53 protein-coding genes and 2 pseudogenes (1 of these 55 only partly in view) are annotated in these 56,538 nt (G+C 69.7%); 32 read left to right on the top strand and 23 right to left on the bottom strand.

The window, feature by feature from the left end:
• Window positions 1-273: the final stretch of an acyl-CoA thioesterase gene (locus tag ACWIHT_RS23300; protein WP_403968514.1), read on the top strand. It extends 600 nt beyond the left edge of the window; the window shows 273 of its 873 coding nt (coding positions 601-873); the start codon falls outside the window, past its left edge; the stop codon is at window positions 271-273.
• A 4-nt stretch (window positions 274-277) separates the two neighbouring features.
• Window positions 278-1,267 carry a cation diffusion facilitator family transporter gene (locus tag ACWIHT_RS23295; RefSeq protein WP_456170116.1) on the top strand — a complete coding sequence of 330 codons (990 nt, stop codon included), beginning with the start codon at window positions 278-280 and terminating at the stop codon, window positions 1,265-1,267.
• A gap of 256 nt (window positions 1,268-1,523) precedes the next feature.
• Here ACWIHT_RS23295 and ACWIHT_RS23290 read toward each other — a convergent pair whose 3' ends face one another.
• Window positions 1,524-2,312: a phosphatase gene (locus ACWIHT_RS23290; protein WP_456170115.1), complete on the bottom strand. Its 789-nt coding sequence runs from the start codon at window positions 2,310-2,312 to the stop codon at window positions 1,524-1,526.
• A 113-nt stretch (window positions 2,313-2,425) separates the two neighbouring features.
• Window positions 2,426-4,045 (bottom strand): PucR family transcriptional regulator, encoded by a 1,620-nt coding sequence (locus ACWIHT_RS23285; protein WP_456170113.1) that lies wholly within the window; start codon window positions 4,043-4,045, stop codon window positions 2,426-2,428.
• Window positions 4,046-4,164: 119 nt separating this feature from the next.
• Here ACWIHT_RS23285 and ACWIHT_RS23280 point away from each other — a divergent pair, with 119 nt between their 5' ends.
• The 3 genes from ACWIHT_RS23280 (at window position 4,165) to ACWIHT_RS23270 (ending at window position 8,349) form a co-directional block, all read left to right on the top strand.
• Window positions 4,165-5,634 (top strand): sodium:solute symporter, encoded by a 1,470-nt coding sequence (locus ACWIHT_RS23280; RefSeq protein ID WP_456170111.1) that lies wholly within the window; start codon window positions 4,165-4,167, stop codon window positions 5,632-5,634.
• 64 nt (window positions 5,635-5,698) lie between these two features.
• Entirely contained in the window at window positions 5,699-6,667 is a 969-nt protein-coding gene (gene speB / locus ACWIHT_RS23275) for an agmatinase (RefSeq protein WP_093627011.1), read from the top strand.
• Complete coding sequence (locus ACWIHT_RS23270) at window positions 6,664-8,349, top strand: thiamine pyrophosphate-binding protein (RefSeq protein WP_456170110.1); 1,686 nt, start codon at window positions 6,664-6,666, stop codon at window positions 8,347-8,349. The genes speB and ACWIHT_RS23270 overlap by 4 nt, the downstream gene beginning before the upstream one ends.
• Before the next feature lie 60 nt (window positions 8,350-8,409).
• On the opposite strand, the gene ACWIHT_RS23265 is transcribed toward ACWIHT_RS23270, so the two are convergent.
• Window positions 8,410-9,192 carry a VOC family protein gene (locus tag ACWIHT_RS23265; RefSeq protein WP_456170109.1) on the bottom strand — a complete coding sequence of 261 codons (783 nt, stop codon included), beginning with the start codon at window positions 9,190-9,192 and terminating at the stop codon, window positions 8,410-8,412.
• Window positions 9,193-9,313: 121 nt separating this feature from the next.
• On the bottom strand, window positions 9,314-10,300 hold the full coding sequence (locus tag ACWIHT_RS23260) for an ArsR/SmtB family transcription factor (RefSeq protein WP_456170107.1): 987 nt from the start codon (window positions 10,298-10,300) through the stop codon (window positions 9,314-9,316).
• Between the two features lie 247 nt (window positions 10,301-10,547).
• Here ACWIHT_RS23260 and ACWIHT_RS23255 point away from each other — a divergent pair, with 247 nt between their 5' ends.
• On the top strand, window positions 10,548-10,994 hold the full coding sequence (locus ACWIHT_RS23255; protein WP_456170105.1) for a hypothetical protein: 447 nt from the start codon (window positions 10,548-10,550) through the stop codon (window positions 10,992-10,994).
• 120 nt (window positions 10,995-11,114) lie between these two features.
• Entirely contained in the window at window positions 11,115-11,981 is an 867-nt protein-coding gene (locus ACWIHT_RS23250) for a hypothetical protein (protein ID WP_456170104.1), read from the top strand.
• A 150-nt stretch (window positions 11,982-12,131) separates the two neighbouring features.
• Here the strand turns inward: ACWIHT_RS23250 and ACWIHT_RS23245 are convergent, their stop codons facing one another.
• Entirely contained in the window at window positions 12,132-12,572 is a 441-nt protein-coding gene (locus ACWIHT_RS23245) for a hypothetical protein (RefSeq protein ID WP_456170103.1), read from the bottom strand.
• 245 nt (window positions 12,573-12,817) lie between these two features.
• Entirely contained in the window at window positions 12,818-13,213 is a 396-nt protein-coding gene (locus tag ACWIHT_RS23240) for an ATP-binding protein (protein ID WP_456170101.1), read from the bottom strand.
• A 218-nt stretch (window positions 13,214-13,431) separates the two neighbouring features.
• Here ACWIHT_RS23240 and ACWIHT_RS23235 point away from each other — a divergent pair, with 218 nt between their 5' ends.
• A complete protein-coding gene (locus ACWIHT_RS23235) occupies window positions 13,432-14,217 on the top strand; it encodes a GntR family transcriptional regulator (RefSeq protein ID WP_456170100.1) in 786 nt (261 codons plus the stop codon).
• Between the two features lie 222 nt (window positions 14,218-14,439).
• Here the strand turns inward: ACWIHT_RS23235 and ACWIHT_RS23230 are convergent, their stop codons facing one another.
• From ACWIHT_RS23230 to ACWIHT_RS23220, 3 genes are all read right to left on the bottom strand, one after another.
• The gene (locus tag ACWIHT_RS23230) at window positions 14,440-15,018 is read right to left on the bottom strand and encodes a hypothetical protein (RefSeq protein ID WP_456170099.1); all 579 of its coding nucleotides are present in this window, start codon (window positions 15,016-15,018) and stop codon (window positions 14,440-14,442) included.
• Between the two features lie 351 nt (window positions 15,019-15,369).
• Window positions 15,370-16,176 carry an endonuclease I family protein gene (locus ACWIHT_RS23225; protein WP_456170098.1) on the bottom strand — a complete coding sequence of 269 codons (807 nt, stop codon included), beginning with the start codon at window positions 16,174-16,176 and terminating at the stop codon, window positions 15,370-15,372.
• Window positions 16,177-16,392: 216 nt separating this feature from the next.
• Complete coding sequence (locus ACWIHT_RS23220; RefSeq protein ID WP_456170097.1) at window positions 16,393-18,681, bottom strand: ArnT family glycosyltransferase; 2,289 nt, start codon at window positions 18,679-18,681, stop codon at window positions 16,393-16,395.
• 196 nt (window positions 18,682-18,877) lie between these two features.
• Here ACWIHT_RS23220 and ACWIHT_RS23215 point away from each other — a divergent pair, with 196 nt between their 5' ends.
• The 5 genes from ACWIHT_RS23215 to ACWIHT_RS23195 all read left to right on the top strand — a co-directional run bounded on the left by ACWIHT_RS23215 (window position 18,878) and on the right by ACWIHT_RS23195 (window position 26,636).
• Complete coding sequence (locus tag ACWIHT_RS23215) at window positions 18,878-19,678, top strand: serine hydrolase (RefSeq protein WP_456170379.1); 801 nt, start codon at window positions 18,878-18,880, stop codon at window positions 19,676-19,678.
• 94 nt (window positions 19,679-19,772) lie between these two features.
• Entirely contained in the window at window positions 19,773-20,819 is a 1,047-nt protein-coding gene (locus ACWIHT_RS23210; protein ID WP_456170096.1) for an esterase-like activity of phytase family protein, read from the top strand.
• A gap of 94 nt (window positions 20,820-20,913) precedes the next feature.
• Complete coding sequence (locus ACWIHT_RS23205; RefSeq protein WP_456170095.1) at window positions 20,914-24,648, top strand: ABC transporter ATP-binding protein; 3,735 nt, start codon at window positions 20,914-20,916, stop codon at window positions 24,646-24,648.
• Window positions 24,649-24,722: 74 nt separating this feature from the next.
• Window positions 24,723-25,115, top strand: coding sequence for a hypothetical protein (locus ACWIHT_RS23200; RefSeq protein WP_456170094.1), 393 nt, complete (start codon window positions 24,723-24,725; stop codon window positions 25,113-25,115).
• A gap of 96 nt (window positions 25,116-25,211) precedes the next feature.
• Window positions 25,212-26,636: a S28 family serine protease gene (locus tag ACWIHT_RS23195; RefSeq protein ID WP_456170093.1), complete on the top strand. Its 1,425-nt coding sequence runs from the start codon at window positions 25,212-25,214 to the stop codon at window positions 26,634-26,636.
• A gap of 36 nt (window positions 26,637-26,672) precedes the next feature.
• Here ACWIHT_RS23195 and ACWIHT_RS23190 read toward each other — a convergent pair whose 3' ends face one another.
• Both ACWIHT_RS23190 and ACWIHT_RS23185 read right to left on the bottom strand, forming a co-directional pair.
• A complete protein-coding gene (locus ACWIHT_RS23190; protein ID WP_456170092.1) occupies window positions 26,673-27,299 on the bottom strand; it encodes a hypothetical protein in 627 nt (208 codons plus the stop codon).
• A 112-nt stretch (window positions 27,300-27,411) separates the two neighbouring features.
• Window positions 27,412-29,196: a glycoside hydrolase family 3 protein gene (locus ACWIHT_RS23185; RefSeq protein ID WP_456170091.1), complete on the bottom strand. Its 1,785-nt coding sequence runs from the start codon at window positions 29,194-29,196 to the stop codon at window positions 27,412-27,414.
• Window positions 29,197-29,583: 387 nt separating this feature from the next.
• On the opposite strand from ACWIHT_RS23185, the gene aroA reads away from it, so the two are divergent.
• The 3 genes and pseudogenes from aroA (at window position 29,584) to ACWIHT_RS23170 (ending at window position 31,758) form a co-directional block, all read left to right on the top strand.
• Entirely contained in the window at window positions 29,584-30,825 is a 1,242-nt protein-coding gene (gene aroA, locus ACWIHT_RS23180; RefSeq protein WP_456170090.1) for a 3-phosphoshikimate 1-carboxyvinyltransferase, read from the top strand.
• A gap of 10 nt (window positions 30,826-30,835) precedes the next feature.
• A pseudogene (locus ACWIHT_RS23175) lies at window positions 30,836-31,141 on the top strand (GNAT family N-acetyltransferase); the annotation flags it as partial.
• Window positions 31,142-31,188: 47 nt separating this feature from the next.
• The gene (locus ACWIHT_RS23170; RefSeq protein ID WP_456170089.1) at window positions 31,189-31,758 is read left to right on the top strand and encodes an RBBP9/YdeN family alpha/beta hydrolase; all 570 of its coding nucleotides are present in this window, start codon (window positions 31,189-31,191) and stop codon (window positions 31,756-31,758) included.
• A 20-nt stretch (window positions 31,759-31,778) separates the two neighbouring features.
• Here ACWIHT_RS23170 and ACWIHT_RS23165 read toward each other — a convergent pair whose 3' ends face one another.
• The 5 genes from ACWIHT_RS23165 to ACWIHT_RS23145 form a co-directional block, all read right to left on the bottom strand.
• Window positions 31,779-32,579 (bottom strand): sugar phosphate isomerase/epimerase family protein, encoded by an 801-nt coding sequence (locus ACWIHT_RS23165; RefSeq protein WP_456170087.1) that lies wholly within the window; start codon window positions 32,577-32,579, stop codon window positions 31,779-31,781.
• Window positions 32,580-32,596: 17 nt separating this feature from the next.
• A complete protein-coding gene (locus tag ACWIHT_RS23160) occupies window positions 32,597-33,529 on the bottom strand; it encodes a bifunctional helix-turn-helix transcriptional regulator/GNAT family N-acetyltransferase (RefSeq protein WP_456170086.1) in 933 nt (310 codons plus the stop codon).
• Between the two features lie 132 nt (window positions 33,530-33,661).
• Window positions 33,662-34,180 carry a hypothetical protein gene (locus ACWIHT_RS23155; protein WP_456170084.1) on the bottom strand — a complete coding sequence of 173 codons (519 nt, stop codon included), beginning with the start codon at window positions 34,178-34,180 and terminating at the stop codon, window positions 33,662-33,664.
• A 58-nt stretch (window positions 34,181-34,238) separates the two neighbouring features.
• Window positions 34,239-35,045, bottom strand: a complete 807-nt coding sequence (locus ACWIHT_RS23150) for a DUF4253 domain-containing protein (protein ID WP_456170083.1) — start codon at window positions 35,043-35,045, stop codon at window positions 34,239-34,241.
• A gap of 152 nt (window positions 35,046-35,197) precedes the next feature.
• On the bottom strand, window positions 35,198-36,244 hold the full coding sequence (locus tag ACWIHT_RS23145; RefSeq protein WP_262058020.1) for a LacI family DNA-binding transcriptional regulator: 1,047 nt from the start codon (window positions 36,242-36,244) through the stop codon (window positions 35,198-35,200).
• A 227-nt stretch (window positions 36,245-36,471) separates the two neighbouring features.
• Here ACWIHT_RS23145 and ACWIHT_RS23140 point away from each other — a divergent pair, with 227 nt between their 5' ends.
• From ACWIHT_RS23140 to ACWIHT_RS23120, 5 genes are all read left to right on the top strand, one after another.
• Window positions 36,472-37,629: a Gfo/Idh/MocA family protein gene (locus tag ACWIHT_RS23140; protein WP_456170082.1), complete on the top strand. Its 1,158-nt coding sequence runs from the start codon at window positions 36,472-36,474 to the stop codon at window positions 37,627-37,629.
• Window positions 37,626-38,777, top strand: coding sequence for a dihydrodipicolinate synthase family protein (locus ACWIHT_RS23135; protein WP_456170080.1), 1,152 nt, complete (start codon window positions 37,626-37,628; stop codon window positions 38,775-38,777). The genes ACWIHT_RS23140 and ACWIHT_RS23135 overlap by 4 nt, the downstream gene beginning before the upstream one ends.
• A 35-nt stretch (window positions 38,778-38,812) precedes the next feature.
• Window positions 38,813-39,613 carry a sugar phosphate isomerase/epimerase family protein gene (locus tag ACWIHT_RS23130; RefSeq protein WP_456170378.1) on the top strand — a complete coding sequence of 267 codons (801 nt, stop codon included), beginning with the start codon at window positions 38,813-38,815 and terminating at the stop codon, window positions 39,611-39,613.
• A gap of 177 nt (window positions 39,614-39,790) precedes the next feature.
• Window positions 39,791-40,318: an RICIN domain-containing protein gene (locus ACWIHT_RS23125; protein ID WP_456170079.1), complete on the top strand. Its 528-nt coding sequence runs from the start codon at window positions 39,791-39,793 to the stop codon at window positions 40,316-40,318.
• 324 nt (window positions 40,319-40,642) lie between these two features.
• Window positions 40,643-40,999 carry a hypothetical protein gene (locus ACWIHT_RS23120; protein WP_456170078.1) on the top strand — a complete coding sequence of 119 codons (357 nt, stop codon included), beginning with the start codon at window positions 40,643-40,645 and terminating at the stop codon, window positions 40,997-40,999.
• 96 nt (window positions 41,000-41,095) lie between these two features.
• Here the strand turns inward: ACWIHT_RS23120 and ACWIHT_RS23115 are convergent, their stop codons facing one another.
• The 6 genes from ACWIHT_RS23115 to ACWIHT_RS23090 form a co-directional block, all read right to left on the bottom strand.
• Window positions 41,096-41,476: a DUF937 domain-containing protein gene (locus tag ACWIHT_RS23115; protein WP_456170077.1), complete on the bottom strand. Its 381-nt coding sequence runs from the start codon at window positions 41,474-41,476 to the stop codon at window positions 41,096-41,098.
• 263 nt (window positions 41,477-41,739) lie between these two features.
• Entirely contained in the window at window positions 41,740-42,129 is a 390-nt protein-coding gene (gene rbsD, locus ACWIHT_RS23110) for a D-ribose pyranase (protein ID WP_456170076.1), read from the bottom strand.
• Window positions 42,126-43,028, bottom strand: coding sequence for a ribokinase (locus tag ACWIHT_RS23105; protein WP_456170075.1), 903 nt, complete (start codon window positions 43,026-43,028; stop codon window positions 42,126-42,128). The genes rbsD and ACWIHT_RS23105 overlap by 4 nt, the downstream gene beginning before the upstream one ends.
• Window positions 43,029-43,075: 47 nt before the next feature.
• The gene (locus tag ACWIHT_RS23100; protein ID WP_456170074.1) at window positions 43,076-45,043 is read right to left on the bottom strand and encodes an ABC transporter permease/substrate-binding protein; all 1,968 of its coding nucleotides are present in this window, start codon (window positions 45,041-45,043) and stop codon (window positions 43,076-43,078) included.
• Complete coding sequence (locus tag ACWIHT_RS23095; RefSeq protein WP_456170073.1) at window positions 45,033-46,577, bottom strand: sugar ABC transporter ATP-binding protein; 1,545 nt, start codon at window positions 46,575-46,577, stop codon at window positions 45,033-45,035. The genes ACWIHT_RS23100 and ACWIHT_RS23095 overlap by 11 nt, the downstream gene beginning before the upstream one ends.
• A complete protein-coding gene (locus tag ACWIHT_RS23090) occupies window positions 46,574-47,626 on the bottom strand; it encodes a LacI family DNA-binding transcriptional regulator (RefSeq protein ID WP_456170072.1) in 1,053 nt (350 codons plus the stop codon). The genes ACWIHT_RS23095 and ACWIHT_RS23090 overlap by 4 nt, the downstream gene beginning before the upstream one ends.
• A gap of 206 nt (window positions 47,627-47,832) precedes the next feature.
• Here ACWIHT_RS23090 and ACWIHT_RS23085 point away from each other — a divergent pair, with 206 nt between their 5' ends.
• The 6 genes and pseudogenes from ACWIHT_RS23085 (at window position 47,833) to ACWIHT_RS23060 (ending at window position 50,476) form a co-directional block, all read left to right on the top strand.
• Window positions 47,833-48,060 (top strand): hypothetical protein, encoded by a 228-nt coding sequence (locus tag ACWIHT_RS23085; RefSeq protein ID WP_456170071.1) that lies wholly within the window; start codon window positions 47,833-47,835, stop codon window positions 48,058-48,060.
• A 43-nt stretch (window positions 48,061-48,103) separates the two neighbouring features.
• A complete protein-coding gene (locus ACWIHT_RS23080; protein WP_456170377.1) occupies window positions 48,104-48,562 on the top strand; it encodes a DUF6879 family protein in 459 nt (152 codons plus the stop codon).
• 15 nt (window positions 48,563-48,577) lie between these two features.
• A complete protein-coding gene (locus tag ACWIHT_RS23075; RefSeq protein WP_456170069.1) occupies window positions 48,578-49,423 on the top strand; it encodes a helix-turn-helix domain-containing protein in 846 nt (281 codons plus the stop codon).
• A gap of 62 nt (window positions 49,424-49,485) precedes the next feature.
• Window positions 49,486-49,701 carry a hypothetical protein gene (locus tag ACWIHT_RS23070; RefSeq protein WP_456170068.1) on the top strand — a complete coding sequence of 72 codons (216 nt, stop codon included), beginning with the start codon at window positions 49,486-49,488 and terminating at the stop codon, window positions 49,699-49,701.
• A 51-nt stretch (window positions 49,702-49,752) separates the two neighbouring features.
• Window positions 49,753-49,914 (top strand): annotated as a pseudogene (locus tag ACWIHT_RS23065) (DUF397 domain-containing protein); the annotation flags it as partial.
• A 94-nt stretch (window positions 49,915-50,008) separates the two neighbouring features.
• Window positions 50,009-50,476 (top strand): hypothetical protein, encoded by a 468-nt coding sequence (locus tag ACWIHT_RS23060; RefSeq protein WP_456170067.1) that lies wholly within the window; start codon window positions 50,009-50,011, stop codon window positions 50,474-50,476.
• A gap of 18 nt (window positions 50,477-50,494) precedes the next feature.
• Here the strand turns inward: ACWIHT_RS23060 and ACWIHT_RS23055 are convergent, their stop codons facing one another.
• The gene (locus ACWIHT_RS23055; RefSeq protein ID WP_456170066.1) at window positions 50,495-50,908 is read right to left on the bottom strand and encodes an ATP-binding protein; all 414 of its coding nucleotides are present in this window, start codon (window positions 50,906-50,908) and stop codon (window positions 50,495-50,497) included.
• Between the two features lie 234 nt (window positions 50,909-51,142).
• On the opposite strand from ACWIHT_RS23055, the gene ACWIHT_RS23050 reads away from it, so the two are divergent.
• The 5 genes from ACWIHT_RS23050 to ACWIHT_RS23030 all read left to right on the top strand — a co-directional run bounded on the left by ACWIHT_RS23050 (window position 51,143) and on the right by ACWIHT_RS23030 (window position 56,192).
• A complete protein-coding gene (locus ACWIHT_RS23050) occupies window positions 51,143-51,994 on the top strand; it encodes a helix-turn-helix domain-containing protein (RefSeq protein ID WP_456170065.1) in 852 nt (283 codons plus the stop codon).
• Between the two features lie 8 nt (window positions 51,995-52,002).
• Window positions 52,003-52,191, top strand: a complete 189-nt coding sequence (locus ACWIHT_RS23045) for a DUF397 domain-containing protein (protein ID WP_456170064.1) — start codon at window positions 52,003-52,005, stop codon at window positions 52,189-52,191.
• A gap of 8 nt (window positions 52,192-52,199) precedes the next feature.
• On the top strand, window positions 52,200-52,403 hold the full coding sequence (locus ACWIHT_RS23040; RefSeq protein ID WP_456170376.1) for a DUF397 domain-containing protein: 204 nt from the start codon (window positions 52,200-52,202) through the stop codon (window positions 52,401-52,403).
• A 33-nt stretch (window positions 52,404-52,436) separates the two neighbouring features.
• The gene (gene recD2, locus ACWIHT_RS23035; RefSeq protein WP_456170062.1) at window positions 52,437-54,722 is read left to right on the top strand and encodes an SF1B family DNA helicase RecD2; all 2,286 of its coding nucleotides are present in this window, start codon (window positions 52,437-52,439) and stop codon (window positions 54,720-54,722) included.
• Window positions 54,723-54,902: 180 nt separating this feature from the next.
• A complete protein-coding gene (locus ACWIHT_RS23030; protein ID WP_019065715.1) occupies window positions 54,903-56,192 on the top strand; it encodes a citrate synthase in 1,290 nt (429 codons plus the stop codon).
• Window positions 56,193-56,538: the final 346 nt, after the last annotated feature.

Genomic DNA, 56,538 nt, shown 5'->3' with positions numbered 1-56,538 from the left:
ACCTACGTCTCCGACATGACCCTCCTCGACTCGATCCTCCTCGCGCACGGCCGCGGCGGCTGGGCCGTGGGAGACGTCGTAGGAGCGTCCCTCGACCACGCGATGTGGTTCCACCGGCCGTTCCGCGCGGACGAGTGGCTGCTCTACGACCAGGAGTCGCCGTCGGCGTACGGCGGACGCGGTCTCGGGCAGGCCCGGATCTACACCCAGGACGGTCAACTGGCCGTCTCCGTCATTCAGGAGGGCGTGGTCCGGGTTCCTCGGGAAGACTGAGGACATGACAGAAACCGAGGAGACAGCGGCGGCAGAGGAGAGTGAGGGCGGCGGCGAGTCCACCCTCACGGTGATCGTCGCGGCCGTCGCCAACCTGGGGATCGCGCTCGCCAAGGCGGTCGCCGGCGTCATCAGCGGCTCCAGCGCGATGCTCTCCGAGGCGGCCCACTCGGTCGCCGACACGGTCACCGAACTCCTCCTCCTCACCGCCCTCAAGCGCAGCGCGAAACCCGCCGACGAGGAACACCCCCTCGGCTACGGCCCCGAGCGCTACATCTGGGCGATGCTCGCCGCCGTCGCCACCTTCGTCGGCGGCGCCGTCTTCTCGATCTACGACGGCGTCCACACCCTGGTCGCCGGCGAGGACCTCGGCGATCCGCTCATCTCGTACATCGTGCTCGGCGTCGCCTTCCTCCTGGAGGGCTACTCCCTGCGGACGGGCGTACGCCAGGCGCGCGGCGAGGCGGCCCGCTTCGACGCCTCCTTCAAGCGCTACCTCCGCTACACCCCCGACACCGCGGTGAAGGCCGTAGTACTGGAGGACTCCGCCGCCCTCGTCGGCCTGGTCCTCGCGGCGGGCGGCCTGCTCGGCGGACAACTCACCGGCTCCGGCGTCTGGGACGGCCTCGCGTCCCTCTGCATCGGCCTCCTGCTGCTCTACGTCGCCTGGGTGCTCGGCCGCTCCAACGCCGAACTCCTCATCGGCCGCCCGCTGCCCAAGCCCATGCGGGACCGTATCCGCGAAGAGCTGCTCGGGGTCGAACACATCGAAGCCGTACTGGAGTTGACGACCCTCGTGCAGGGCCCGCGCGAGGCACTGGTCGCCGCGAAGATCGACTTCCGGGACCGGTCGAGCGCCGCGCAGATCGAGTGGGCCTGCGAACAGGCCGAACAGCGACTGCGCGAGGCGTTCCCGGCGGTGAGCCGGGTCTATCTGGACCCGACCCCGGGCTATGCGCAGCGACGCGCGGAGGGGCTGAACCCCTGGCCGTGAAAAGGGAGTTGAGCCGTCTCGTCCGACAGGGCGGCGAGGCGACGGCCGCGGACGGACACGCGGCACGGCACGCGCGTGCACGAGGCACTCGTACGGAACAGATGACCGCCCCGGTCGTCGAACTGCCGGCCCGTCCCGCGGTCCGGCGGCACGGAGTGGCGGACGTCGTACGGGGCTCGCGCGGGCCGAGCGGGCCGTCGTACGAGGGCTCGCGCGTGCCGAGCGGGCCCCCAGGTCGATCGCCGGGATCCGAGCCCTAGCTCAGCCCCGCCTCCGCCAGCAGATACGCCGTCATCGGGTCGTAGTACCTGGGGCTGACCACGTGGTCGTCGAGCGGGACGGCCACCTGGAGGGTGCCCTCGGACTCGGCGAGGAAAAGTGCCGGGTCGTTGCTGTCCGCGTAGCCGACGGAGTCGACGCCGTGGCGGCCCGCGTACCCCGCCCAGCCGTGGTCGGCGACGACCAGGTCCGGCAGCGGGCGGCCCTCGCGCTCCAGGGCGGTCAGGATCGCCTTCATCGGCTCACCGGAGTGGGTGTGCCACAGCGTGGCGCCGTGCTCCAGGACGGCCACGTCCGCGAACTGCATGACGTACCCCTCCTCGGTCTGCAACCCCTCCGGGATCACCACGATCTCGCAGCCCGCCGCGCGCAGGGCGGCGGCCGTGGAGTGGTGCACTTCGAGCAGCCCGCCCGGGTGGCCGGTGGCGAAGAGCACCCGCTGCTGACCGTCGGCCGCCTTGCGCAGCCGCGCGGCGAGGCGGTCGAGCGCCTCGACCGTCAGCTCCGGGTCGATGGTGTCCTGGCCGTAGCGGTACTCGGGATCGTCGTTCACCCCCACCCGCTCCGCCATCACCGCGAGCACGTCCTGCTCGTCGGACCAGCGGTCGCCGAACTCCAGGCCGAACCAGTAGTGGCGGTCGCCGTTGGCCAGCTTGCGGTAGTGGGAGAGGTTGTTCTCGCGGGGAGTGGCTACGTCGCCCGCGATACGGGTCTTCACAAGGTGATCGACGAGCTCGGCGCGGCTTGGGGTCCCGGGTATCGGCATGGCCCCATTGTGGAGCAGCGGAGTGTGCCGGTGCCCGGTGTCCCGGACGCTGGGATGTGGATCACTCGGGGGGCGGCTGGGGGATGACTCGTGGGTGACTCGCGGGTGACCGCTCACAGGTGACGCAGGCCGAACCACAGTTCCATCCGTACGTCCGGATCGTCCAGGTCCGCGTCCAGCAGCGCCGCGCACCGGGCGATCCGCTGGCGCACGGTGTTGCGGTGCACGGCCAGCGCGACCGCCGTACGGTCCCAACTCCCGTGCAGGGAGAGCCAGGTGCGCAGGGTCTCGGTGAGCGCGGGGCTCGCGGCGAGCGGGGCGAGGAGGGTACGGGCGTGCGCCTCGGCCTCCCCGTAGGGGACCAGTCCGGCGAGACCGGCGCGGTCGGCGGCGCCGTGCCGGACCAGCGGGGCGCGGGTCGCGCGGGCCCGGGCCAGGGCCCGGGCCGCCTGGGTGTCGGCGGCCGGCCAGTCCTCCGGAGCCACGGGTGCACTGACACCGAGGGTCCAGCCGGACTGCGGGGCGGGTTGCGGGGCGGGTTCGCGATCGGCGGGGACCAGTACCCGTACGACTTCCGGTGTCAGGTCGATCAGCGCGGAGCCGAGGGCGGCGCCCAGCGCGGACGCGGCGACCGGGTCGGACACAGGGGTGTCGGGCGCCGCGTGCACGACGACCCACCGGTCCCCGCCGAGCAGCGACGCGACGTCCTGCGGCGGGGCGCCCAGCAGCAGCCGTACGAGCGCCGACGAACGGTCCGCTCCCGTACGGCTCTGGTGTTCGCCGGTGAGGAGGGAGAGCAGTACGGCGGCCACGGAGGCGATGGTGTGGTCGCCGGGGTCGCGGTGCGGGGCGGCGACCCCTAGGACGAAACCCTGACCGGTACCCAGGGCGTAGGCGGCGAGGTGGGCGCCGGGGACGGTGTCGGTGGCGGAGGTGGGGGAAGGGGCCGTAGCGGATGACGGCGTGGGGGAGGGGGCCGTGGAGGACGAGGACGAGGACGAGGACGAGGGCGTGGCGGAGGCGGGGCTTTCGGCGGGGCGCACCACCCGTGCCAGTCCCGCCAGCGCCTCGCGCGTCGCCCGGGCCTCTGTCCCCGTCGCGCCCCGCCCCGCCGCCGCGATCTCCGTGCCGTCGGGCCCGTACAGCACGGCCCGGCCGCCGACGCGCTGGGCGAGTTGTCGTAGCACCGAAGGGACCGGGTCGGGGCGGGAGGCCGCTGCCGCCAGGCTCTGCTGGGCCTCGGTGACGCGGCGGAGTTCGGCGAGGCGGGCCTGTGCCATCAGCTGCCAGACCGCGCGGGCCACGCGGGAGAAGGGGGTGGGCGGCGGGACCTCCAGGAGCGGCAGGTCGTAGTGGTCGCAGGCCGCGACCAGGGCCCTCGGCACGGTGTCGTGGACGGGCGCCACGCCGAAGCCGAGGGCCACCCCGCCCGCCTCGACGATCCGGGAGACGTAGTCGGCGAAGTACGTGCCCGAGCCGGCCGCCTCCGGGATGTGGACGCCCGCCGTGAGCAGCAGCTCACCGCCCAGCAGATACGGATACGGGTCGGGCATCTCCGACGTGTGCGCCCAGTGGATGACGATCTCGGGGTCGGTGGGTCCCGCGATCTGCCGCAGCCCCAGATCCTCGCGGGCCAGGAGGGCGGAGAGGAGTACGGGAGGTGTAGGGGGCGTAGGGGGTGTGGAGGGCGAAGGGGGTGTAGGTGGTGTAGGGGGAATCGTGAGGTCCGGCATGGTGGACGTTTCCTCCATTGCCTCGTGTCGTAATGGATGAAACGTACACTTCGCAGCCGCTTCCCGGCCACCTACTGTCGACCCGGACCAGGCAGCGACCGCGCGAAGGAGGCCCCCGTATGGCCGTCGACTACACCGTCATCGTCGTCTACCTGGCCGGCATGCTGGCCATGGGCTGGTGGGGCATGCGCCGCGCCAAGTCGAAGAGCGACTTCCTGGTCGCGGGCCGCCGGCTGGGCCCGGTCATGTACTCCGGCACCATGGCCGCCATCGTCCTCGGCGGCGCGTCCACCATCGGTGGTGTGGGCCTCGGCTACCAGTACGGGTTGTCAGGGGCGTGGATGGTCTTCACCATCGGCCTCGGCCTGCTCGCCCTCTCCGTCTTCTTCTCCGCCCGCATCGCCCGCCTGAAGGTGTACACCGTCTCCGAGATGCTCGATCTCAGGTACGGGGGCCGCGCGGGAGTGATCTCCGGCGTGGTCATGTGGGCCTACACCCTCATGCTCGCCGTCACCTCGACGATCGCCTACGCCACGATCTTCGACGTCCTCTTCGACATGAACCGCACGGTCGCGATCGTCCTCGGCGGCTCGATCGTCGTCGCGTACTCGACGCTCGGCGGCATGTGGTCCATCACGCTGACGGACATGGTGCAGTTCGTGGTGAAGACGATCGGCGTGCTGCTGCTCCTGCTCCCCATCGCGGTCGTCAAGGCGGGCGGCTTCGGCGAGATGAAGGCGAAGCTGCCCACCGGGTACTTCGACCCGCTGGGCATCGGCGGCGAGACGATCTTCACGTACGTCCTGATCTATACGTTCGGCATGCTCATCGGCCAGGACATCTGGCAGCGCGTGTTCACGGCGGGCAGCGACAGGACCGCCAAGTGGGGCGGCACGGTCGCCGGTACCTACTGTCTCGTCTACGCCCTCGCAGGCGCCGTCATCGGCACGGCGGCCAAGGTCCTGTACCCCAACCTCGGCAGCGCGGACGACGCCTTCGCGACGATCGTCAAGGACGAACTCCCGGTCGGTGTACGGGGGTTGGTGCTGGCCGCCGCCCTCGCCGCAGTGATGTCGACGTCCTCCGGCGCGCTGATCGCCTGCGCCACGGTCGCCAACAACGACATCTGGTCGAAGCTGCGGGGAGCTGTCCGGCGGGACAGCGAGGAGGAGCAGCACGACGAGGTGCGGGGCAACCGTGCCTTCATCCTCGTCATGGGCGTCGCGGTGATCGTCACGGCGATCGCGCTGAACAACGTCGTCGAGGCGCTGACCGTGGCGTACAACCTCCTCGTCGGCGGCCTCCTCGTCCCGATCCTCGGCGGCCTGCTCTGGAAGCGCGGCACCGCGCAGGGCGCGCTCGCCTCCGTCGCCGTCGGCGGCCTCGCGGTCGTCGGCCTGATGGCGTCCTACGGCATCCTCGCCAACGAGCCTGTGTACTACGGCCTGTTGCTGTCCCTGGCCGCCTATGTCACGGTCTCGCTCGCCACGCCGGCGACCGACGTGGCCGTACTCGACGCCTGGCGGGACCGGCTGGCGGGGCGTGACGCATCCGAAGCCGGGCCCGATCCGGTCGCGGCACACCGGTAAATTCACTGACAGAGGTTAGAAACAACCCCACACGCGACGAAGCGTAGGAAAGAAGGCAGTCCCCATGACCAGCAACGAGACGCCCCGAGGCCCCGTCGACTCCTCGCGCACCCCGCGCTACGCCGGGCCCGCGACCTACGCCCGGCTGCCGCGGCTCGACGAGGTCGGCAGCGCGGACGTCGCCGTGGTCGGGGTGCCGTTCGACGCCGGTGTCTCCTACCGGCCCGGCGCGCGCTTCGGCGGCAACGCGATCCGCGAGGCGTCCCGGCTGCTGCGGCCCTACAACCCGGCGCAGGACGCGTCCCCGTTCGCGCTGGCGCAGGTCGCGGACGCCGGTGACATCGCGGCGAACCCGTTCAACATCAACGAGGCCGTCGAGACCATCGAGGAGGCCGCGGACCAACTCCTGGGCACCGGCGCGCGGTTGATGACCCTGGGCGGCGACCACACCATCGCGCTGCCGCTGTTGAGGTCCGTCGCGAAGAAGCACGGCCCGGTGGCCCTGCTGCACTTCGACGCCCATCTCGACACCTGGGACACGTACTTCGGCGCCGAGTACACGCACGGGACGCCGTTCCGGCGGGCGGTGGAGGAGGGCATCCTCGACACCGAGGCGCTCTCGCACGTCGGCATCCGCGGTCCGCTGTACGGCAAGCAGGACCTCAAGGACGACGAGAAGATGGGCTTCGGCATCGTCACGTCCGCCGACGTCTACCGCCGGGGCGCCGACGAGGTCGCCGACCAGCTCCGCCAGCGCATCGGCGACCGCCCCCTGTACATCTCCATCGACATCGACTGCCTCGACCCGGCCCACGCGCCCGGCACCGGCACCCCCGAGGCCGGCGGCCTGACCTCGCGCGAACTTCTGGAGATCCTGCGCGGCCTGTCATCCTGCAACCTGGTGTCGGCGGACGTCGTCGAGGTGGCACCGGCGTACGACCACGCCGAGATCACGTCGGTGGCCGCCTCCCACACCGCGTACGACCTGATCACCATCATGTCCCGTCAGATTGCCGAGGCTCGTTCGAAGTGACCCACGACCACGACCTGGAACTCCGCCCCACGGCCGCGCAGACCGCCGCCGCGCTGAACCCGCCCCCCGGGCGCAACGGCGGCGACCTGGTCGTGGAGACCCTGGCCGGGCTCGGCGCGACGACCGTCTTCGGCCTGCCAGGACAGCACGCGCTCGGCATGTTCGACGCGCTGCGCCGCTCCGACCTGCGGTACATCGGCCTACGGGTGGAGAACAACGCCGGGTTCGCGGCGGACGCGTACGGCCGCATCACGGGCGAGGCGGCACCGCTGCTGCTGTCGACGGGCCCCGGCGCGCTGACGTCACTGGCCGCGCTCCAGGAGGCACGCGCGGCCTCGGCCCCCGTCCTGGCGATCAGCAGCCAGATCCCGACGGCGGGCCTGGGCGGCGGCAGGCACGGCTATCTGCACGAACTCCCGGACCAGTCCGCCTCGTTCAGGGGCGTGGTGAAGTCGGTCCACACGGTCCGCGCCCAGTCGCAGATCCCGTCCGCGATCGCGGAGGCGTGGAAGTCCGCGCTCACGGCCCCGCACGGCCCGGTGTGGGTGGAGATCCCGCAGGACGTCCTGCTGGCCGAGACCCGCCTCCCCGTGGTGACGGCGGTGGACGCGACCCCGGAGGACTTGATCCCACGCCCCGAACTGACCGCCGTAGCAGCCGACTTGCTGTCGAAGGCATCCCGCCCGGTGATCATCGCGGGCGGGGGAGTGGTACGGGCGGACGCGTCGAAGAAGCTGCGGCAGCTGGCGGAGAAACTCCGGGCGCCGGTGGTCACGACCCCCGGCGGCAAGGGCGCGTTCCCCTGGACGCACCCCTTGTCCCTCCAGTCCTGGCTGGAGGACCGCCACACGACGGACTTCCTGGAGGACGCGGACGTCCTGCTGGTGGTGGGCTCGGGCCTGGGCGAACTGTCGTCCAACTACCACACGTTCAAGCCGCGCGGCCGAGTCGTCCAGATCGAGGCGGACCTCGGCAAACTGGAGTCGAACCACCCGGCGTTGGGCATCCACGCGGACGCGTGGCACGCGGTGCAGGCGTTGTTGGAGACGGTGACGGAACGGACGGACGCGACGGCGGAGGAACGGGTGGCCGAACTGCTGGGCCGCGTCCGGGAACGCATCGCCGCGCAGGAACTGACCCTGGAACAGGGCGTGTTGGAGTCGGTCCGCAGGGCACTGCCCGCCGACTCCCCGTCCTTCTGGGACATGACGATCCTCGCCTACTGGGCCTGGTCGGCGTTCGACGCGAAGGGCCCCAACCACCTCCACTCCGCCCAGGGCGCGGGCGGCCTCGGCTACGGCTTCCCGGCGGCACTCGGCGCGGCCGCGGCGGACCCGACGCGACCGGTGCTGGCGGTGTCGGGCGACGGCGGAGCGCTGTACTCCGTCGCGGAGCTGGCGACGGCGCGCCAGTACGACCTGAACGTCACCTGGCTCATCGTCGACGACGGCGGCTACGGCATCCTCCGCGAGTACATGACGGACGCCTTCGGCGAGGCGACGGCGACGGAACTGACGCGGCCGGATTACGTGGCGCTGGCGGAGTCGTTCGGGGTGCCGGGTGTGCGTACGTCGCCGGAGGCACTGGAGTCGGACCTGGCGAAGGCGTTGGCGGAACCGGGGCCTTCCGTGGTCGTACTCCCGGCTGTGCTGCGGATGTTCGCGGCTACGCACTTGGGCTGACGGGGGGGAGGGGGAGGGCGCCCGTCCTTGCCGGTCCCCCTCCCGCGCTCGCCCTGACCCTCACATCCGCGGGTCCGGCTTCAGCAGGGCGAAGGCCGCGCCGAAGGGGTCCGCGAGCCAGGCGATGCGGCCGACCTCCGGTACGTCCGCCGCCGGCATGAGGACGGAACCGCCGTTGGAGCGGGCCGAGTCGATCGTGGCGTCGACGTCCGTGGAGTGGAAGTACGGTACCCAGCGCGGCTGTTCGCCCTCGCCGGCGTTGAGCGGTGCGACTCCGCCGAAGGAGGCGTCCTGCTGGTCCCCGGCGCTGGTGCTCAGCACGCGGTACGTCATGCCGGGGGCCGGCATGTCCTGGCTGCGCCAGCCGAACAGGCCCTGGTAGAAGGCGATGTCCGCCTCCGGGTCGGTGGCGTGCAGTTCCGCCCAGAGCAGGGTGTTCGGGGCCGAGGTGAGTTCCAGGCCCGCCGTCCGGCCGGGCTGCCAGAGCGCGAACTGCGCGCCCTGCGGATCGGTGGCCTGCGCCAGCATGCCCTCGCCCATGACGTCCATGGGCTCCATCCGCACGGTGCCGCCGCCGGCCGTCACGGCCTGGACGGTGGCCGCGATGTCCTCGGTCTTGAAGTGGATCATCCAGGCGGAGCGCGCCCCTTCCTCGGAGAGCGGTCCGAGGGCGGCGACGGTCTTCCCGTCCACCTGGAAGAAGCCGTATCCGCCCGTCTCGGGCCCGGCGGAGACGAACTGCCAGCCGAACACGGCGCCGTAGAACGCGGCGGCCGCGTCGGTGTCGGGGCTGCCGAGGTCGAGCCAGTTGGGCGATCCGGTGATGAAGTCGGTGCCGAGCATGAAGTCCTCCTGGGCGGGGGGTGGTCCGGGACGGGAGCCACGATGCCGTCCCGGGCGTCGCCCTCCGCGCACGAGCACCGACACGGCTCCGGTTTCCACCGAACGGCCGCGCCCTGTGGGGTCAGCGACCTGCGGAGACCGGCTTCCCCGACCCGCGCAGCAGCGCCGCCCCGAGCGGGGTGAGCGTGTGCAGCACGCTGGTGCCGAAGCGGAGGCTGCTGATGAGGCCCGCGTCCCGCAGGGCCGTGATGTGCTGGCTCACCGTGGGCGCCGACACCCCTGCCAGCCGGGCCAGTTCGCCGGTGGTCGCGCCCTGGGTGATGCCCCGCAGCACCTGTGCCCGGGTCCGGCCGAGCAGTACGCCGAGCGGCCGGTCGGCGGTGACCGGGCGGACCTCGCGCAGTACCGGATAGACGAGCACGGGCGGCAGCGACGAGTCGGCCAGCGCGATCGGCGGGCCCCAGCAGAAGTACGACGGCAGGAGGGTCAGCCCGCGCCCGCCGAGCCTGAGGTCGCGGTCCTCCGGCGGATAGTGCACGTGGAGCACCGGCGCCTCCCAGCGCAACTGTGGTCCCAGCCCGCCGAGCAGTGCGTCCGCGCCGCCGGCCAGCAGGGCCCGCCCCCGGACCGACCGGTCCGCCTCCACCCGGGCCAGCACCCGGTCCCGGTAGGGCGCCACGGCGACGTCGTAGTACCGCCGCAGCGCTTTCGCCAGGTCCTGACGCGTCTCGCGCTCGACGAGCCGTGGGGCCCATGCCGGCGCCCCGACCGACGTGAAGCGCGCCACCTCCCGTCGGACCCGCTCGGCGGGGGTGTCCACCATCGCCCGGAGCCCGGCCGTGAGGCCCTGAACGCCCTCCGCCGGGGTCAGGAAGTCGGGGAAGTACGCCGTTCTCGGGAAGAGGGGCAGCAGGAGGTGCCGTAAGGACCCGTCGAGCGCCTGGTCCGCCAGCCGCACACGGGTCGTCCGATACCACTCCGCATGGGCGCTGCGCCCCTGCTGGGTCTGCAACCGGTGCAGGCTCAGGGCGATCTCCCAGAGCGGATCCGGCTCCAACGCCAGCCGGGTACGGGCCAGATCGGCCTCGGTGAAATGAATGCGCAGCATGACGGTCCCCCCGTCCGGCCGTTGTGGCCGCGCGAGTCATCATGGCCGCCGCCCGACACGGCTGACAACACCTGCAACAGGCGTTATTCAGACATGAGTTGATCCGTCCGGGGATCGTCGGTCTTACCGGGTTTCCGCTGCTGACCTGTGCTTTTCGGCCACGGCCGCAAAGCATGGGAAAGCGGTCGGGCCGCTGCCAGTGTTGCTCGGGTCATCCCGAGACCGACAGAAAAGGTATGTCATGTCTATGACGATACGGCCCAGATGGGCCCGGTCGCGCAGGGCGCTCGCGGCGACCGCCGGACTGGCCGCGGCGCTCGCCGTCGGCGGAGTTCTCACGGCGTCCCCCGCATCGGCCGGCACCAACTGCGCCGGTGGCTACCACTGTGTGTTCTGGTCCAGCTTCAGCAGCGCCAGGCACTCGTACTTCAACAGCGACAGCAACTTCACGAACGACACCTTCAACGACACGACGTACGGCACCGCCGGCTCCGGCACGACCGTGAACGACAACGCCTGGTCCGCCAGCAACTCCAGCACCGGCGGCTACTACTCCAGGTACTACCTGGACATCAACTCCGGCGGCGGCATGCTCTTCTGCGTCAAGCCGGGCAGCCAGGTCCTGGAACTGACCGCCGCGCTGTCGGCCAGCTCCCTCTCACTGACCACCTCGAACCCGGGCGGCTGCTACTGATCCGCGCCTCGTCATGGATCCGGCGGTTCGCCGCCGGATCCACCGTGCCGGGAACAGACCTTGGTAACGAAGAAACAGACCTTGGTGAGAAAGAAACAGACCTCGGTGAGGAGGAAGACCTTGGTTACGCGCAAGATCGCCGCACTCGCGACCGCCGTGGCCGTCATCGCCTGTGCCGCCTGGGTGTTCGTCGGCCGGTCCGGCCCGTCCGCGCCCGCCGGGCAACCGGCGCCGGACATCGCCCGGCTCAGCGCCGACCTGCCCTTCTACGCACTCCTGCACGCGCCCAGCGAGCGGCAGTGGCGGATCGCCGAGGCGGAACGGCGGCTGGCCATCACGTGCATGTCCGCCCGCGGCTACCGGTACACGCCGGACGCCATCCCCCGGCCGAGCGCGGCCACCGCCGACCATCCGCTGCCCTTCGGCCTGGAATCGCTCAAAACCGCCACCGCCGGCCCCGCGCCGTCCGCGTCGGAACGACAGGAGAGCAAGGCCTTCCTCGCCGCGCTCTACGGTTCCGCCGATCGGCGTATCTCCGCCAAGGGCAAGACCATCAAGGTGTCCTGGCCGGCCACGGGCTGCCAGGCCGAGGCCGAGAAACGGCTGCTGGGCTCCGAGCGTCTGCGCTGGCTCCAGGTGAGCATCGAACTCGGTGAGGGCGAGCAGCAGGCCCGCAAGAACCTCGACAAGGACCCGGCCTTCCGCACGGCCAACGCCCGTTGGGCGCGTTGCGCACTGGCCGCCGGAGTCGAGACGGACGACCCCGTCCACCTGCTGAACAGCCTTCCCCGCGACACGGACTTCGCCACCAGCCCCGTCGCCGAGGCCGACATCCACTGCAAGTCCGAGACCGGCTACCTGACTACGGCGTACACGAGACTGGCCGTCGTCCAGCGCGCCTGGCTGGACGCACACCCGACGGAACTGACGACCTGGAAGTCCCTGATGGAACGCCAGGACAGCATCGCGAGAGACGTCTTGGGGTGAGAAAGCCTCGGTTGTCCGGCCGGCCGACGGGGGACCATCTCTGCGAAAGCATGACACTTGAGCGCCAGTTGTCACACTTCTGGAACTCCCCCTGAATCACGGGAAGTCGAACTACGAAAGAAAGACCCGCCATCGTGGGCTTGGGTGGGGTCAGCCAAGAGCAGGGGTCATGAGGTCAAGAACCAGCAGGTTCGCCCAGTCGTTGGTGAACGCGGCGCGCATGCCCTCGTAGCGCACGCTCACGAACGGGTTGGAATGAAACATGACGGCGATCCACCGCAAAGAGGACTCGGCGTCGAGACGGGCGAGGTACCCGATGTTGCCCATCCCGCCGCCCCCGCCGGACATCCATCCTGATCCGTCCGGCAGCGGGCTCTCGAAGTAGGTGTTGACCCCGTCGGTGTCGTGCTCCTCAAGGGCCTGGGCCACATCGAACGGTCCTCCGACACGGAAGGGAATCGGCTGCCCCGCATCCGGGTGGTACGCCCCCGGACCGTCAACATGCAACTCCAAGCCGGTGTCGTCAGGCCGGTACAGCCCGTCCCGGAGCGGCATCTCCCCGACCTTCCAGAGCCCCTCGACCATTCCCATGGCCCAGCCCCTCCGAGTCCTTCTCCAAGGGCGAGGAGAAGAACAACGGGACGCTACGCGCGATGGGGTCCAACGCTACTTCCTCTGGCGTACGCCCCTCCAAGACCGCGAGTGTGCGCAGCACTTCGGCCTGGTCGCCGGTGTAGGCGAGCGTCACGGTGACGACGTAGTCCGGCGTGGGAACGGAGGCGTTGGCCACGGAGGTGATCTTGACGCTATCGGCGGTACCGCTGCGTTGCTCGCGTTCATTGTGGCAGCGACAGCTCCGCCCATGTCGCCTTTCCGATGCCGTGCAGGCGGGGACAGCATCCCCAGCGCTCCGCCAAGGACTGTACGAGGGTGAGCCCCCGGCCTCCTTCGTCTTCGAGGGCAGCTTCTCGGGGCCGAGGCCGGTGATCGCTCGCGTCGGCGACCTCCACGCGCAGCCGCCCGTCGTACGTGGCGAAGCGCACGCCGATTTCGCGGCCGGGCGGAGTTCGTGCGTGCCGGATGGAGTTGGTGACGAGTTCCGAGAGCAACAGTTCAGCGGTGTCCGCGACTTCACCGGTGATCTTCCAGTCCGTGAGTTGCGAGCGAAGGAGCGCGCGTGCGTGTCCCGCACTCCGCGGACTGCGCGGGAGTTGCCACTGAGCTTCCCGCATGTCTGGGCTTGCGGGCTCTGTGGTCGCGGTGTGGGCTGACATGAAGACCTCCACGGCAGGTAACAGGCAGGCCGACATCTCTAGAGATGTGGGCTGTCGTCAGTGAAGCGCTCCGCGTGTGGATGCGTCAATAGATCTCTAGAGATGTGCGAAATTGCTCGTCCCGGCTCGGTGGTCGGCTGTGAGGGTGTGGCGGCTGATGCCTAGGATGTCTAGAGATGACCGGAGGAGAGGCCTGGATGAGCGGCGGGGACACGGGGCGTCAGCCGAAGTACCAGCGCATCGCGGCACAACTGCGAGCGGCTGTCGAGGCCGGCGAGTACGGGCCCGGTGAGCGGCTCCCCGGCGAGAACGACCTCATGGCCGAGCACGGTGTGGCGAGGATGACGGCCCGGCAGGCCCTGGGTGTTCTGCAGACGGAGGGCATCGCGGAAGCACGCAAGGGAGCCGGGGTGTTCGTCCGCGACTTCAGGCCGATCCGGCGGCGCGGGCTCGAACGCCTCGCGCACGCGCAGTGGGGCGAGGGGCGTTCCATCTGGACGACCGATGCCGGAGACCGTGAACTCGTCGTCGACTCGGTCGAGGTGACTGAGGAGGACGCCCCGGCCGCGATCGCGGGAGTACTGAGCCTGGGCGACGGCGAGGAGGTACGGGTTTGTGTGCGCCGTCGCCGGTACGTCCTCGATGGCAAGCCGGTACTGCTGTCCACCTCGTACCTTCCGGCCGAACTGGTCGCCGGTACACGGATCGCGCAGCCCGACACCGGCCCCGGCGGTATGTACGCCAGGCTTGAGGAACTCGGCCGCAGGCCCGTCCGCTTCCGCGAGGAAATCCGCTCCCGCATGCCCAGCGCCCAGGAAGCCGACCGGCTCGCCCTGTCGTCCGGTGTGCCGGTGGTGCTCGTCGTACGCACCGCGTTCGACGCAGAGGGGCGGGTGGTCGAGGTGAACGACATGGTGCTGGACGCGGCGTCGTACATCTTGGAGTACGACTTCGAGAGGTGAACGGACCACTTGCGGGTGCGTGGAGTTCAATTCCGCACCGTTCTGGACGACCTGCTCGAATCTGGTTGGTACACCGGGATGCCCCGACGTCAGGGAGGCTAGGCGCGGAAGTGTGACACTCGGCGCTGAAGTGTCACGCTTCCGCGCGGATGGTCCCTTTGCCGGGTGCCGGTAAAGGGTCGTGCCCCTGATTTGAACTGTCGCCGGCTTACCTCCCGGCGATTAGATCCAATCGATGCGGCGCAACACGGGCACAACGCGAGTCACTGCGTAGAACGCGGCGTGAGCCCCCTCGTCACAATCGGGCTCGAACAGAGCACAGAGCTCGCCCTTGCCTGGCCGGTCGTGCGTGACTACCTCTCCTTTGGGCCCAATGTCGGCGATGCCGAGTCGGCATGCCGCTTGGATGAAGTCGGGATCGCACACGGCGTCGAGGGCGTCGAGTGTGGGTTGTTGCTGGCTGAGGGGCCAGCCGTCGGCCCGGAAGGTGATGGTCCGGGCGGTCATCCAAGTGTGGTGTTCGTTATCGCAGTAGTAGACGCCCGCGCGGCGCCGTTCGTAGAACTTGGCCATCTCTCGCGGCATTTCGGGAACCTGCTCCGGCAAGATGATGCGAATGTCGCGTTCGCCGACCTCCCAGGTGACGTCCCGAACCGTGATGCCAGGGCGCCCTTTGGCGGTCAGCGTCCAGTCTCCGGCGATGCCCTGAGACCGTTCCTTCGTGAAGGTCAGTCCACGAACAGTGGACGGTTGTTCGGGAGGTCTGAGAGTCACGCCCTTGCCAAGCTCGATCTCGGACAAGGAAACCGTCCTTTCCCCAGGGGTCGGTTGCTCCGGTGTCGGCGAGCTGGGGTGCGGAGAGTTGGGAGGTCTCGACCCAACACCCTGAGCCAACCTCATCTACGCACCAACGGCTTGTCGCAACACTTAAGGTCGCAAAGCGACTATAGGGGCCAGGGCTTAGCCGTGTCGGAGGAGTTGGGAGACTGCGCCAAGATCGTGCGGTCTGTCGATCAACCGGTCCTGTGCGGTGCAGATTTTCGGAACGCTGTCTTGTTCGGACTCCACTTGCCAGCCGTCCAGTTGGCTGTGACACCAAACAACGATCGGGCTCCCCGCAGATCGCGAGGAGCCCAACCCGGTACTGCCGGCCTACCAGATCGCCTCCACCCACTCCGGGTGGTCGATGAACGGGTTTCGGTTGTGCTGGTACGTGTTGTAGATGACGTTGTTGCGGTTCTCCTCGAAGGCGCTCGGCGGGTCCGCCTCGTTCCAGGCCTTGAGGACGGAGAGCTTGCCCATGTAGGGGTTGCTGCCGTTGCCGACCTTCTCGTTGGGCTCCAGGTCGGCGAAGCCGTCGTCGCCCTCGTAGCGGACGGCCATGTAGAGGATCATGCGGGCCACGTCGCCCCGGTCCGCCGCGCGCGGCGCGAAGGAGTCGGAGTCGACCGTGCTGCCGCCGCCGTTGGTGACCGCGCTGCCGCCGTTGTCGAAGTCCAGGTTGCCGCGGATGCTGTTGACCTGGACGTCGGCGGGACGCAGGTGGTGCAGGTCCGTGCCGGGGCCGACCACCTCGCCGAAGTCGCCGTGGGACTTGGCCCACGTGTGCTCGCGGTTCCAGTCGCCGACGTCACCGCCGTTCAGGGACTTGGCGCGGGAGACGCCGCTGTACAGCAGGATCACGTTGCTGCTGTTGTTCGGGTCCTGGTCGGTCGCCATGAGGGCGTTCCAGACCGCGGAGTACGAGATCTTCGTGACGTTGGCGCTGATGATCGTGTGCAGCGAGGACTTCAGGGTCGTACCCGTCTTGCCGACCGCGTTCTTGTAGTACGTCGAGTCGTACGCCGTTGTCGTGGCGGAGGCCGGAGTCGCCGTCAGGGTCGGGGCCGCGAGGCCCACCAGGACCGCTGCGGTGGTCAACGCCACCGTTTTCCAGCGGTGCATGCGAGTCACCAACATAAAGAGTGTCCCATCTACGCGGGTTGAATGGGGCGGCAATCGGGAGCGTGGCATGGACATGCAGTCCTGTAAATAAACGAGACGTGTCGATCAGGTGACCGGACGCGACAATTTGCCTCGTGTCTACGCGAGTTGACTGCGCGGAGGCATACGGAAACGGCCCCCGACCGGTGGGTCGGGGGCCGTTCGTCGTTGGCTACGGCAGGTGCGTCAGTGTTACTTCACGTCCGACGGGTCCAGTCGGTACAGCGTCGACGTGTTCGTCGTCGACGTCGTCGAGGTGGAGGACGAAGAACTCGACTCCGTCGTCGCGCTCTTGTCGTACGCGCTCTCCTTCACCGCCGTCGCGTTCTTCTGGACCCACGCGGTGATCTCGGTGTTGAGCGTGCTGTTGCCGCCCATTCCGCCGCCGCCGAGCTGGATGTAGTGCAACTCGCCCTTCTTCACCAGTTCCTTGAGCTTGGCGAGGGTCATCGCCTTGTCGGAGCCGGTGAAGCCCCACATGGAGATGACGGGCTTGTGGGTGCTGAGGATCAGCTGGCCCGCGCTCTGCGAATTGGACACCGCGAGCAGCCACTTGGCGCCGTCCTGGTTCTTCTCCAGGTAGGAGATGAGTGCGCTGGACGTCGTACCGCCCATGCCGCCACCGCCACCGCCGAAGCCGCCGCGCGTAGTGCCGGTCCCGCCGGGCGCCGTACCGCCACCGGGCAACTCCCCGGTCGTACCGCCCTGTTGACCACCGGCCGCGCCACCCGCCGTACCGCCGGTCGCGCCACCAGGCGCCCCGCTCGGCGCTCCGCCGCCCTGCGGCAGCTCACCCGTGCCGCCGCCACCCGGCGTCATCCCACCAGGAGCCGTACCGCCGCCCGCCTGGCCGCCCGCCTGGGTGCCGCCGGGCATCTCGCCGCCCCGCGCCCCGCCGAAACCGCCGCGGTTGCCGCCCCCGCCGGGGCCGCCGCCCATGCCGCCGCCCGTGGACGGACCGGCCGTCGGGTTCGTGCCGCCCATGCCGCCGCCGGAGCCGCTCGACGCGGCCGGGGTCACGGCGTACGCCGTCGGACCGGCGAGCGCGGCGACGATCGCCGCCACGACGGACGCGGTCAGCAGCCGGGCCCGGTTGCCCGAGCCGGAGCGGAACACGAACAGGCCCACGATCGCGAGGACCATCAGCACGCCCACCGTCGGCCACAGCCAGGTGTTCCAGCCGGAGGCCCGGCGCAGCACCACGATCGCCCAGAGTCCGGTGACCGCGAGGCCGGCCGGGAGGACCCAGGACCAGCGCGCGTCGCCGCCGCGGAAGGCACGCCACAGCATCACGCCGCCGCCACCGCACAGCGCCGCGATGCCGGGAGCGAGCGCGGTCGTGTAGTAGGGGTGCATCGTGCCCTGGGCCATGCTGAAGGTGACGTAGTGGAGCAGCGTCCAGCCGCCCCACATGATCAGCGCGGCGCGGGTCGCGTCGGTGCGCGGGGCGCGGCCGACCAGGACCAGGCCGGCGATCAGGGCGATCGCGGAGAAGGGGAGCAGCCAGGAGATCTGGCCGCCGAGGATGTCGTTGAACATGCGGCCGATGCCCGCGGTGCCGGCGAACGTACCGCCGCCTCCGCCACCACCCCCGCCTCCGCCGCCGTTGCCCTCGCCGCCGAAGACGCGGCCGAAGCCGTCGTAGCCCATGATCAGGTCCCAGGCCGTGCCGTCCGTGGAGCCGCCGATGTAGGGGCGGTCGGCGGCGGGGACGAGGGAGACGGCCGTGGCCCACCAGAAGCTGGAGACGGCCAACGCGACCGTGGCCACGGCGAGTTGGACGAGCTTCTTCTTCCAGCCGAGCTTCGACGCGAACAGGTACACGGCGAAGACGGCGGGCAGGGCGATGTAGCCCTGGAGGAGCTTGGTGTTGAACGCGAAGCCGAAGCAGACCGCGGAGCCGACCAGCGGCAGCAGCTTCTCGGTGCGCACGGCGCGCAGGCCGAGCGCCGCGCCCGCCACCATGAGGAGGACCAGGAGGGTGTCGGGGTTGTTGTCGCGGTTGATCGCGACCGTGATCGGGGTGAGCGCGAGGACCAGGGCCGCGATCGTCGCGGCCACATGGCCGAAGTACCGCTTCACGGAGGAGTGCAGGATCCAGATCGTGCCGAGCGCGGCGGCGACCTCCGGCAGCATCATCTGCCAGGTGCCGAAGCCGAAGATCCGGCACGACAGGCCCATCACCATCAGGGAGAAGGGCGGCTTGTCGACCGTGATGAAGTTGCCCGCGTCCAGCGAGCCGAAGAACCAGGCCTTCCAGCTCTGCGTGCCGCTGTAGATGGCACTGCTGTAGAAGCTGTTGAGGCTGGAACCGGTCAGGTTCCAGGAGTACAGCACGGCAGCGAGGACCATGATCGCGACGAGCGCGGGCAGCGACCAGCGGGGCGCCTTCTCGGGCGGTGCCGTCTCGGGTGGGGCCGGCGGCGGCCAGTCGGCGGACGCGGGTTCGGTGTGGGGGTGTGGATCGGTGGCAGATGTCACCCGGCCATCGTGCGAAGGCAGGGTGGGTGCGTGCTGTGCCGGACCTAGTGCTCGGCTGTGAATTCGCAAAGGCCCGGGTAACGGGTCGTACAACCGTTCCCCAACCCGTACAACCTTTCACGCCTTCCTGTGAGTCAACTCATGCATGACTCAGTCTCATTGGACATCCCGCCGAGCCAGAGTGCTGGCGGCCGGCATGGGCGCCGGGGTGCTCATACCCGTGCTGGCCGCCGCGACTCCCGCTGCCGCGGCCACCCCGACGGTCAGCTGTACGTCCGCCAAGGCCGGCCTCGCCGACAAGCTGAAGAAGGACATCACCGCCGCCCTCGCGACCCGTAAGGGAACCGTCGCCGTCGGCCTCTACGACCGCAAGACCAACACCACCTGCACCCTGCGGGCGACCACCGCCTACGACTCGGCCAGCACCGTCAAGGTGACCGTGCTCGCCACGCTGCTGTGGGACGCGAAGAAGCACAACCGCACCCTTACGACGCGGGAGTCGACGCTCGCCAAGGCCATGATCACCAAGTCGGACAACACCGCGACCTCCACCCTGTGGAAGCAGCTGGGCCTGACGAAGATCAAGGGCTTCCTCGCCGCCGCCGGCATGACCCAGACCAAGCCGGGCGCGAACAACTACTGGGGCCTGACCCAGGAGACGGTCACCGACGAGCAGAAGCTGCTCAAGCTGGTCACCGCCAAGAACGCCGTGCTGAGCGACAACGCCCGTGCGTACATCCTGAAGTTGATGAACCAGGTGATCGCCGGCCAGCGTTGGGGCACGCCGTACGGAGCCCCGTCGGGCGCCACCGTGCACGTCAAGAACGGCTGGCTGCAACGCTCCACGCACGGCTGGCGCGTGCACAGCCTGGGCACCTTCAACGGGGGCGGCCGCGACTACATGATGTCCGTGCTCACCCAGGACAACAGCACGATGAGCTACGGGATCACCACGATCCAGGGCGTCGCGAAGGCGATTCACAAGGACCTCGCTTAACCGACCCACAGGGACCTCGCTTAGCAGACCCATAGGGATCTCGCTTAACTAGTAGGCCTCCCGCCCGTCACCCACCCGTCCTACGGTGGCGCCCATGCGCCTGAGAACCGTACTCGCGACCGCGACCGCCGGCCTGGCGGCGGCCACCTGCCTCACCGCCGCCGGGCCCGCGAGCGCCGTCAGCAACTCCAGCACCAACTCCCGTACCGCCAACGCCTGTTCGTCGTCCGTCTCGATCGACCGCTTCTCCGACGTGCTCGACAAGACGACGTACGACGGCACCTTCGTCGGCAACTTCTCCGCGCTCGCCGTCGACAAGGACGGCTCGATCGCCGCCCTGGAGGACCGTTCCTCGCTGTTCGACCTGGACGCGAAGACCCTCCAGCCGAAGCGCGTCGTCCCGCTCGCCGACGAGAACGGCGCCGCCCTCGACTCCGAGGGCCTGGTCATCGACCGGGACGGCACCCGCCTCATCACCTCCGAGACCGAGCCGTCGATCCGCCGCTACTCCACCGACGGCAAGATCCTCGACCGCCTCCCGGTCCCGTCCTCGCTGCTGGTGGCCCCCGCGGGCCGTGCCGTCTCCAACCAGACCTTCGAGGGCCTGACCCTGCTGCCCGGCGGGCACACCCTCCTCGCGTCGATGGAGTACCCGATCGCCGGTGACACCTCCGGCGCCGTCCGCTTCCAGACCTGGACCCGGACCAAGGGCAACCACTTCAAGCTGGCCGCGCAGTACGCGTACAAGACCGACGCGGCCTTCCTCGGCGTCCCCGAGGTGCAGGCCCTCCCCGACGGCCGCCTCCTCGTCCTGGAGCGCGGCTTCACCAGCGGCGTCGGCAACACCGTCCGCCTCTACCTGGCCGACCCGCGCCACGCGACCGACACCAGCAAGATCGACGCCCTCACCGGCCAACCCGGCGTCCGCCTCATCAAGAAGACCCTCCTCGCCGACATCGCCGACTGCCCGTCCCTCGGCGCGACGGCGAAGCAGCCCCAGCCGAACCCCCTCCTCGACAACATCGAGGGCATGGTGATCACGGGACGGGACAAGGGCGGCTACAAGGTCCTGCTGGTCAGCGACGACAACCAGAACGCCGTACAGACGACCCGCTTCTACTACCTCCGGGTGCGCGCCTGACCCACCGGCCCTCCGCCCGTTTGTTGCGGAGGGATGAAATCCGCTCCGCCCCGCGTTGGTGCCTTCCGTAGATCGGCGAACGGAAGGCACCCGCGTGGCAGCGAAGCAGGGGGAACCGCAGGGCTGGGCCCGAAGGCTCGTTGGGTACGCCTGGCGATACCCGAAGGACGTCATACTCGCCCTCGGCGCCTCCCTCGCGGGTATGGCGGTCATGGCCGTCGTCCCCCTGGTCACCAAGGTGATCATCGACGACGTGATCACCGGCCACACCCGCTCCATGGCCCCCTGGGCGGGCGCCCTGATCGTCGCCGCCCTCCTCGTCTACGTCTCCACCTACATCCGGCGCTACTACGGCGGCCGACTCGCCCTCGACGTCCAGCACGACCTCCGCACCGAGATGTACGGGACGATCACCCGCCTCGACGGCCGCCGCCAGGACGAACTGTCCACCGGCCAGGTCGTCGGCCGCGCGACCAGCGACCTCCAGCTGATCCAGGGCCTGCTCTTCATGCTCCCGATGACCATCGGGAACGTCCTGCTCTTCGTGATCTCCCTCGCGATCATGGCCTGGCTGTCGCTGCCCCTGACCCTGGTCGCCCTGGCCGTCGCCCCCGCGCTCGGCTTCATCGCCCGCCGCAGCCGCAGCAAGCTGCACCCCTCCACCTGGTATGCGCAGGCCCAGGCCGCCGCCGTCGCGGGAGTCGTCGACGGCGCCGTCAGCGGCGTACGCGTGGTGAAGGGCTTCGGCCAGGAGGACCAGGAGACCGGGAAACTCCGCGAGGTCGGGCGTCGGCTGTACGCGGGACGCCTCCGCACCATCCGGCAGAACGCCAAGTACACCCCCGCCCTCCAGGCCGTCCCCGCCCTCGGTCAGGTCGCGATGCTCGCCCTCGGCGGCTGGCTCGCGGTGCGCGGTCACATCACGCTCGGCACGTTCGTCGCGTTCTCCACCTACCTCGCCCAACTCGTCGGCCCGGTCCGCATGTTGGCCATGGTCCTCACGGTCGGCCAACAGGCCCGCGCAGGCACCGAGCGCGTCCTGGAGCTGATCGACACCGAGCCCTCGATGACGGACGGCACCAAGGAACTCCCCGCCGACGCCCCGGCGACGGTCGAGTTCGATGACGTCTCCTTCGGCTACGACCACGACCGCCCGGTCCTCAAGGGCCTCAGCTTCGAGATACACCCCGGCGAGACCCTCGCGGTCGTAGGCTCCTCCGGCTCCGGAAAATCCACGGTCTCCCTCCTCTTGCCGCGCTTCTACGACGTCACCCACGGCGCCGTCCTCATCGGCGGCCACGACGTCCGCGAACTCACCCTCGACTCCCTCCGCGCCGCGATCGGCCTGGTCCCCGAGGACTCCTTCCTCTTCTCCGACACGGTCCGCAACAACATCGCCTACGGCCGCCCCGACGCCACCGAGGAGGAGATCCTCACCGCGTCCCGGGCCGCGCAGGCCGACCGGTTCATCGCGGAACTCCCCGAGGGCTACGACACGACGGTCGGCGAGCAGGGCCTCACCCTCTCCGGCGGCCAGCGCCAGCGCGTCGCCCTCGCCCGCGCGATCCTCACCGACCCGCGCCTGCTGGTCCTCGACGACGCGACCTCGGCGGTGGACGCCCGCGTCGAGCACGAGATCCACGAGGCCCTGAAGCAGGTCATGGAGGGCCGGACGACACTGCTGATCGCGCACCGCCGCTCCACCCTCAACCTCGCCGACCGCATCGCCGTCCTCGACGGGGGCCGCCTCGCCGACATCGGCACGCACGAGGAACTCCAGGAGCGCTCACCGCTCTACCGCCGCCTCCTCACCGACCCCGACGAACTCGGCGGCGTCTCGCCCGGCCACGCCCTGCCCGCCCGCGAACCGGCCGAAGACACCTCCGTACGCGCGGAGTTGGACGCCGAGTTCGACGCGGAGCGCGGGCTCACGCCCCGACTGTGGACCGGTGACCGCGAACCCAAGGACACCGCGCTGTCCGGGATGCCCGCGACGCCCGAACTCCTCGCGCAGGTCGACGCGTTGCCCCCGGCGACCGACACACCCGACATCGACGAGGCGCGCGCGGTCCGTGCCGAGGACTCGTACGGACTGCGCCGACTGCTCCGCGGTTTCGGTACCCCGCTGCTGATCAGCCTCGGCCTCGTCGCCGTGGACGCGAGCATGAGCCTGCTGCTGCCGGTCATGATCCGGCACGGCATCGACCAGGGCGTGACCAAGATGGCGATCGGCGCGATCTGGTCCGCCTCGCTGCTGGCGCTCGTCGCGGTGGCCGTCCAGTGGGTGGCGCAGCGCGGTGAGACAAGGATGACCGGACGCACCGGGGAGCGGGTCCTCTACACGCTCCGCCTGAAGATCTTCGCGCAGCTCCAACGCCTCGGACTCGACTACTACGAGCGGGAGTTGACCGGCCGGATCATGACGAGGATGACGACGGACGTCGACGCCCTCTCGACCTTCCTCCAGACGGGCCTGGTCACGGCGTTCGTCTCGGTCGTCACGTTCTTCGGCATCATGGTCGCCCTGCTGGTGATCGACGTACAGCTCGCGCTCGTCGTCTTCGCGACGCTCCCGCCGCTCGTCATCGCCACGTTCTTCTTCCGTCGGGCGAGCGTGAAGGCGTATGAACTCGCCCGTGAGCGCGTGTCGTTGGTCAACGCGGACCTCCAGGAGTCGGTGTCGGGGCTGCGGATCGTGCAGGCGTTCCGGCGCGAGCGCGATGGTGGCCGACGGTTCGCCGAGCGCAGCAGCAGCTACCGCGCGGCCCGCACCCGGGGCCAGTGGCTGATCTCGATCTACTTCCCCTTCGTGCAGTTGCTGTCGTCGGTGGCGGCGGCGTCGGTACTGATCGCGGGAGCGGGCAGGGTGGACGACGCGACCCTGACCACGGGTGCCCTGGTCGCGTACCTGCTCTACATCGACCTGTTCTTCGCCCCGGTCCAGCAGATGTCCCAGGTCTTCGACGGCTACCAGCAGGCCACGGTCTCGCTGGGCCGCATCCAGGAACTCCTCCAGGAACCGACCTCCACCCGAGCCGCCGACGAACCCCTCGAAGTCCTCTCCCTGCGCGGCGACATCGCCTTCGAGGACGTGCACTTCGCGTACGGCGACGATGAAGAGGCCATCGGGGGCGTCGAGTTGAGGATCCCCGCCGGTCAGACGGTCGCCTTCGTCGGCGAGACGGGCGCGGGCAAGTCGACGCTCGTCAAACTGGTCGCCCGCTTCTACGATCCGACGGGCGGCCGGGTCACGGTCGACGGCACGGACCTCCGCTCGCTGGACATCACGTCGTACCGCCACCACCTGGGCGTCGTCCCCCAGGAGGCGTACCTCTTCCAGGGCACCGTCCGCGACGCCATCGCCTACGGCCGCCCCGAGGCCACCGACGCCGAGGTGGAGGCGGCGGCCCGCGCGGTCGGCGCGCACGAGATGATCGCCACGCTGGACGGCGGCTACCTCCACGAGGTCGCCGAGCGCGGCCGCAACCTCTCGGCGGGCCAGCGCCAGCTGATCGCCCTGGCCCGCGCGGAGCTGGTGGACCCCGACATCCTCCTCCTGGACGAGGCGACAGCGGCCCTCGACCTGGCGACGGAAGCCCAGGTCAACCAGGCCACCGACCGCCTCGCAGGCCGCCGCACCACCCTCGTAGTAGCCCACCGCCTGACGACCGCGGCCCGCGCGGACCGGGTCGTGGTGATGGATCACGGGAGGGTGGTGGAGGACGGCACGCACGACGAACTGCTCGCGCTCGACGGGTACTACGCCGAGCTGTGGCGGACCTTCGTGGGCGCTCCCGAGACCGAGGAGCCGGTCGGTACCTCGCGCTGAGGGGGGCGCGCAACCGTTCGACATACGTCTTGCGTCCGTACATCAGTACGCTGTTCGGCTGCTGTGCGGGAGGGATGACTGTGGACATGGGTGCGCTACGACGGCGGGTGGCGCTCGGCACGGCCGTGCTCACCGTGTCCGGACTGCTCGCGCTCGCGGCCCCAGGCAGCGCCCAGGCGGTCTCGGTCTGTCCGGGGCGGGAGGTGGCGACGCTGTCCTTCTCCACCGGCACCGTCCATGTCTTCCGCCGGGGCGACTACATCTGCGCGTACACCGCCCCCAAGACCCCCGGCGCCAAGCGCACGATGTCGGTCAGCGTCCAGGCCCGCGGCAGCCGCCCGGTCGTCGACAAGGGGCGGTACACGCGCCGCGCCGGACCGGTCACCGTGCACGCAGGGCACCGCTGCGTACGGATCAAGGGCGCGGTCGCCGGCGGCTCGGTCGGCTCGGGCTGGATCCTGTGCTGAACCCTCGGCCCGTGCCCTGAGTGAACAATCCCCCCTGGTGTGACGGTAGTTGCTCGGATAGCTTCCGGTTCACAACTGCCTCACAGGGGAGACCGTATGCGCAAGGCGCTCAGATGGCTGCTGGCGCTCACCGTGCTCATAGGCACACTGAGCACAGCCGGGGTGGCCACCGCCGCCCAGGCCGGCCGAACCGGTCAAGTCGCGGACATCAAGGACCAGTTGCTGGCGATACCCGGCATGAGCCTGGTCCAGGAGAAGCCGTACACCGGCTACCGCTACTTCGTCCTGAACTACACCCAGCCGGTCGACCACCGGCACCCGTCCAAGGGCACGTTCCAGCAGCGGATCACCGTGCTGCACAAGGACGTCTCGCGCCCGACGGTCTTCTACACCAGCGGCTACAACGTCTCCACGACCCCCAGCCGCAGTGAACCGACCCGGATCGCGGACGCCAACCAAGTCTCCCTGGAATACCGCTACTTCACGCCCTCCCGGCCCGAGCCCGCCGACTGGTCCAAGCTCGACATCTGGCAGGCGGCCAGCGACCAGCACCGCGTCTTCAAGGCCCTCAAGTCGATCTACACCAAGAACTGGATCGCCACCGGCGGCTCCAAGGGCGGCATGACCGCCACGTACTTCGAGCGGTTCTACCCGCACGACATGGACGGCGTCGTCGCCTACGTCGCCCCCAACGACGTGGTGAACAACGAGGATTCGGCCTACGACCGCTTCTTCACCAAGGTCGGCACCAAGGAGTGCCGCGACCGCCTGGACGCCGTACAGCGCGAGGCGCTGGTGCGCAGGCAGCCGCTGGAGCGGAAGTACGCGGCCTTCGCGGCGGAGAACGGGTTCACCTTCACCACCGTCGGCAGCCTGGACAAGGCCTACGAGGCCGTCGTCCTCGACTACGTCTGGGGCTTCTGGCAGTACAGCCTGCTCTCCGACTGCGACACCATCCCCGCGAACGCGGCGACCGCCACCGACGACGAGATCTGGACCTCGGTCGACACGATCTCCGGCTTCTCCTTCTACACCGACCAGGGCCTGTCCCCGTACACCCCGTACTACTACCAGGCGGGCACCCAACTCGGCGCGCCCACCATCCAGTTCCCGTACATCGAGAAGAAGTACGTCCGCTACGGCTACCAGCCGCCCCGCAATTTCGTCCCGCGCTCCATCCCGATGAGGTTCCAGCCGGGCGCGATGCGCGACGTCGACACCTGGGTCCGCCACCACGCGAGCCACATGCTCTTCGTCTACGGCCAGAACGACCCGTGGGGCGCGGAGCGGTTCGCCGTCGGCAAGGGCGCGAAGGACTCGTACGTCTTCACCGCGCCCGGCCTCAACCACGGCGCGAACGTCGCCGCGCTGACCGCCGACCAGAAGGCGCTGGCCACCGCCCGCATCCTGGCCTGGGCCGGTGTCCCCGCCGCGACGACGGCACAGGCGAAGCCGCTGGCCCCGTACGACGCGCGGCTGGACCGGCAGGGCGTCGAGCGCGAGCCGACGCTGCACCCGTAACACCCTTGCCGCGCCCGGCCGTTGGTGGTCGTTCGACTACACCGGCCGGGCGCAGCCCACGGGTTGGCCGCCGCCGAGCTGGACGTACAGGGCGGTCGAGGCCGGGCAACTCCCGCGTTTCAGCACGGCCTTGACCACCTTGTACTGCGGCTTCCTCTGCCCCGAGCCGTCGCACGCGGTCTCCCGGACCTGGCCGCTGCCGGAGCCGTAGACGCAGTCGCCGACGATCGTGCGCGGCCCGCCCCCGCCGCCCGGGTCGCCGGGGTGCGGGGGTTCGAGGTTGCGCATACAGGCGTAGCCCTTCGGTACGGCGCTGTCGCGGCCCGTGCCCGAGGTGCCCTGGGCGCTGATGTGCAGCACGAAGTCGGTGGTCGCCGGGCAGACGGGACCGCTGCTCACATCGCCGTCGTAGCGGGCGACGACCCGGGCGGCGGCCCGTTCGCTGGTGCACGGCACCTCGGTGAAGCTCGTCGTGCCGAAGGAGCTGCACTCGTCGACGGCGAGGAACACCGCGCCGTAGCCGGTGGGTTGGGTGGTCGAGGACGTCGAGGCCTTGGAGCCGAGGCGGCCGTCACCGGCGTCGGAGCCGTTCGCGGCGGAGCAGCCGGCCAGCAGGGCGGCGAGCAGCGCGCACACCGCCCCGGCGCTCCATCTCTCACCCATCGTTCCCCCCGTACTGCCCCCACCCAGCGTGACCCTCGGTGGCGGGCGCACGCCAGCGGTGTGGGGGGCTTTGGGTCAGTTGGCGGGGGTGGGGCGGGTGGCCGACGTACCTCTAGTACGACAGTCCGTGACCGACCGGATACAGCACCTGCGCCGGGTCGTCCGCGCGTTGCACGGCCACCGGGAGCTTGCCGCGCGGTACCACTCGGCCCGCGATCACCCGTGCCGCCGCCCGCAGTTCGACGTCGGTCCAGGAGTAGGACGCCAAGTAGGCGGGGGCGCCGGGCAGTTGGGCAACATCGTAGGGGTTGCGGACGGCGACGGCCACGACCGGTGTGCCGGTGGCGACCAGTTGCTCGACCAGGGTCTTCTGCGGGTCGGCCGCCGTGACGTTGTAGGTCGCCACCACCACCGCGTCCGCCGCCCGCGCCGCCGCCGCGGCCTTGGTGACGGTCTCGGGGGAGGGGGCCGTGCCAGTGGGCAGGACGGCCGCCGTGAAGCCCAACTCCCGTAGGGCGGTGGCCAGTACACCGGTGGGGGGTCCCGTAGTACCCGAGGGGGAGGCCGGGTCGGCGCCGACCACCAGGACGTTCCCGTGCGTACGGCGGGACAGGGGGAGCAGCCCCGCCCGGTTGACGAGCAGGGTCGTGGTGCGCTCGGCGATGCGGTCGGCGGTGGCGAGATGTTCGGCGCTGCCGACCACGAGGTCCACGCCCGCCCGGCTGACGTACGGCTCCTCGAAGAGTCCGAGTCGCGACTTGAGCCGCAGTACCCGTAGCACCGACTCGTCGATCCGTGCCTCGGGCAACTCCCCATTTCCTACTGCCTTGATGACGGCGTTCCAGGCGATGTCGAGGGAGGGCGGGTCGAGGAGCTGGTCGACCCCGGCCTTCAGCGCGAGCACCGGTACGCGGTCGTCGCCGTACTTCTGGCGGACGCCCGCCATGCCCAGGGAGTCGGTGACCACGACGCCGTCGTAGCCGAGTTCGCCGCGCAGGACGCCGGTGACGATCGGGTGGGAGAGGGTGGCCGGGTCGCCGGAGTCGTCTAGGGCCGGGACCTTGAGGTGTGCGGTCATGATCGCGTCGATCCCGGCCTTGACGGCGGCCCGGAAGGGGACGGCGTCCAGCTTTCCCCACAGTTCGCGGCTGTGCGTGATGACGGGGAACCCGGTGTGGCTGTCCACGGCGGTGTCCCCGTGCCCGGGGAAGTGCTTGGCGGTCGCCGCGACCCGGCTGTCCTGGTACCCCGTGACCTCGGCGGCGACCAGGCCCGCCACCGCGTCCGGGTCGGCGCCGAAGGACCGTACGCCGATGATCGGGTTGGCCGGGTTCACGTTCACGTCGGCGTCGGGGGAGTAGTCCTGGTTGACGCCCATCGCGCGCAGCTCGGCGCCGGAGACCCGGCCGACCGCGCGGGCGTCGGTGCGGGAGCCGCCGGCGCCGAGCGCCATCGCGCCCGGGAAGAGGGTGGCGGGTCTGCCGATCCGACAGACGACGCCGTGTTCTTGATCGGTGGCGATCAGTACGGGCAGCCCGCGCGGCTGGGCCAGGGACGCCTTCTGGATGCCGTTGGAGAGGTCGGCGATCTGGTGCGGGTCGCGGGTGTTGTGCGCCCAGCTGAAGTAGATGACCCCGCCGACCCGGTACTTCGCGATCAGCTCGGCGGCCGTGCGCACCCCGAGTTCGCTCAGGTTGGCGTCGACGTCGGCCTGGTCGGGGGCGGTGGCGGAGTGGCCGTAGACGCGCATCACGAAGAGCTGGCCGACCTTCTCCGCCAGGGGCATGCGGGAGATCAGCGAGCGGAGTGCCGTGTCGTCGGCGTGGGCGGGGGTGCCGACCGCGAGGGACGCGGTGACGCCCATGGTCGCGGCGAGGACGGTACGTCTGGAGGGCATGTGCGCTCGTTCCGGATTCCGGGGCCGGGGAGTTTCCGCCGGTCAGGCGAGTGCACAGTAACCAGGGGAGGGGCCGCCATCGGCGCAGTTGGAGGGGGGCGCGCCGATGACGGCCTGCCGCCGGCCGCGGTACGGAGGAGAGGGTTGGTCAGCGTTCGCAGCCAGCAGCGAGGCCGACGCCGTACCGCGGAGACTCATCCGGCAGCATGCCGGTTGGACGGAGGGGAACGGGCCCGGGTTCCCGTCCGCGGGCCGATTCCCGGAAGTTGGTGAACCCGTGCACAACGGGACGGATGCGGTCACGCACAGGTACGCGCGGGCGAACGGTGGTCGTCCATCCCGTGGACGTCCCGGCGCGACGGGCGGCCACGGGCCGATCATGAGGGCATGACCGTAGTCGACATTCCCGGTTCCAAGTCCGTCACCGCCCGCGCGCTCTTCCTGGCCGCCGCGGCCGACGGCGTCACCACCCTCCGGCGTCCGCTCCGCTCGGACGACACCGAGGGCTTCGCGGAGGGACTGACCCGGCTCGGCTACCGGGTGGGCCGGACCCCCGACGCCTGGCAGATCGACGGCCGCCCGCAGGGACCGGCGGTCGCCGAGGCCGACGTGTACTGCCGGGACGGCGCGACCACGGCCCGCTTCCTGCCCACCCTCGCGGCGGCCGGCCGCGGCAGCTTCCGCTTCGACGCGTCCCCGCAGATGCGCAGGCGTCCACTGGGTCCCTTGAGCAGGGCGCTGCGCGACCTGGGTGTGGACCTGCGGCACGAGGAGGCCGAGGGACACCACCCGCTGCGCATCGAGGCGTCCGGGGTCGAGGGCGGCGAGGTGGTGCTCGACGCCGGCCAGTCCTCGCAGTACCTGACCGCCCTGCTCCTGCTCGGCCCGCTGACCAGGAAGGGCCTGCGGATCCGGGTCACGGACCTGGTCTCCGCGCCGTACGTCGAGATCACCGTCGCGATGATGCGGGCGTTCGGGGTGGAGGTACGCAGGGAGGGCACGGTCTACGTCGTCCCGTCGGGCGGCTACACCGCGACCACGTACGACATCGAGCCGGACGCCTCCACCGCGAGCTACTTCTTCGCGGCGGCGGCCGTGACCGGCGGCGAGGTCACCGTTCCCGGGCTCGGCACCGGCGCGCTCCAGGGCGACCTGGGCTTCGTCGACGTACTGCGCCGCATGGGCGCGGAGGTGACGACCGACGCGCATGGAACCCGGGTGCGCGGCACGGGCGAACTGCGCGGTCTCACCGTCAACATGCGGGACATCTCCGACACCATGCCGACGCTGGCCGCGATCGCGCCCTTCGCCTCAGGCCCGGTCCGCATCGAGGACGTCGGCAACACCCGCGTCAAGGAGTGCGACCGGCTGGAGGCCTGCGCGGAGAACCTCCGGCGGCTGGGCGTGGCGGTGGCGACGGGGGACGACTGGATCGAGATCCGCCCGGGTTCGGGGGCTCCCGTCGGCGCGGAGATCAAGTCCTACGGCGACCACCGCATCGTCATGTCCTTCGCGGTGACCGGGCTGCGGGTGCCGGGTATCTCGTTCGACGACCCGGGGTGCGTACGCAAGACTTTCCCCGGTTTCCACGAGGCGTTCGGGGCGCTGCGGGGGCAGTTGCCGGCATGAGGGGAGCGGTGTGGGGTTCGAACTGAAGGCTCCGGTCCTGACGACGGGTGAGCTGGTGCGGCTGGAGCCGCTCGACCACCGGCACGCGGCCGATCTGGCGGTGGCGGCGGAGGAGGACCGAGGGTCGCACGCGTTCACCTGGGTGCCTCGGGCGGACCAGGTCGGCGCGTACATCGACGCCCGGTCGGCCCGCGCGGCGACGGGCATGCTCGCGCCGTACGCCCAGATCTCGACGGCGACCGGGCGGGCGGTGGGCGCCACGGCCTACTGGGAACCCCGGTCCTGGCCGACGGACGATCGACTCGACGCCGTCGAGGAGTGGGTGGAGTGCCGGAAGGCGTTGGAGGAGCGGGTGTCCGGGGCATGAGCGCGTATCTCATCCTGCACGGCTGGCAGAACCACCGGCCCGAGGGCCACTGGCAGCACTGGCTCGCCGATCGGCTGCGCGCGCTCGGCCACCAGGTGACGTACCCGCAACTGCCCGACGCCGACGACCCCGAACTGGACGTGTGGCTCGGGGAGTTGCGCCGCCACCTTGACGGTCTCGACGGACCGCGGGTCGTCCTCGCGCACAGCGCCTCCGCCCTGCTGTGGCTGCACGCCGTCGCCCGCGGGGTGGTCGGGGACGGTGACGTGGACCGGGTGCTGCTGGTCGCACCGCCGTCCGCCTCCGTCGTCGTACGGCATCCGGAGATCGCCGAATTCGCGCCGCCCACCGGCGAGTTGACGCTGCCCGGAGTCACCCGGCTGGTCGCCGGCGACGACGACCCGTACTGCCCGGAAGGCGCCCGCGCGGTCTTCGGCGACCCGCTCGGCATCCCCACCGAGATCATCCCGGGCGCGGGTCACCTCGACCTGGACGCGGGGTACGGGTCCTGGCCGGCGGTGCTGGAGTGGTGCCTGGACGGGGCGGTGCGGTTCAGGGCTCGATGAGCTTGGAGCTCGCGTCGGGCCTACGCCGAGTCGTTGAGCAGCCGTGCCAGATGGTGGTGACCGGCGGCCAGCAGTTCGGGCAGCGGGGCGGCGGTCTCGTACCAGCGCTTCTCGTACTCCCAGCACAGCCAGCCGTCCCAGTCGTGCCGGGTCAGGAGTTCCACGCACTCGGCGAGTGGGAGGACGCCCGCGCCGAGCGGCAGCGGGGTGGTGTCGTCGGCCGACGCGATGTCCTTGACCTGCACGTATCCGAGATACGGGCCCAGCGCGGCCAGCGTCTCCGCCGGCTGCTCGCCGCCCAGCCAGGTGTGCATGACGTCCCACAGCGCGCCCACCTGACGGTGCCCGACCGGGCCCAGCACGCGGAGCGCGTCCGCGCCGGTCCGGTGCGAGTCGTGGGTCTCCAGCAGGATCCGTACGCCGAGGTCGGCGCCCCACTCCGCCGCCGTGCCCAGGCGGCGGGCGGCGGTCGCGTCGGCCTCGTGGGCGGACTGTTCGGTACCCCCGCCGGGGAAGACGCGGACGTAGGGCGCACCCAAGTCCCGTGCCAGTTCCAGGAGTTCACGGATCTCCGCGAGCACGGTGTCGTCGTCGCCCGGCGCGGCCACCCGTGCGTACCCGGCGAGGCCCAGGACTTCGACCCCGGCCGCCTTGAACTCGGCGACCGCGTCGGCCCGTTGGGCGGCGTCGATACCGGGGTGCACGGGCTCCTCCGGGTGCGCGCGCAACTCGACACCGTGGTAGCCGTGCGTGACGGCGAGGTGCAGCACGTCGGCGAGGGGGAGGCCCGGGACACCGAGGGTGGAGAACGCGAACTTCATGCTCTGGACCCTACTCGTCACTCACGACTTCCGTGCAGGTCCAGGCGCCAGTCCTGGCCGACGAGGTCCTGGCCGAAGGAGCGGTGGGGTTTCTCGGCGACCAGGACGAAACCGTGCCGCTGGTAGACGCGGCGGGCGGCGCCGAGGATGTCGTTGGTCCACAGCACGAGGTCGCGGTAACCGACACCGCGCGCGAACTCGACGACCGCACGGACCAGTTGGTCCCCGATCCGAAGCCCTCGGGCATCCGGCTCGACGAGCAGCAGCCGCAGCCGGGCGGTCCCTGGGGCGTCGTCCCGCACGCACATCACACACCCCACCGGCCGCCCGTCCAGCTCGGCGATCCACACGCGTTCGAGGTGCGGGTCGTGGTCCTCGGCGAAGTCGGCGACGATCCGCGCCACGAGCCCCTCGTAGTCGGCGTTGAAGTCGTACTCGGCGGCATACAACGCCGCGTTGCGCTGCACGATCCACCCCAGGTCACCGGGCCCGGGCTCCCGCAGCACGACGTCCTCGGGCCGGGTGAGCGGGGGGTCCGACAGGAGGGTGCGTACGGTGTGCAGCGCCTCGGAGAGCCGGGGCCGGTCGGTGGCTGGCACGGTCGCGAGGAGCGCGCCGACGGATTCGTCCGCCCGCTCGGCCAGCAGGTCGGCGGTCTCCCGCCCGTGTGCGGTGAGCGTGATCTGCCGCCGCCGCGGATCCCGCCGCGAGGGCGCCCGCTCGATCAGCCCGTCCTGCTCGAACCGGTTCAGGATCCGGCTCAAGTACCCGGCGTCCAGGGACAGTTCGGAACGGAGGTCGGCCGCGTCCGTGTGCGGGGAGTGCGCGAGTTCGTACAGGACGCGGGACTCGGTGAGGGTGAAGGGGGCGTAGAGGTGGCGGCTGTAGTCGAGGGCGCCGATGACGTTCGTGTAGAAGCGGTTGAAGGCACGGATGTCCTGGACGGTCATGATCGATCCCCGGTGCTCGCTCAGGGTAGTTGACTCAGTCAGAGGTATTGCGGTTCTGACGGTAGTACCGGGGAGGACCGCTCGTCCATGGTTTTGCTCCCGGACCCGGAGCGGCTCCCCGTGGGCACCGGCTCAGCCGATCCCCCAAAGCGGCACGCCCGGTATCGCCACGAGGGCGGCGCTGCCCAGCAGGGTGAACCCGGCGTCGGCCCGGGACCGGGCACCCTGCTTGCTGTCGGGGACGACGCTGACCGTTCTGGTCGGCGGGGGCTTCGAGCCGCGCAGCGGAGGACTGGTCAGGTACTCGGACACCTGGCCGTCCGGGGCCGTGTACCGGTACACCCAGGTGTGCGGCATCCGGCCGCCGGGGCGCGCCTCGGACCTGACGTAGTCGGCCTCCACCTCCACACCCCGGGTGAGGGACGCCCACGGGTCACGCGCGACCGAGACGATGTGACCCGTCAGATCGACACAGCCCCACCAGGCGAAGAACCCGAAGCAGCTCAGTACGGCGGCCATGAACCGTCCGGTCGCCAGGACGGCCAGGAAATTCAGTACAACGACCCCGAGCAGTACGCGAAAGGCCGTCTCACCGCCGGTGCGGCGGGTCGGCGGAGCCGCGGTGCGCGAGTCGTCGCTGGAGTGATGCACCGAGCCGAGTGTTCTCCGCCGCTCCGAGGCTGTCGATGCCCACTTCGATGGTGAGTTCCTAGTCCCACCAGAACCGCCACAGATATCGTCCCGGGAGTTCGTTCGCGTACTCCGGGAACGGGGTCGGCGGATCGTCCACGATGCTGTCGGCGGTCGTCAGCACATGCTCCAGGGCGAGCCGTTCCGCCTGCACGAGGTTCTGGGGCGGCCGGGCGACCGACACGGTCAGGGCACCGCTGAACCCGGACAGGACCCGTGCCCCGAACCGTTCCTCCCAGCTCCGCAGCAGCGCGCACAGCAGCGGAAGCGGTCCCCCGGCCGACCACCCGACGATCGCCGGTACGTCCGCGCCGCGGCGGGCGGGCACAAGGGCCAACTGGCAGGTGCCCACGAAGGGTTCGGTGCGGAGCAGCTGCTCCACGGCCCACCCCGCGGTCGCCGCGGGGCTCAGTCCGGCACCGGTCACCGGCTCGGCCGGCGCGAGACCGGGCCAGGACTCGAAGGGCGGCCCCGGATCGTGCGGCCAGGGTGCGATGTCGTCCGGATCGTCGTCGTCAGGCAGGACATCGGCCGCCGGCGGATTCGACCAGTACGGGAGCCGTCGGCGCCGGTACTCGGCGAAGTCCGCCGCGAGCACGGCGTCGAGCCGAATCGCGTCGACCTCGCTCACGTCCTCGGGCCGGTGAGGGGCCTCCCGCCAGCAGATGAACGGATACAGCCCGCTGACCTCGGCCCGCTCCAGCAGCCGGGGCCACAACTCCGCGATGCCGTCGGGCAGTTCGTCGGCGAACCAGACCTCCACCTCCCCCCGGGGCTCGAAGCGACCGGAGGACAGGGACAGTTCGTCGGGCAGTGGGAAGACCATGGCGGGACGATAAGGGGAGGCACTGACAACGAGGCCGGCCGTCGTGGCGGGGTGGGGGGAGGGGGTAGGGGGGTCTCTGAAAAAGTGTGTCACTCTGCGTCGAAAGTGACACACTTTTTAGAAGTAGGTCCCCTCCGGTGGCCCCGGCCGCGCTACTTCCGAGGCACCCCCGAAGAGCCCCGCACCATCAGCTCCCCGCGAACCGTGGCGATCCCGCCCGGCGGCGGCTCCTCGCGCCCCATCGCGATCCGCCCGGCCCGCGCGCCCGCCTCCGACAGCGGCAACCGCACCGTCGTAAGAGAAGGCACCGCGTCCACGCTGAACGGCAGATCGTCGAAACCGGCGACCGAGACGTCGTCCGGGATGCGGCGCCCCGACTCGCGCAGGGCCGCGCACGCGCCCACCGCGACGGAGTCGTTCGCCGCGACCACGGCCGTCAACGACGGGTCGCGGCGCAGGAGTTCGAGCGTCGCCTCGTAGCCGGACCGGCGGTCGTAGCGGCCGTGCACGGTCCACCGGGGGTCCTCCGCGATGCCGTGCGCGGCCAGCGCCTCGCGGTGGCCCTCCAGGCGGTGCCGGGTCGTGGTCCGTTCCTCCGGGCCCGCGATGTAGCCGAGGCGGCGGTGGCCGAGGCCGATGAGGTGCTCGGTCAGTTCACGGCCGCCCCCGCGGTTGTCGAAGGTCAGCGCGAACGCCCCGGTGTCCGGTGCCGGCGGGCGCCCGCACAGCACCACCCGCGTCCCGGCCTCCCCGAGCTTCCGCAGCTTCGCCGCGACGGCGGCCGCGTGCGGCGCGTTCTCCATGGCGCCGCCGGTCAGGACGACGGCCGCCGCCCGCTGCCGTTGGAGCAGGGTCAGATAGGTCAGTTCGCGCTCCGGGGAGCCCCCTGTGTTGCACACCACAGCCAGCCGCTCCCCGCCCGCCCGTCCGCCCGGCCCGCCGATCTCCGCCTGGATCGCGCTCGCCATGATCCCGAAGAAGGGGTCGGCGATGTCGTTGACCAGGATGCCGACCAGGTCGGAGGTGGCCGCCGCGAGCGCGCTCGCGGGACCGTTGAGGACGTAGTCCAGCTCGTCGACCGCCCGCAGCACCCGCTCGCGGGTGGTGGCCGCGACCGGGTAGTTGCCGTTCAGTACGCGCGACACCGTCGCGGGGGAGACCTGGGCGCGGGCCGCCACGTCCGCCAGGGTCACCGTCATGTCGTTCGTCCTCCGGTCGCGCATCTTGTCGTACGCCGTTGTGCACAGGCTGCCCAAAGGAAGCCCCCGTCCGAGCAGACGATAAGGCCATACACCCCCGCCGTTCGCCCCCTCGAACAACTCGACCCCATCACGGTCTTGTACAGACCTATGTGCAAAGGCTAGCTTCTGCATATATAGAAAGCGCTTGCTGCGTTGTTGAGACGTATGCGGACGAAGGGAAACACGTGACACGCAAGACGGTGCGTATCGCCATGAACGGCGTGACCGGGCGTATGGGCTACCGACAGCACCTCGTCCGCTCGATCCTCGCACTACGAGAGCAGGGTGGTCTAGACCTCGGCGACGGAACCGTGCTGTGGCCGGAACCGATCCTCGTCGGCCGCCGCGAGCACGCGCTGAAGGCGCTTGCCGAGCAGCACGGGCTCGACCCGGCGAACGTCTCCACGGACGTCGACGCGGTCCTCGCCGACCCGACCGTCGAGATCTACTTCGACGCCCAGGTCACCTCGGCCCGCGAGGAGGCGCTCAAGAAGGCGATCGCCGCGGGCAAGCACATCTACACCGAGAAGCCGACGGCCACCGACTTCGAGGGCGCCCTCGAACTGGCCCGCCTCGCCGACGCCGCCGGCATCAAGCACGGCGTCGTCCAGGACAAGCTGTTCCTCCCGGGTCTGCTCAAGCTCAAGCGGCTCATCGACGGCGGCTTCTTCGGCCGGATCCTTTCCATCCGGGGCGAGTTCGGCTACTGGGTCTTCGAGGGCGACTGGCAGGCCGCGCAGCGCCCGTCGTGGAACTACCGCTCGGAGGACGGCGGCGGCATCGTCGTCGACATGTTCCCGCACTGGGAGTACGTCCTCCACGAGCTGTTCGGCCGCGTGAAGTCCGTCCAGGCCATCGCGACCACCCACATCCCGCAGCGCTGGGACGAGAACGGCAAGCCCTACGACGCCACCGCCGACGACGCCGCCTACGGCATCTTCGAACTCGACAGCGGAGCCATCGCCCAGATCAACTCCTCCTGGGCCGTCCGCGTCAACCGCGACGAACTCGTCGAGTTCCAGGTCGACGGCACGGAGGGCTCGGCCGTCGCCGGGCTGCGCAACTGCCGTGCCCAGCACCGCAGTTCCACCCCCAAGCCGGTGTGGAACCCCGACATCCCCGCCACCGAGGTCTTCCGCGACCAGTGGCAGGAGGTCCCCGACAACGCCGACTTCGACAACGGCTTCAAGGCGCAGTGGGAACTGTTCCTCCGCCACGTCTACGCCGACGCCCCCTACCACTGGGACCTGCTGGCCGGCGCCCGCGGCGTCCAACTCGCCGAGCTGGGCCTGAAGTCCTCCGCCGAGGGCCGCCGCCTCGACGTCCCGGAGATCTCGCTGTGACCATCCAACTCCCGGACGCGTCGGGGGCCTTGAGTTCCTACGAGCCCCGCTCCGAACCCTTCGCCGTCACCTCCGGCACCCCCTTCACCTCTCGTACGGTGTTCTCGGCGGCGCACGTCGTCGCGGACCCGTTCGCCGACACCAGCCCCGACTCGCCCGCCGCCGTCGACTGGGACGCCACCCTCGCCTTCCGCCGCCACCTCTGGTCGCACGGGCTCGGTGTCGCCGAGGCGATGGACACCGCGCAGCGCGGCATGGGCCTGGACTGGGCGGGCGCGGCCGAGCTGATCCGCCGAAGTTCCGCGGAGGCCAAGGCCGTTGGCGGCCGTATCGCCTGCGGTGTCGGCACCGACCAGATCACCGGCGGCACCCTGGCCGACGTACAGGCCGCGTACGAGGAGCAGTTGGCCCTCGTCGAGGAGTCCGGCGCGCAGGCCATCCTGATGGCTTCGCGGGCGCTCGCGGCCGTCGCGAAGGGTCCCGAGGACTACCTGGAGGTCTACGGCCATCTCCTCCGCCAGGCCACCGAACCCGTCGTCCTGCACTGGCTGGGCCCGATGTTCGACCCTGCGCTGGAGGGCTACTGGGGCTCGTCCGACCTGGACGCGGCCACGGACACGTTCCTCGAAGTCATCGCGGCCCACCCGGACAAGGTGGACGGCATCAAGGTGTCGCTCCTGGAGGCTCAGCGGGAGATCGACATCCGGCGCCGACTGCCGCAGGGCGTCCGCTGCTACACCGGCGACGACTTCAACTACCCCGAGTTGATCGCGGGCGACGACCAGGGCTTCAGTCACGCCCTGCTCGGCATCTTCGACCCGCTCGGCCCGCTGGCGGCGGAGGCGGTCCGCGTCCTGGACACCGGGAACACGGCAGGCTTCCGTGAACTCCTCGACCCCACCGTCGAGTTGTCCCGCCACCTCTTCCAGACCCCCACCCGCTTCTACAAGACGGGCGTGGTGTTCCTGGCCTGGCTCGCGGGTCACCAGTCGCACTTCACGATGGTCGGCGGCCTCCAATCGGCCCGCTCCCTCCCGCACTTCGCCCGCGCCTACCAACTCGCCGACGGCCTGGGCCTGTTCCCCGACCCGAAGCTCGCGGAGGAACGGATGAAGAACCTGCTCGCCCTGTACGGAGTGACCCAGTGAGCGATCCGGAGCTGTCCCGCTTCTCCATCAACCAGATGACGGTGAAGCAGCTGAGCATGCCCGAACTGGTCGACGCCTGCCTGGAGTTGGGCGTCCCCGGCGTGGGCCTGTGGCGCGAGCCGGTCCAGTCGTACGGCCTGGACGCCACCGCGAAGCTGGTCCGCGACGCGGGCCTCGCGGTGACAACGTTGTGCCGGGGCGGCTTCCTCACGGCGCTGGACCCGGCCGAACGCGCCGACGCCCTGGACGACAACCGCCGGGCGGTCGACGAGGCGGCCACGCTCGGCACGGACACCCTCGTGCTCGTGTCGGGCGGCCTCCCGGCCGGTTCGAAGGACCTGCACGGCGCGCGGGAGCGGATCGCCGACGCGCTGGGTGAGTTGGGGCCCTACGCCGAGGAACGGGGCGTACGGCTGGCCATCGAGCCGCTGCACCCGATGTTCGCCTCCGACCGCTGCGTGGTCTCGACACTCACCCAGGCCCTCGACCTCGCCGAGCGCTTCCCTGCCCAGCAGGTCGGCGTCACGGTCGACACGTACCACGTCTGGTGGGACGACCAGGCCCCGGCGCAGATCGCCAGGGCGGGCGCGGGCGGCCGTATCCACACCTTCCAACTCGCCGACTGGACCACCCCGTTGCCCGAGGGCGTGCTCAACGGCCGCGGCCAGATCGGGGACGGCGCGATCGACATGCGGGAGTGGAAGGCGTACGTCGAGGCCGCCGGATACACCGGCCCGATCGAAGTCGAACTGTTCAACGACGGCCTGTGGGCCCGGGACGGCCGCGAGGTCCTGGCGGAGACGGCGGCACGGTTCGTGGAGCACGTGATCCGATGAGCCTGTGAGCGACCCGCTCGTGTCCTGCCCCACTCCGCTCCGGCGGGGTGGGGCAGTTCCGTTCGCCGGAACACGGCGCGACAGGCCACTCGCGGCAGGCGCACACTGCCCACGGACGGTCCGGCAACGCGGGGGCACGGAGCCGTCGCGGCCGTCCGACGGGGGGATGAGACGGTCATGTCCAGTGTCTGTAGACGCGCGGGGGCGCTCCTGGTGCTCCTGGGGCTCGTGGTGATCGGTGCCTCGGGCACCGCCGGTGCGGAACCGGCGGGCTCGGTCGCACCCGCGCCGGCCGGCGCGTACTTCAAGGTGGTCAACCAGAACAGCGGCAAGTGCCTGGACGTCAGGCGTGAGGACCCCAAACCGCTGGCCGGGGTCCAGCAGTACAGGTGCACCGGGACGGACAACCAGCTGTGGACGGCGGTGTCCACCGGCGACGGCTACTACTACCTGGTGAGCAAGGAAAGCGGCCTGTGCATGCAGCCGTTCCTGTTCACCGTCACCGTGGTGAACACCTGCACCGGCGCGACCGGCCAGCAGTGGCGGGCGGTACCCGCGGGGTTCGAGTGGAACGAGCTCCGGTCGCGGCTCCTCGACCAGCAGTGCCTGTGGGTGGTGAGCTCCAGTACGGCCGATTCCGTGGCGACCAGGCTGGCGGCCTGTGACGGTTCGGCCGCCCAGCATTGGCAGTTCGTCACCGTCTGAGTCTTCTGCCCCGCATCGGCGATTCGTCCTGCGGGGCAGTTTCATGTCCGGCGGCGGAATGTGAGAGTCGCCTTCACACAGGTCTCTTTAATAAATGCAGATCACCGCGTGTGTATTGGCCGCAATTCCTGTGATTGAGCTGTCGATTCGTCTTTTCCGGAGTCTTCCGGAACCGTATCTCCCCAGGTCGTGTCTATAGAATCGTGCTCGCCGCGGGGCCGGGAGAAATCCCGGAAACGTGGTAGGCCGGGCTTTCTCTCGCATGAGAGAAGTCTGAGAGCCGCATAAGAGAAGTAATTCTCGGAATCGAACAAGGAGTTATCTGTGAACGTGCGTATCGCCGCCGTCTCCCTGGCTTCCGCCGCGCTCGTCGCCGCCGGTGCCACCGCCGCCGTCGCCGCGCCCGCCCCGGCGCCGAGCATCACGCTCAAGGCCAACCACACCACCGTGAAGCTCGGCGACGTGGTGACCTTCACCGGCAAGTCCACCGGTCTGAAGGAGGGCTCCAAGGTGACGCTCCAGGTCAAGTCGGGCGCGACCTGGAAGTCCCTGCCGGTGACGGCCAAGGTCAACCACAGCGCCTACAAGCTGACCGACAAGTTCCAGAAGAAGGGCGTCTCGGTCCTGCGCGTCAAGGATGGCGCCACGGTGTCCAAGGGCGTCTCGGTCACCGTCCGCTGACCCACCCCTGAGCCCTGCCCCACCCCGTCCGATCCGGGGTGGGGCAGGAGGTCAGGAGTATGCCGTACCCCCATGCCCCTCCCTGTGCCGCAGGGGCTACTTCTTCTTCGCCGCCCGCTTCGTGAGCACCGTCAGCACCACCGGGATCAGCATCTCGACGACCCGTGCGACGGTCGCCGGCGGCAGCCCCGTCTTCTTGGCCACCGCGTTCGCCACCGGCTTGGCCGCCTTGGCCAGCACCCCCGCCATGAGCCCGCCGGTCGCGAAGCCGCCGAGCGTGGCCACGCCCTGGAGGGGAGCCTCCTGGGGTGTCTCGACGGTCGCCGCCTCGCCGGACAGCGCCGAGGCCGTCGTACCGACGACCTCCCTGGCGCCCGCCTCGTCCGTCCCCAGCAGGCCCGCGATCTCCTGGACCTTTTCGCCGCCCAGTTCGTCGAGGACGGCGCCCTGGAAGGTCGTAGCAGAGTCTTCGCTCATGCCTGAAACGCTACGTCTGCCCCGATTGGTTGGCACCCGGAGACCGGCTCGCGGCCGTTTTGAAAAATTCTCAAGACGGCGTACAACCCTCCCCGGAGTCCGCGGGTCCTACTTGGCATCGGGACTCTTGGAGGGGGATCTGGGGGGATCTTGAGGGGTCCTGATGTTGGAGGGGAATAGCCGAGGGGGCTTGGTCGACGGACCAGGCCCCCTCGAATGTAGAAGTGTAGAAGTGTTACGCATTCGCCCGAACTGTCATACTTCTAGAAGAACACCCCGCACCGCAGCAGCACATTCGCGTACGGCCGCGCCTCGCCCGTCCGTACGATCAGCCGCGCACCCGCCGACAGTTCCTTGAGCTTCTCGTGGGAGACGAGGTCCAGGTCGGGGAAGCGGTCGTCGAGGAGGGCGGTCGCGGCCCGGTTGGCGCCGCGGATCTCGCGTGCGGCCGTCGCGCCCTCCACCACCAGTTCGGCCAGCAGCCCGTCCAGCACCTCCGCGAACGACGGCACCCCGGCCCGGAACGCCAGGTCCACCACCCGCGGCCCGGCCGGGATCGGCATCCCGGCGTCGCACACCAGCACCCCGTCCCCGTGCCCCAACTCGGCCAGCGCGCCGGAGAGATGACGGTTGAGGATTCCTGCCTTCTTCACAGCGCGGCGACCTCGTCCGCCGTGGGGAAGGAGTCCTGGGCGCCCTTCCGGGTGACGGCCACCGCACCGACCCGCGCCGCGTACGCCGCCGCCTCCGCCAGACCGGAGCCCGTGCCCAGCTTCCAGGCCAGCGCAGCGGTGAACGCGTCGCCCGCGCCCGTCGTGTCCACGGCGTCCACCTTCACCGACGGCACCCGGGTGACCCCCTCCCGCGAGGCCACCAGCGCGCCCTCCGCGCCCAGCGTCACGACCACCGAACGCGGCCCCTTCGCCAGCAGGATCCGCGCCCAGTCCTCGGGCCGCTCGCTCACACACGCGTCGCCGAGGATCACCCGCGCCTCGTGCTCGTTGACGATCAACGGGTCGCAGGCGGCCAGGACTTCGGACGGCAGCGGCCTCGGCGGCGACGGGTTCAGCACGAACCGGCTGTCGGGCGCCAGACTCCGTACGACCTCCACGACCGTCTCCAGCGGGATCTCCAGCTGTACGGAGACCACCCGGGAGGCGTGGAAGAGGCAGGCGGCGGCCTGGATGTCGACCGGGAACAGCTTCCCGTTGGCCCCCGGTGACACGACGATGCTGTTGTCGCCGGACGGATCGACCGTGATCAGCGCGACCCCGGTCGGCGCACCGCCCACCAGCACACCCACCGTGTCGACCCCGGCCGCCCGCTGCGAGTCGAGCAGCAGCCTGCCGTACGCGTCGTCGCCGACCCGGGCCAGCAGGACCGTACTGGCACCGAGCCGGGCGGCGGCGACCGCCTGGTTGGCGCCCTTGCCGCCGGGGTGGACGGCCAGGTCGGAACCGAGGACCGTCTCGCCGGCGCCCGGCCGCCGCTCGACGTCGATCACCAGGTCGGCGTTGGCCGATCCGACGACCAGCAGGTCGTAGTCGTACATGAAGTGACTCCCCACAGTGGTGACTTGGTGTGGTGACCGGTCCGCCGTCAGCCGGTGAAACCGGCGACGTTCTCCTTGGTGACCACCTTCACGGGCACCTTCACCGTCGTCTCCACCTTCTTGCCCTGAGCCGCGCGCAGCGCGTTGTCCACGGCGATTTTGCCCAACTGGCTCGGCTGCTGTGCCACGGACGCGTACAGCGTCCCCTGCTTCACGGCGGTCAGCCCGTCGGGCGTGCCGTCGAAGCCTACGACCGAGACCGACCTGCCCGCCTTGGAACCGAGCGCCTTGATGGCGCCGAGGGCCATCTCGTCGTTGGCCGCGATGACGCCCTGGACGTCGGGGTGCGCCTGGAGCAGGTTCGACATCACGTCGAGGCCCTTGGTGCGGTCGAAGTCGGCGGGCTGCTGGGCGAGGACCTGGATGCCGGGGTAGGCCTTGAGCCCCTTGGCGAAGCCCTCGGCCCGCTCGCGCGCCGCCGAAGTACCCGCCTGGCCCTGGAGGATGACGATCTTGCCGCTGCCGCCCAGCTTCTCGGCGACGGTCTTGGCGGCGAGTTCACCGCCGGCGATGTTGTCGGAGGCGACGAGTGTGTCGACGGCCGCCTTGTTGACGCCCCGGTCGACCGCGATGACCGGGATCTTCGCCTTGTCGGCGGCCTTCACGGAGTTGCTCGCCGCGTCCGAGTCCACCGGGTTGACGATGATCGCGCCGTAGTTCGAACTGGTGAAGTTCTGGAGCTGGTTGGCCTGCTGGGAGGCGTCGTTCTGCGCGTCGGTGACGGTCAGGTCGAGGCCCAGCTTCTTCGCCTCGGCCTGCGCACCGGCCCGGATCTGCACGAAGAACGGGTTGTTGAGCGTGGAGAGGGAGAGGCCGAGCTTGGGCTTGGACGTCGTGGAGGAGTCGTTGTGCAGGAAGGAGGTCGCGCCGACGATCGCGATGGTGACGACGGCGGCGAGGGCGTAGGTCGTCGCCTGCTTGCCCTTGCCGCCACCGCCACCGCCAACGCCCGCACCGGAGACGGGAGTTGCGCCCGCCTTACGGCGCACGGTGTCCAGCAGGACGGCCAGCGCGATGACGACACCGATGACGACCTGCTGCCAGAAGGCCGATACGGAAAGGAGGTTGAGGCCGTTGCGCAGCACCGCGAGGATCAGCGCGCCGATGAGCGTGCCGGACGCCTTGCCGGTGCCGCCCGCGAGGGAGGCGCCGCCGATGACGACAGCGGCGATCGCGTCCAGCTCATAACCGTCGGCGGCCTGCGGCTGCGCGGAGGAGAGCCGGGAGGCGAGGACGATGCCCGCGGCGGCGGCGAACACACCGGACAGGGCGTAGATCGCGAGCTTCTGCTTGGAGACCCGCAACCCCGAGAGCCGCGCGGCCTCTTCGTTGCCGCCGATCGCGTACATGGACCGCCCGATGTACGTCCGTCCGAGAACGAACGCGGCTACGAGCCCCATCACGATCATCACCAGGACCGGCACCGGCAGCCAGCCGCCGAGCGTGTCACCGAGGTGCGAGACCGAGTCGGGGAAGGCGATCGGCGAGCCCTGCGAGATCACCAGCGACAGCCCGCGCGCCACCGACAGCATCGCCAACGTCGCGATGAACGGCGGGAGTTTGCCGTAGGCGATGAGGAAACCGTTGACCAGACCGGCCGCGATACCCGTGGCGATCGCGAGGACGACGGCGAGGAAGACCGGGACGCCGTGCTGTGTGGCACTCCAGGCGAGCACGGTGGCGGACAGGGCGGCCACCGAACCGACCGACAGGTCGATGCCCGCCGAGACGATCACGAAGGTGACACCGAAGGCGAGGATGGCGGTGACGGCCGCCTGCACACCGACGTTGAGGAGATTGTCGGTGGTGAGGAAGTCGCCGGAGAGCGCCGACATGGCGATGACGAGGACGATGAGCGCGGTCAACGCGCCGTTGTCGAGCAGGAGTCGACGGATACCGGAGGCGCCACTCGCGCCCGTCGCGCCCGGCGTGCTCTTGAGCGTGTCAGTGGCCACGGTGGTCCTCCACAGCGGTAGTCGCTTCAGCGGTGGTCGTTTGGGTCGGTGTGCTGACGGCGAGTGCCATCACGGAGTCCTGCGTGGCCTGTTCGGCGGAGAGTTCACCGGCGATACGCCCCTGGGCCATCACCAGCACCCGGTCGCTCATGCCGAGAACCTCCGGCAGATCACTGGAGATCATGAGCACGGCGGCACCGGCGGCCGTGAGTTCATTGATGAGTTGATAGATCTCGACCTTGGCGCCGACGTCGATCCCGCGCGTCGGCTCGTCGAGGATCAGCACCTTGGTGTCGGCGAGGAGCCACTTGCCGATGACGACCTTCTGCTGGTTGCCGCCGGACAACGTCCGTACCTGCTGCCCAAGTCCGGCCATCCGTACGCCCAGTTGCTCGGCGATCCGCGCGGCGGCGACCCGCTGCCCCTTGAGGTCGACGAGCCCGCCGTGGGTGGCGGCCCGCATGGTGACGAGCCCGAGGTTCTCCTCCACGGACTGGTCGAGGACGAGCCCCTGCCCCTTGCGGTCCTCGGGCACGAGCCCGATCCCGGCGGTCATGGCCGCGTTGACGTCGTGCGCGCGCAGCGCGGAGCCGCCGACCTTCACGGTCCCGTGGTCGTACGGGTCCGCCCCGAAGACGGCCCGTACGACTTCGGTACGACCCGCCCCCACGAGCCCGGCGATCCCGACGACCTCACCGGCCCGCACCTCGAAGCTGATGTCGTGGAAGACCCCGTCCCGGGTGAGCCCCTCGACCGAGAGCAACGCGCCGCCGGTGTCGGCCCGTTGACGCGGATACTGCTGCTCGATGGACCGCCCGACCATGAGCCGTACGAGCTCGTCCTCGGGGGTGGAGGCGGGCACCTGCCCGACGGACCGACCGTCCCGGATGACGGTGACGCGGTCACCGAGGGCGGCGATCTCTTCGAGGTGGTGGGTGATGAAGACGATCCCGACCCCGTCGGCGCGCAGTTGACGCACGATGGAGAACAGCTTCTCGACCTCCTCGGAGGTCAGCACGGCGGTAGGTTCATCCATGATCAGAACGCGCGCGTCGAGGCTGAGCGCCTTGGCGATCTCGACCATCTGGAGCCGAGCGATACCGAGTTCACGGACGCGAGCCCGCGGCGACACATTCACGCCCACGCGCTCCAGCAGTACGGCGGCGTCGGCCTCCATCCGCTTCCGGTCGATCATCCCGAGCCGACGCGGCTGCCGTCCCAGAAAGATGTTCTCGGCGACCGTCAGATCGGGAACGAGGTTGAACTCCTGGTAGATGGTGGCGATCCCGAGCCGCGCGGAGTCCTGCGCACTGTGGATGCGCACCTCCTCGCCACCGGCCAGGATGCGACCGCCGTCGGGACGGTAGGCACCGGAGAGCATCTTGATGAGGGTGCTCTTTCCGGCGCCGTTCTCACCGAGCAGCACATGGACCTCGCCCCGGCGCAGATCGAAGTCGACGCCGTCCAGCGCGACGACACCGGGGAAGGTCTTGCGGATGCCCTCGATGCGCAGCAACTCGTCGTCGTTGCTCACGACTTGCTCCTTCGAACAGAGGAGTGGATGGGGGAGGGGACGGGGGGCTGCCCGGTGGGCGGCTCGCCGCACGAACGCCGTACGACCAGCCGGGCGGGAAGGGTGACGGACTCCGGCACCCGCCCCTCGATCCGGTCGACGAGGGCGCGCACGGCGGCCCGCCCCAACTCGGGGGTCGGCTGGGCGATCGCGGTGATCGGCGGATCGGTGTGCACGAACCACCGGATGTCGTCGAACGCGGCCAGCGCGAGGTCCTCGGGAACACGGAGCCCACGCGCGCGTACGGCGTCCAGGGCGCCGAGCGCCATCAGGTTGTCGGTGGCGAAGACGACCTCGGGCGGCTCGGCCAGATCGAGGAAACCTTCCGTCACCCGCCGCCCGCTCTCGGCCTGGAAGTCGCCCTGCCCGATGTAGGCGTCGGGGAGCGGAATCCCGTACTCGGCGAGCGCGTCCCGGAAGGCGGCGACGCGCTCACTGCCGGTGGTCGTGGCGGCGGGGCCCGCGATGATGGCGAGCCTGCGATGCCCGAGCCGGTGCAGATGCGCGACGAGATCCCGGATCGCGGCCCGCCCGTCGGCCCGCACGACGGGCACGTCGAGCCCCGGGATCCACCGGTCCACGAACACCATGGGCGTCCCGGCACGGGCGGCGTCCAGCATCCCCGGGGAGCCGCCGTCGGTGGGGGAGACGAGGAGCCCGTCGATACGACGGTCCAGCAGCGTCCGCACGTGGTGGTCCTGGAGCTCCGGCCGCTCGTCGGCGTTCCCGATGATGACGCTGTACCCGAGGGCGCGGGCCTCTTCCTCCACGGAACGGGCCAGCTCGGTGAAGTAAGGATTCAGCACGTCACTGATGACCAGGCCGAGGGTGCGGGTCTGATCGGTGCGCAACGACCGGGCGACGGCGTTCGGACGGTAGTCCAGCGCGTCTACGGCGGCCAGCACGCGGGTGCGTGCGTCGTCGCTGACCGACGGGTGATCGTTCAGCACCCGCGACACCGTGGCCACGGAGACCCCGGCCTCGGCGGCGACGTCCTTGATGCTCGCCATCGCCGTTCCACCTCCTCGTGGAATCGATTACATGGAGGATTGGAATCGATTACATCGGAGTTAACAAGGGGGTGTGACCGGATTGTGATGTGAGGGATGGGGGTATGGACGGCCCTTCTCGCGCAAGTTTGTGCAAGTTCCTGGCCTCCACGTGGCGTCGGACGCAAGATCGGGAACAGATGTTCCGGCAATGCGAGGAGGCAGCGATGGCTCTGATCAAGCTAGGCCAGGACCTGGAGAGCCCCGACGGCAAGTCGCCCACCATCTACCTGGACGACGAGAAGGGCACCTATCTCGTCCAGGGTTGGAAGGTGGTCGACGAGGGGCGGCGCACGCAGTTGGACCTGCCCGGTCACGAGGACGTGATCGAGATCCCGAAGCGCATGGTGCAGTTCTTCCCGGAGGTGAACGGCGGTGGCACAGCCGACTCTTGAGGACCGGCTGAGGCGCTGTACCCGTTCCGCCGTGCACTTGGAGATGCGTGACGGGTACATGCGCTCCGACCCCAGATTCATCGCCTGGCAGAACGGCGTCCGTGACGACCCGGCGGACAGCGACCCGGAGCGTCGCCCGTGGCTGAGACTTGTCGCCGATCTCGTGGCCCAGGGGATACAGGTACGGCGGGCCCGGATCGTGTCGGAGCCGGTGTCGGACTACATCAGGTTCGAGCACCACCTGACTGCCCCGAACGTAGAGGTCGGCGAACAAGTTCGCTGGCTACCGCGCCGCCATGTGTCAGGCCTGGCCCTGCCCGGCAATGACTTCTGGCTCTTCGACGCGGGCACCGTGGTTTTCCACCACTTTGCCGGTGATGGCGAACTCGCGCCGGATGACGAGGAGTTCACCGACACTCCGGCGGTTGTGAAGCTGTGCGGGGACGCGTTCGAGGCCGTGTGGGACTTGGCGGTGCCACACGCGGACTACCGGCTCACCTGATCGAGAATCCCAAGCGTGACGTCATCATCAAGTGTCCAGCAAGCGCGTGAGGCCCTCGGCCGGCGTCTTCGCGAGATGCGAAACGACGCCGGTCTTTCGGCGCGTGCACTGGCCCGGCTCGCCGACTGGCACGAGTCGAAGTGCTCGCGGTTGGAGAGGGGACACACACCACCGTCCGACGCGGACATCCGAACCTACACAACGCTCTGCGCGGCTCAGGGACAGACCGCAGACCTGATCGCCACCGCACGAGGTATCGAGGGTGCCTACGTCCAGTGGCGACGTATGGAGCGGGCGGGCCTGAAGCGCGTCCAGCAGTCCGTGGCGCCGCTGTTCGAGCGCACGCGCCGCTTCCGCGTCTACCAGTCCTGGGTGATTCCCGGCCTGCTCCAGTCAGCCGCGTACACGCGTGCCGTGCTGAGCACCGTGGCCCAACTCCGGGATGTGCCGGACGACATCGACGACGCTGTGGCCGTCCGGATGGACCGACAGTGCGTCCTTCACACCGGGGACCATCGATTCGCGATGCTCGTCGAGGAGTGGGTGCTGCGTACCGTCATCGGCGACAGCGCGACCATGGCCGGAGCGCTCGGCCATCTCATCTCCGTCGCGTCGCTGCCCTCGGTCAGCCTGGGCGTGATCCCCCTGGGCACGCCACGCGGAGCCGGATGGCCGGTGGAGTCTTTCACCGTGTACGACGACGCACAGGTCAACGTGGAACTCGTCTCCGCGCACCTGACCGTCACGCAGCCCGGCGAGATCGCGGAGTACACCAAAGCGTTCGCCGAACTCTCCGCCATCGCCGTGTACGGCACCCGGGCCAGGTCACTCATCACCGCTGCTCTCGACGACCTCGCATGATCGCTGCGCAAGTCCGTACAAGTTCGTAGCCCGAAGGTCATCACCGCTTTCAACCTGGTCCCATGGGCACAGAGCAACAGCAGACGTATCCCGATCCGATTCCGGTGGAGCTGCCGACCGGCTTCAACGCTTGGCTGCTCGACTGCGTACCGGCCCCCGGCTGCAAGGTGTGCGCCGCGAACTGGAAGCAGCTCAACGCGGCCAAGGACGCCGGAGACATTACGCAGGCGGCGAGGCACGCAACGGAGATCCGTGACCACGCGAGCGGGGTCCACTGACAGGCTCGCACATCGAACGGCGACCCATGAACTCCCGCTCGTGACACGGGCGGCGGCCCCTGCACCGAAGGGTGCGTGACCCTGGCCCGGATCGCTGAGGACGCCTGGGCGTTGGGCGACAGCAAGCGGCCGGGCGCGGAGCCGTTGCGGTTCACCACGGGGGAGTTGGACGCAGCCGGTATCGATCCGGCGCGGTTCGGTCTGAACGTCTGATCCACCCCCCTCCGCCGGCCGGACCGAGGTCATTGCCATCCCAGCCCTTGGGCCCGGCTCGGCCGGTCGGCACTTCTCGAAACGGGAACGACTGGTGCACCACCACGGCTATCTGTGGACCGGCCCGAAAGCGCGTTTCGACCAGGAGGCGCTACGGCGACCCCCGCATCCGGAGCCTCCACCCGCCGGAAGCAAGCCGGAACTGATCCAGCGCTACCGCGAAGTGACCGCGGAATTCCCCACGTTGGACCTGCCTCCGTTGGAGACGGCGTACTGGCTCATCAAGCCGCGTTCGTCGGTTCGCGGCACGTGGGACGAGGCGAAGGAGGCGGCGTCATGGCTCGGGGAGCGGGTGGCCGAGTTCGCACCCCGGTTCCTTGCCGAAGCGCAGCGCGACACCACCCGCCTGGCCCGACTTGTGAACTCCGCTGCCGAGCGGCTGGAGTCGGGGGCCGATGTCTCGCTCGGGTTCTACCTCGAACGCCCCGCGTATCTGTCCCTGGCCCTGGTGACGTGCTCCCCGAACCGTGCAAGGCACGAACTGACCTGCCCCGCACGGTAGTTCCAGCGGAGCATCACCTTAAGCTACCGCAAGCTCGCACCATACGAGCTTGCCTCGCCTGCCGTTTCGGGACAGCGGCTGCCACCCCCACTCGTCGGCACACGCCTGCACGAGTGCGAGACCGCGACCGTCCTCCGAGTCGCCGAGTTCCTCCAACGACCGTGGCGCCTCCGGCGGTTCGGGATCGGCGTCCCAGGCCCCGAGCCGCAGCACCCCTGCCGCCCACTCCACCCGCAGCGCTGCGGATCCCTTCGTGTGCTGTACGGCGTTGGCGATCAGCTCCGTCGCGAGGAGTTCGGCGGTGTCGGCCAGGCGGATCAGGCCGTGCATGGTCAGGATCAGGCGGAGGGTACGGCGGCTGACGGTGACGGCGCGCAGGTCGTTCGGGATGTGGAGGCAGTACTCCCAGGGCGCGGGCGGGTTTTCGGGCATGCGGCAACTCCGGCTCAGTGGTGGGGATTTCGGAGGACTGCGGGGTGTCGCGGGCGGTGGCAGTGCCACAGCCGTCGTGGCAGGACGGAGTGGTGCGCTTCCGGTGTCCCGGGGTTCCGCAGTGTGTGCGTCGCGTCACCGACGGTAGACCTAGTATTTTAAGTTCTGCAAGCCGATCGCGTAATCTGACCCCCGAACGAGTCGCGCTCAAAGGCGCGCAGGGGAGGAGCGATCGTGGCATTGAGGCGCGAGCCAACGGCACGTCAGATGCGGCTGGCGGTCGAGTTGCGCAGACTCCGCGACGCGGCAGGTCTCGCGGCCCGCGAGGGGGCGGCGCTGCTGGGAGTGAGCCCGGCGCAGATCAGTCAGATCGAGGCAGGCCTTGCGGGCGTGAGTGAAAAGCGGCTACGTCTGCTCGCGGCCAACTACGCAGCCACGGATGAGGCGTTCATCGACGCCCTCGTTGCCATGGCGACCGACCGGACGCGAGGCTGGTGGGAGGAGTACCGGGGATCCCTGCCCATGTCCTTCCTCGACCTGGCGGAGTTGGAACACCATGCGGTGTTCCTCCGGGAGATCCAGTTTCAGTACATCCCTGGTCTGCTCCAAACCGAGGCCTACGCTCGCGCGATCTTCTCCGACAGGATCCCTGAACTCCCGCATGAAGACGCGGAGTTGCGCGTGAGACACCGAATGCAGCGCAAGGTGATTCTCGAAGGTCCCGACCTCAAGCCGTACCAAGTGATCATCCATGAGGCGGCACTTCGTGTCCGAGTCAGCGACCGTGCCGCCTCCCGGGCCCAACTCGCCGCCCTTCTCGAAGCCTCAGAGGCGGACAGCGTCACTGTGCGGGTCACCCCGTTCGATCTGGACGGCTTCGGCGGTTCCTGGACCGCCGCGATGCTGGCGGGCGGTGCCGTACCCAGGCTAGACACGGCAGTCGGGGACGCGCCTCATGCCGCTGCCTTCATCGATTCCGAGGCTCAGCTCGGCGTATTTCGAACGCTCTTCCGTAGAGTAGAAGGCATGTCACTCGACCCCGAGCGATCGCGTGACTTCATCAACGGGTTGGTCAAAGAGCTGTGAGGCGCCCCATGGACACCCGCGACCACTGGCGGAAGTCGTCGTACTCCGGCGCCGGGGACGGCAACTCCTGCGTAGAGATCGCCAACCGCCCCGCCCACATAGCTATACGCGACTCAAAGACCCCGGCCCGAGCCATCCTCACCTTCCCCACGCCTGCCTTCACCGCCTTCATCCACAGGCTGGTCAAAGAGCTGTGAGGCACCCCATAGACACCCCTGACCATTGGCGGAAGTCGTCCTACTCCGGCGAGGGCGACGGCAACAGTTGCGTGGAGATCGCGAACACTCCGACCCGCGTAGTGGTCCGCGACACGAAAACCCCCTCCAGGGCCACGCTCACCTTCCCCACCCCCACCTTCACCACCTTCGTAGAAGCCCTCAAGCAGCACCCCCTCCGCCGACTCCCCTGAGCACTGTCACACCCTCCCGGTACCGTCGGACCCATGCCCACCCAGCCGACGTCCCCGGGGAACCCCACAGACGAGCGCCGCCTCGCCGTCCTCGAAGGTGTCCTGGAGCGGATCACCTACGCCAACGAGGAGAACGGCTACACGGTCGCCCGCGTCGACACCGGTCGAGGCGGCGGAGACCTGCTGACCGTCGTCGGCGCGCTCCTCGGCGCCCAAGCCGGCGAATCCCTCCGTATGGAGGGGCGTTGGGGGTCCCACCCGCAGTACGGCAAGCAGTTCACCGTCGAGAACTACACAACCGTCCTCCCCGCCACCATCCAGGGCATCCGCCGCTACCTCGGCTCCGGTCTCGTCAAGGGCATCGGACCCGTCTTCGCCGACCGCATCACCCAGCACTTCGGCATGGACACCCTCCAGATCATCGAGGAGGAGCCCAAGCGGCTGATCGAGGTTCCGGGGCTCGGGCCCAAGCGGACCAAGAAGATCGCCGAGGCCTGGGAGGAGCAGAAGGCGATCAAGGAGGTCATGCTCTTCCTCCAGACCGTCGAGGTGTCCACGTCCATCGCCGTGCGGATCTACAAGAAGTACGGCGACGCTTCGATCTCCGTCGTCAAGAACCAGCCGTACCGCCTCGCCTCCGACGTCTGGGGCATCGGCTTCCTCACCGCCGACAAGATCGCCCAGTCCGTCGGGATTCCCCATGACAGTCCGGAGCGCGTCAAGGCGGGGCTTCAGTACGCCCTTTCGCAGGCCACCGACCAGGGCAACTGCTATCTCCCCGAGGAACGGCTCATCGCCGACGCGGTGAAGCTGCTCCAGGTCGACACCGGGCTCGTCATCGAGTGTCTCGCCGAACTCGCCCTCCCGGACGAGGAGTCGGGCGACCCCGGTGTCGTACGGGAGAAGGTTCCCGGGCCCGACGGCGACTCCGAACCCGTCACCGCCGTCTACCTCGTCCCCTTCCACCGTGCCGAACTCTCCCTCGCCGCCCAGCTCCGCCGCCTTCTGCACACGACCGCAGACCGTATGCCCGGCTTCCACGACGTGGCCTGGGAGAAGGCGTTGGGGTGGTTGAAGGGGAGGACCGGGGTGGAGCTCGCGCCCGAGCAAGAAGCCGCCGTACGGCTCGCGTTGACCAAGAAGGTCGCCGTTCTCACCGGTGGGCCGGGCTGCGGCAAGTCGTTCACCGTGCGCTCGATCGTCGAACTTGCCCGCGCCAAGAAGGCCAAGGTCGTCCTCGCCGCCCCAACCGGCCGTGCCGCCAAGCGACTTGCCGAACTCACCGGCGCCGACGCCTCGACCGTTCACCGTCTCCTCGAACTCAAGCCCGGGGGCGATGCCGCCTATGACAAGGACCGGCCCCTGGACGCCGATCTCGTCGTAGTGGATGAAGCCTCCATGCTTGATCTCCTCCTCGCCAACAAGCTCGTCAAAGCCGTACCCCCGGGGGCACACCTTCTCTTCGTCGGTGATGTGGACCAGCTCCCCAGCGTCGGCGCCGGTGAGGTGCTGCGGGACATGCTGGCCGAGGGCGGGCCGATCCCGGCCGTGCGGCTCACGCGTGTGTTCCGGCAGGCCCAGCAGTCCGGCGTCATCACCAACGCGCACCGGATCAACTCCGGGCAACACCCCGTCACCGACGGCATGAAGGACTTCTTCCTCTTCGTCGAGGACGACACGGAGGAGGTCGGCCGGCTCACCGTGGACGTGGTCGCGCGCCGGATTCCGGCCAAGTTCGGGCTCGACCCGCGCCGGGACGTGCAGGTGCTCGCGCCCATGCACCGGGGACCGGCGGGCGCGGGCAACCTCAACGGGCTGTTGCAGCAGGCGATCACGCCCGGTCGGCCGGATGTCTCCGAGAAGCGGTTCGGTGGGCGGGTGTTCAGAGTCGGCGACAAGGTCACCCAGATCCGCAACAACTACGACAAGGGTGAGAACGGCGTCTTCAACGGCACAGTCGGCGTCGTCACCTCACTCGACCCGGTGGACCAGCGCCTCACCGTGCTGACGGACGAGGACGAGGAGGTTCCGTACGAATTCGATGAACTGGACGAGTTGGCGCACGCGTATGCGGTGACAATTCACCGTTCGCAGGGCAGTGAATATCCGGCCGTCGTGATCCCGGTCACCACGAGCGCGTGGACGATGCTTCAGCGGAACCTGCTGTATACGGCCGTGACCCGGGCGAAACAGCTGGTCGTGCTGGTCGGCTCGCGCAAGGCGATCGGACAGGCCGTGCGTACGGTGTCGGCGGGGCGGCGCTGCACGGCACTGGACTTCCGACTGACCGTAAAAAATGATCGATCAAATGAGTCGTGAAGGTCACACAGCACTTCCTGACAGCGGGGTGGAGGGGGCAGGATGGGCAAGTTGGCGGCACTGAGTGCCGCCGATAGGCCCAATGGTCGACCCCGAGTGCACTCTCCTGCGCCAAATGGGGGATGGTAGAGACAGTCAGGGCAACCTCGAAGAAGAGGCACAACGTCGGTGAGGGATGACGTGAGCGACAACTCTGTAGTACTGCGGTTCGGCGACGGCGAGTACACCTACCCGGTGATCGACAGCACCGTCGGCGACAAGGGCTTCGACATCGGGAAGCTCCGTGCTCAGACCGGTCTGGTGACGCTGGACAGCGGTTATGGGAACACCGCCGCCTATAAATCCGCCATCACCTACCTCGACGGTGAGGAGGGCATCCTCCGGTACCGCGGCTACCCGATCGAGCAGCTGGCCGAGCGCTCCACGTTCGTGGAGGTCGCCTATCTGCTGATCAACGGCGAGCTGCCGACCGTCGACGAGCTCACCGTGTTCAAGAACGACATCACGCAGCACACCCTGCTGCACGAGGACGTCAAGAACTTCTACAAGGGCTTCCCGCGCGACGCCCACCCGATGGCGATGCTGTCGTCGGTCGTCTCGGCGCTGTCCACCTTCTACCAGGACAGCCACAACCCGTTCGACGAGAAGCAGCGCAACCTCTCCACGATCCGGCTGCTCGCCAAGCTTCCGACGATCGCGGCGTACGCGTACAAGAAGTCGATCGGCCACCCGTTCGTCTACCCGCGCAACGACCTCGGCTACGTCGAGAACTTCCTGCGCATGACCTTCTCGGTCCCCGCCCAGGAGTACGACCTCGACCCGGTCGTCGTCTCCGCGCTCGACAAGCTGCTGATCCTGCACGCGGACCACGAGCAGAACTGTTCGACCTCCACGGTCCGCCTCGTCGGCTCCTCGCAGGCCAACATGTTCGCCTCGATCTCGGCCGGCATCAACGCGCTGTGGGGCCCGCTGCACGGCGGCGCCAACCAGTCGGTCCTGGAGATGCTGGAGGGCATCCAGGCCAACGGCGGCGATGTCGATTCCTTCATCCGCAAGGTGAAGAACAAGGAGGACGGCGTCCGCCTGATGGGCTTCGGCCACCGGGTGTACAAGTCCTTCGACCCGCGCGCGAAGATCATCAAGGCTGCTGCGCACGACGTCCTCTCGGCCCTCGGCAAGTCCGACGAGCTGCTGGACATCGCGCTGAAGCTGGAGGAGCACGCGCTGTCGGACGACTACTTCGTCTCGCGCAACCTCTACCCGAACGTCGACTTCTACACTGGCCTGATCTACCGGGCGATGGGCTTCCCGACCGAGATGTTCACGGTCCTGTTCGCCCTGGGCCGCCTGCCGGGCTGGATCGCCCAGTGGCACGAGATGATCAAGGAGCCCGGTTCGCGTATCGGGCGTCCGCGGCAGATCTACACGGGTGTCGTCGAGCGGGACTTCGTTCCGGTCGAGGGTCGCTGAAGCGAGTAGCTCCGCTGGGTCCGTTGCGTGTTTGCTGCGGGCCCGGTGGGGGCTGGTCGCGCAGTTCCCCGCGCCCCTAAAAGCAGCAGTTCACGGCGCCCCTAAGAGAACAGGGCGCCGTACCGGCGCAACCCCGGACCACACCAAGACCGCGCCTCTTCAACTCCCTCGCGCTACGCGGCGAGTGAGCCGAAGGGGCGCGTCGTTGTCGAGAGGCCGAGCGCGCGGAGGCCCGCAGGGTCGAGCACGGTCGTACGGACATCACCCCCGACCCGGACGAGATCGCCTGGCACGCGTGGGTCGCGGAGGGCGAGTTGCGGGAGATGGCCCGGTGGCCGACGTTCGT

It is taken from the genome of Streptomyces sp. NPDC002276 (assembly GCF_053891435.1).
Note: the sequence above shows the minus strand (reverse complement) of the source record. Positions and strands in the feature narration are given on the sequence as shown.

Coding starts and splice junctions, on each gene's coding strand:
- ACWIHT_RS23295 (WP_456170116.1), top strand. CDS start 278: ATGACAGAAACCGAGGAGACAGCGGCGGCAGAGGAGAGTGAGGGCGGC.
- ACWIHT_RS23290 (WP_456170115.1), bottom strand. CDS start 2,312: ATGCCGATACCCGGGACCCCAAGCCGCGCCGAGCTCGTCGATCACCTT.
- ACWIHT_RS23285 (WP_456170113.1), bottom strand. CDS start 4,045: ATGCCGGACCTCACGATTCCCCCTACACCACCTACACCCCCTTCGCCC.
- ACWIHT_RS23280 (WP_456170111.1), top strand. CDS start 4,165: ATGGCCGTCGACTACACCGTCATCGTCGTCTACCTGGCCGGCATGCTG.
- speB (WP_093627011.1), top strand. CDS start 5,699: ATGACCAGCAACGAGACGCCCCGAGGCCCCGTCGACTCCTCGCGCACC.
- ACWIHT_RS23265 (WP_456170109.1), bottom strand. CDS start 9,192: ATGCTCGGCACCGACTTCATCACCGGATCGCCCAACTGGCTCGACCTC.
- ACWIHT_RS23260 (WP_456170107.1), bottom strand. CDS start 10,300: ATGCTGCGCATTCATTTCACCGAGGCCGATCTGGCCCGTACCCGGCTG.
- ACWIHT_RS23255 (WP_456170105.1), top strand. CDS start 10,548: ATGACGATACGGCCCAGATGGGCCCGGTCGCGCAGGGCGCTCGCGGCG.
- ACWIHT_RS23245 (WP_456170103.1), bottom strand. CDS start 12,572: ATGGGAATGGTCGAGGGGCTCTGGAAGGTCGGGGAGATGCCGCTCCGG.
- ACWIHT_RS23240 (WP_456170101.1), bottom strand. CDS start 13,213: ATGCGGGAAGCTCAGTGGCAACTCCCGCGCAGTCCGCGGAGTGCGGGA.
- ACWIHT_RS23235 (WP_456170100.1), top strand. CDS start 13,432: ATGACCGGAGGAGAGGCCTGGATGAGCGGCGGGGACACGGGGCGTCAG.
- ACWIHT_RS23225 (WP_456170098.1), bottom strand. CDS start 16,176: ATGTTGGTGACTCGCATGCACCGCTGGAAAACGGTGGCGTTGACCACC.
- ACWIHT_RS23215 (WP_456170379.1), top strand. CDS start 18,878: ATGGGCGCCGGGGTGCTCATACCCGTGCTGGCCGCCGCGACTCCCGCT.
- ACWIHT_RS23210 (WP_456170096.1), top strand. CDS start 19,773: ATGCGCCTGAGAACCGTACTCGCGACCGCGACCGCCGGCCTGGCGGCG.
- ACWIHT_RS23200 (WP_456170094.1), top strand. CDS start 24,723: ATGACTGTGGACATGGGTGCGCTACGACGGCGGGTGGCGCTCGGCACG.
- ACWIHT_RS23195 (WP_456170093.1), top strand. CDS start 25,212: ATGCGCAAGGCGCTCAGATGGCTGCTGGCGCTCACCGTGCTCATAGGC.
- ACWIHT_RS23190 (WP_456170092.1), bottom strand. CDS start 27,299: ATGGGTGAGAGATGGAGCGCCGGGGCGGTGTGCGCGCTGCTCGCCGCC.
- ACWIHT_RS23185 (WP_456170091.1), bottom strand. CDS start 29,196: ATGCCCTCCAGACGTACCGTCCTCGCCGCGACCATGGGCGTCACCGCG.
- aroA (WP_456170090.1), top strand. CDS start 29,584: ATGACCGTAGTCGACATTCCCGGTTCCAAGTCCGTCACCGCCCGCGCG.
- ACWIHT_RS23170 (WP_456170089.1), top strand. CDS start 31,189: ATGAGCGCGTATCTCATCCTGCACGGCTGGCAGAACCACCGGCCCGAG.
- ACWIHT_RS23165 (WP_456170087.1), bottom strand. CDS start 32,579: ATGAAGTTCGCGTTCTCCACCCTCGGTGTCCCGGGCCTCCCCCTCGCC.
- ACWIHT_RS23160 (WP_456170086.1), bottom strand. CDS start 33,529: ATGACCGTCCAGGACATCCGTGCCTTCAACCGCTTCTACACGAACGTC.
- ACWIHT_RS23150 (WP_456170083.1), bottom strand. CDS start 35,045: ATGGTCTTCCCACTGCCCGACGAACTGTCCCTGTCCTCCGGTCGCTTC.
- ACWIHT_RS23145 (WP_262058020.1), bottom strand. CDS start 36,244: ATGACGGTGACCCTGGCGGACGTGGCGGCCCGCGCCCAGGTCTCCCCC.
- ACWIHT_RS23130 (WP_456170378.1), top strand. CDS start 38,813: ATGACGGTGAAGCAGCTGAGCATGCCCGAACTGGTCGACGCCTGCCTG.
- ACWIHT_RS23125 (WP_456170079.1), top strand. CDS start 39,791: ATGTCCAGTGTCTGTAGACGCGCGGGGGCGCTCCTGGTGCTCCTGGGG.
- ACWIHT_RS23115 (WP_456170077.1), bottom strand. CDS start 41,476: ATGAGCGAAGACTCTGCTACGACCTTCCAGGGCGCCGTCCTCGACGAA.
- ACWIHT_RS23105 (WP_456170075.1), bottom strand. CDS start 43,028: ATGTACGACTACGACCTGCTGGTCGTCGGATCGGCCAACGCCGACCTG.
- ACWIHT_RS23090 (WP_456170072.1), bottom strand. CDS start 47,626: ATGGCGAGCATCAAGGACGTCGCCGCCGAGGCCGGGGTCTCCGTGGCC.
- ACWIHT_RS23085 (WP_456170071.1), top strand. CDS start 47,833: ATGGCTCTGATCAAGCTAGGCCAGGACCTGGAGAGCCCCGACGGCAAG.
- ACWIHT_RS23080 (WP_456170377.1), top strand. CDS start 48,104: ATGCGTGACGGGTACATGCGCTCCGACCCCAGATTCATCGCCTGGCAG.
- ACWIHT_RS23070 (WP_456170068.1), top strand. CDS start 49,486: ATGGGCACAGAGCAACAGCAGACGTATCCCGATCCGATTCCGGTGGAG.
- ACWIHT_RS23055 (WP_456170066.1), bottom strand. CDS start 50,908: ATGCCCGAAAACCCGCCCGCGCCCTGGGAGTACTGCCTCCACATCCCG.
- ACWIHT_RS23045 (WP_456170064.1), top strand. CDS start 52,003: ATGGACACCCGCGACCACTGGCGGAAGTCGTCGTACTCCGGCGCCGGG.
- recD2 (WP_456170062.1), top strand. CDS start 52,437: ATGCCCACCCAGCCGACGTCCCCGGGGAACCCCACAGACGAGCGCCGC.